At 63.2% G+C, this 53,934-nt stretch carries 64 protein-coding genes (1 of these 64 only partly in view); 30 read left to right on the plus strand and 34 right to left on the minus strand.

The window, feature by feature from the left end; all coding sequences use genetic code 11:
• The first annotated feature begins 140 nt into the window (after positions 1-140).
• Positions 141-305: a hypothetical protein gene (locus IHE39_RS18555; protein WP_184769990.1), complete on the plus strand. Its 165-nt coding sequence runs from the start codon at positions 141-143 to the stop codon at positions 303-305.
• Between the two features lie 12 nt (positions 306-317).
• On the opposite strand, the gene IHE39_RS18560 is transcribed toward IHE39_RS18555, so the two are convergent.
• The 10 genes from IHE39_RS18560 to IHE39_RS18605 form a co-directional block, all read right to left on the minus strand.
• Positions 318-887, minus strand: coding sequence for an isochorismatase family protein (locus IHE39_RS18560; protein WP_192567535.1), 570 nt, complete (start codon positions 885-887; stop codon positions 318-320).
• Between the two features lie 65 nt (positions 888-952).
• Positions 953-2,524: an FGGY-family carbohydrate kinase gene (locus IHE39_RS18565; RefSeq protein WP_210322335.1), complete on the minus strand. Its 1,572-nt coding sequence runs from the start codon at positions 2,522-2,524 to the stop codon at positions 953-955.
• Between the two features lie 160 nt (positions 2,525-2,684).
• On the minus strand, positions 2,685-4,163 hold the full coding sequence (locus IHE39_RS18570; RefSeq protein WP_192567536.1) for a mannitol dehydrogenase family protein: 1,479 nt from the start codon (positions 4,161-4,163) through the stop codon (positions 2,685-2,687).
• A 173-nt stretch (positions 4,164-4,336) separates the two neighbouring features.
• Complete coding sequence (locus IHE39_RS18575; protein WP_184769986.1) at positions 4,337-5,113, minus strand: L-iditol 2-dehydrogenase; 777 nt, start codon at positions 5,111-5,113, stop codon at positions 4,337-4,339.
• On the minus strand, positions 5,110-6,108 hold the full coding sequence (locus IHE39_RS18580) for an ABC transporter ATP-binding protein (protein ID WP_184769985.1): 999 nt from the start codon (positions 6,106-6,108) through the stop codon (positions 5,110-5,112). The genes IHE39_RS18575 and IHE39_RS18580 overlap by 4 nt, the downstream gene beginning before the upstream one ends.
• Before the next feature lie 21 nt (positions 6,109-6,129).
• Positions 6,130-6,954 (minus strand): carbohydrate ABC transporter permease, encoded by an 825-nt coding sequence (locus IHE39_RS18585; protein ID WP_184769984.1) that lies wholly within the window; start codon positions 6,952-6,954, stop codon positions 6,130-6,132.
• Between the two features lie 10 nt (positions 6,955-6,964).
• The gene (locus tag IHE39_RS18590; RefSeq protein WP_184769983.1) at positions 6,965-7,837 is read right to left on the minus strand and encodes a carbohydrate ABC transporter permease; all 873 of its coding nucleotides are present in this window, start codon (positions 7,835-7,837) and stop codon (positions 6,965-6,967) included.
• A gap of 92 nt (positions 7,838-7,929) precedes the next feature.
• Complete coding sequence (locus tag IHE39_RS18595; protein ID WP_184769982.1) at positions 7,930-9,240, minus strand: ABC transporter substrate-binding protein; 1,311 nt, start codon at positions 9,238-9,240, stop codon at positions 7,930-7,932.
• Between the two features lie 201 nt (positions 9,241-9,441).
• A complete protein-coding gene (locus IHE39_RS18600) occupies positions 9,442-10,392 on the minus strand; it encodes a sugar-binding transcriptional regulator (protein WP_184769981.1) in 951 nt (316 codons plus the stop codon).
• Positions 10,393-10,523: 131 nt separating this feature from the next.
• Entirely contained in the window at positions 10,524-10,952 is a 429-nt protein-coding gene (locus IHE39_RS18605) for an OsmC family protein (protein ID WP_184769980.1), read from the minus strand.
• Between the two features lie 404 nt (positions 10,953-11,356).
• On the opposite strand from IHE39_RS18605, the gene IHE39_RS18610 reads away from it, so the two are divergent.
• Genes IHE39_RS18610 through IHE39_RS18620 form a run of 3 tightly spaced genes read left to right on the plus strand, consistent with a single transcriptional unit; the run spans position 11,357 to position 16,210 of the window.
• The gene (locus IHE39_RS18610; protein ID WP_184769979.1) at positions 11,357-13,306 is read left to right on the plus strand and encodes a PrkA family serine protein kinase; all 1,950 of its coding nucleotides are present in this window, start codon (positions 11,357-11,359) and stop codon (positions 13,304-13,306) included.
• A gap of 21 nt (positions 13,307-13,327) precedes the next feature.
• On the plus strand, positions 13,328-14,644 hold the full coding sequence (locus tag IHE39_RS18615; RefSeq protein WP_184769978.1) for a YeaH/YhbH family protein: 1,317 nt from the start codon (positions 13,328-13,330) through the stop codon (positions 14,642-14,644).
• Between the two features lie 9 nt (positions 14,645-14,653).
• Positions 14,654-16,210 carry a SpoVR family protein gene (locus IHE39_RS18620; RefSeq protein ID WP_192567537.1) on the plus strand — a complete coding sequence of 519 codons (1,557 nt, stop codon included), beginning with the start codon at positions 14,654-14,656 and terminating at the stop codon, positions 16,208-16,210.
• Position 16,211: 1 nt separating this feature from the next.
• Here IHE39_RS18620 and IHE39_RS18625 read toward each other — a convergent pair whose 3' ends face one another.
• Together IHE39_RS18625 and IHE39_RS18630 are read right to left on the minus strand one after the other, a co-directional pair.
• On the minus strand, positions 16,212-16,937 hold the full coding sequence (locus IHE39_RS18625) for a copper homeostasis protein CutC (protein WP_192567538.1): 726 nt from the start codon (positions 16,935-16,937) through the stop codon (positions 16,212-16,214).
• The gene (locus IHE39_RS18630; RefSeq protein ID WP_192567539.1) at positions 16,930-17,844 is read right to left on the minus strand and encodes an ROK family protein; all 915 of its coding nucleotides are present in this window, start codon (positions 17,842-17,844) and stop codon (positions 16,930-16,932) included. Before IHE39_RS18630 ends, IHE39_RS18625 begins: the two co-directional genes overlap by 8 nt.
• An 84-nt stretch (positions 17,845-17,928) precedes the next feature.
• Here IHE39_RS18630 and IHE39_RS18635 point away from each other — a divergent pair, with 84 nt between their 5' ends.
• Complete coding sequence (locus IHE39_RS18635) at positions 17,929-18,927, plus strand: LacI family DNA-binding transcriptional regulator (protein ID WP_192567540.1); 999 nt, start codon at positions 17,929-17,931, stop codon at positions 18,925-18,927.
• A gap of 59 nt (positions 18,928-18,986) precedes the next feature.
• On the opposite strand, the gene IHE39_RS18640 is transcribed toward IHE39_RS18635, so the two are convergent.
• The 5 genes from IHE39_RS18640 to IHE39_RS18660 are packed head-to-tail and all read right to left on the minus strand — an operon-like array spanning position 18,987 to position 22,804.
• Positions 18,987-19,784: a transporter substrate-binding domain-containing protein gene (locus IHE39_RS18640; RefSeq protein WP_184769973.1), complete on the minus strand. Its 798-nt coding sequence runs from the start codon at positions 19,782-19,784 to the stop codon at positions 18,987-18,989.
• 20 nt (positions 19,785-19,804) lie between these two features.
• Positions 19,805-20,728 (minus strand): isoaspartyl peptidase/L-asparaginase, encoded by a 924-nt coding sequence (locus IHE39_RS18645; protein WP_184769972.1) that lies wholly within the window; start codon positions 20,726-20,728, stop codon positions 19,805-19,807.
• Position 20,729: 1 nt separating this feature from the next.
• The gene (locus tag IHE39_RS18650; RefSeq protein WP_192567541.1) at positions 20,730-21,461 is read right to left on the minus strand and encodes an amino acid ABC transporter ATP-binding protein; all 732 of its coding nucleotides are present in this window, start codon (positions 21,459-21,461) and stop codon (positions 20,730-20,732) included.
• Positions 21,462-22,133: an amino acid ABC transporter permease gene (locus IHE39_RS18655; protein WP_192567542.1), complete on the minus strand. Its 672-nt coding sequence runs from the start codon at positions 22,131-22,133 to the stop codon at positions 21,462-21,464.
• A complete protein-coding gene (locus tag IHE39_RS18660; protein ID WP_184769969.1) occupies positions 22,133-22,804 on the minus strand; it encodes an amino acid ABC transporter permease in 672 nt (223 codons plus the stop codon). Before IHE39_RS18660 ends, IHE39_RS18655 begins: the two co-directional genes overlap by 1 nt.
• 283 nt (positions 22,805-23,087) lie before the next feature.
• Here IHE39_RS18660 and IHE39_RS18665 point away from each other — a divergent pair, with 283 nt between their 5' ends.
• Positions 23,088-23,660, plus strand: a complete 573-nt coding sequence (locus IHE39_RS18665) for a transglutaminase-like cysteine peptidase (RefSeq protein WP_312880838.1) — start codon at positions 23,088-23,090, stop codon at positions 23,658-23,660.
• 16 nt (positions 23,661-23,676) lie between these two features.
• On the opposite strand, the gene IHE39_RS18670 is transcribed toward IHE39_RS18665, so the two are convergent.
• Both IHE39_RS18670 and IHE39_RS18675 read right to left on the minus strand, forming a co-directional pair.
• A complete protein-coding gene (locus IHE39_RS18670; RefSeq protein ID WP_184769968.1) occupies positions 23,677-24,210 on the minus strand; it encodes a GNAT family N-acetyltransferase in 534 nt (177 codons plus the stop codon).
• A gap of 130 nt (positions 24,211-24,340) precedes the next feature.
• Complete coding sequence (locus IHE39_RS18675) at positions 24,341-24,541, minus strand: YdeI/OmpD-associated family protein (RefSeq protein ID WP_246485560.1); 201 nt, start codon at positions 24,539-24,541, stop codon at positions 24,341-24,343.
• A 167-nt stretch (positions 24,542-24,708) separates the two neighbouring features.
• Here IHE39_RS18675 and IHE39_RS18680 point away from each other — a divergent pair, with 167 nt between their 5' ends.
• Positions 24,709-25,149, plus strand: a complete 441-nt coding sequence (locus tag IHE39_RS18680; protein ID WP_192567544.1) for a DUF2214 family protein — start codon at positions 24,709-24,711, stop codon at positions 25,147-25,149.
• On the opposite strand, the gene nth is transcribed toward IHE39_RS18680, so the two are convergent.
• Positions 25,143-25,949, minus strand: coding sequence for an endonuclease III (nth, locus tag IHE39_RS18685; RefSeq protein WP_192567545.1), 807 nt, complete (start codon positions 25,947-25,949; stop codon positions 25,143-25,145). The two genes, IHE39_RS18680 and nth, sit on opposite strands and share 7 nt — an antisense overlap.
• 22 nt (positions 25,950-25,971) lie before the next feature.
• On the opposite strand from nth, the gene IHE39_RS18690 reads away from it, so the two are divergent.
• On the plus strand, positions 25,972-26,466 hold the full coding sequence (locus tag IHE39_RS18690) for a DUF2244 domain-containing protein (protein WP_192567546.1): 495 nt from the start codon (positions 25,972-25,974) through the stop codon (positions 26,464-26,466).
• Between the two features lie 62 nt (positions 26,467-26,528).
• On the plus strand, positions 26,529-27,455 hold the full coding sequence (locus tag IHE39_RS18695) for a methylated-DNA--[protein]-cysteine S-methyltransferase (RefSeq protein ID WP_192567547.1): 927 nt from the start codon (positions 26,529-26,531) through the stop codon (positions 27,453-27,455).
• Here IHE39_RS18695 and IHE39_RS18700 read toward each other — a convergent pair.
• Positions 27,385-28,299, minus strand: coding sequence for an EamA family transporter (locus IHE39_RS18700; RefSeq protein ID WP_184769962.1), 915 nt, complete (start codon positions 28,297-28,299; stop codon positions 27,385-27,387). The genes IHE39_RS18695 and IHE39_RS18700 overlap by 71 nt on opposite strands.
• Positions 28,300-28,517: 218 nt before the next feature.
• Between IHE39_RS18700 and IHE39_RS18705 the strand changes: the two genes are divergently transcribed.
• The 6 genes from IHE39_RS18705 (at position 28,518) to IHE39_RS18730 (ending at position 32,193) form a co-directional block, all read left to right on the plus strand.
• A complete protein-coding gene (locus tag IHE39_RS18705) occupies positions 28,518-28,784 on the plus strand; it encodes a hypothetical protein (RefSeq protein WP_184769961.1) in 267 nt (88 codons plus the stop codon).
• Positions 28,785-29,396: 612 nt separating this feature from the next.
• Positions 29,397-29,870, plus strand: a complete 474-nt coding sequence (locus IHE39_RS18710; protein WP_184769960.1) for a hypothetical protein — start codon at positions 29,397-29,399, stop codon at positions 29,868-29,870.
• Between the two features lie 35 nt (positions 29,871-29,905).
• Positions 29,906-30,289 carry a hypothetical protein gene (locus IHE39_RS18715; RefSeq protein WP_184769959.1) on the plus strand — a complete coding sequence of 128 codons (384 nt, stop codon included), beginning with the start codon at positions 29,906-29,908 and terminating at the stop codon, positions 30,287-30,289.
• A complete protein-coding gene (locus tag IHE39_RS18720; protein ID WP_246485562.1) occupies positions 30,256-30,750 on the plus strand; it encodes a hypothetical protein in 495 nt (164 codons plus the stop codon). Before IHE39_RS18715 ends, IHE39_RS18720 begins: the two co-directional genes overlap by 34 nt.
• Positions 30,751-30,752: 2 nt before the next feature.
• The gene (locus IHE39_RS18725; RefSeq protein WP_210322334.1) at positions 30,753-31,214 is read left to right on the plus strand and encodes a hypothetical protein; all 462 of its coding nucleotides are present in this window, start codon (positions 30,753-30,755) and stop codon (positions 31,212-31,214) included.
• 82 nt (positions 31,215-31,296) lie between these two features.
• Positions 31,297-32,193, plus strand: coding sequence for a PfkB family carbohydrate kinase (locus IHE39_RS18730; protein ID WP_192567548.1), 897 nt, complete (start codon positions 31,297-31,299; stop codon positions 32,191-32,193).
• A gap of 27 nt (positions 32,194-32,220) precedes the next feature.
• Here IHE39_RS18730 and IHE39_RS31100 read toward each other — a convergent pair whose 3' ends face one another.
• Positions 32,221-32,499: a TonB family protein gene (locus IHE39_RS31100; RefSeq protein ID WP_192567549.1), complete on the minus strand. Its 279-nt coding sequence runs from the start codon at positions 32,497-32,499 to the stop codon at positions 32,221-32,223.
• Between the two features lie 81 nt (positions 32,500-32,580).
• Here IHE39_RS31100 and IHE39_RS18740 point away from each other — a divergent pair, with 81 nt between their 5' ends.
• The gene (locus tag IHE39_RS18740) at positions 32,581-33,195 is read left to right on the plus strand and encodes a LysE family translocator (protein ID WP_192567550.1); all 615 of its coding nucleotides are present in this window, start codon (positions 32,581-32,583) and stop codon (positions 33,193-33,195) included.
• Positions 33,196-33,649: 454 nt separating this feature from the next.
• Here the strand turns inward: IHE39_RS18740 and IHE39_RS18745 are convergent, their stop codons facing one another.
• A complete protein-coding gene (locus IHE39_RS18745; protein WP_192567551.1) occupies positions 33,650-34,591 on the minus strand; it encodes a nucleoside hydrolase in 942 nt (313 codons plus the stop codon).
• Positions 34,592-34,721: 130 nt separating this feature from the next.
• On the opposite strand from IHE39_RS18745, the gene IHE39_RS18750 reads away from it, so the two are divergent.
• Both IHE39_RS18750 and IHE39_RS18755 read left to right on the plus strand, forming a co-directional pair.
• Positions 34,722-35,147 (plus strand): Hsp20 family protein, encoded by a 426-nt coding sequence (locus tag IHE39_RS18750; RefSeq protein ID WP_109575873.1) that lies wholly within the window; start codon positions 34,722-34,724, stop codon positions 35,145-35,147.
• A 62-nt stretch (positions 35,148-35,209) separates the two neighbouring features.
• Positions 35,210-35,467: a BQ00720 family protein gene (locus IHE39_RS18755; RefSeq protein ID WP_192567552.1), complete on the plus strand. Its 258-nt coding sequence runs from the start codon at positions 35,210-35,212 to the stop codon at positions 35,465-35,467.
• 94 nt (positions 35,468-35,561) lie between these two features.
• Here IHE39_RS18755 and ptsN read toward each other — a convergent pair whose 3' ends face one another.
• From ptsN to lptC, 6 genes are all read right to left on the minus strand, one after another.
• Positions 35,562-36,026, minus strand: coding sequence for a PTS IIA-like nitrogen regulatory protein PtsN (gene ptsN / locus IHE39_RS18760; protein ID WP_184769952.1), 465 nt, complete (start codon positions 36,024-36,026; stop codon positions 35,562-35,564).
• Positions 36,027-36,090: 64 nt separating this feature from the next.
• The gene (hpf, locus tag IHE39_RS18765; protein ID WP_184769951.1) at positions 36,091-36,675 is read right to left on the minus strand and encodes a ribosome hibernation-promoting factor, HPF/YfiA family; all 585 of its coding nucleotides are present in this window, start codon (positions 36,673-36,675) and stop codon (positions 36,091-36,093) included.
• Positions 36,676-36,956: 281 nt separating this feature from the next.
• Positions 36,957-38,492 carry an RNA polymerase factor sigma-54 gene (gene rpoN, locus IHE39_RS18770; protein ID WP_192567553.1) on the minus strand — a complete coding sequence of 512 codons (1,536 nt, stop codon included), beginning with the start codon at positions 38,490-38,492 and terminating at the stop codon, positions 36,957-36,959.
• Between the two features lie 189 nt (positions 38,493-38,681).
• Entirely contained in the window at positions 38,682-39,503 is an 822-nt protein-coding gene (gene lptB / locus IHE39_RS18775) for an LPS export ABC transporter ATP-binding protein (RefSeq protein ID WP_192567554.1), read from the minus strand.
• On the minus strand, positions 39,504-40,013 hold the full coding sequence (locus tag IHE39_RS18780) for an LptA/OstA family protein (protein ID WP_246485563.1): 510 nt from the start codon (positions 40,011-40,013) through the stop codon (positions 39,504-39,506).
• A 40-nt stretch (positions 40,014-40,053) separates the two neighbouring features.
• Complete coding sequence (lptC, locus tag IHE39_RS18785) at positions 40,054-40,773, minus strand: LPS export ABC transporter periplasmic protein LptC (RefSeq protein WP_192567556.1); 720 nt, start codon at positions 40,771-40,773, stop codon at positions 40,054-40,056.
• Between the two features lie 266 nt (positions 40,774-41,039).
• On the opposite strand from lptC, the gene sppA reads away from it, so the two are divergent.
• The 4 genes from sppA to lhpI are packed head-to-tail and all read left to right on the plus strand — an operon-like array spanning position 41,040 to position 43,717.
• Positions 41,040-42,014 (plus strand): signal peptide peptidase SppA, encoded by a 975-nt coding sequence (gene sppA / locus IHE39_RS18790; RefSeq protein WP_192567557.1) that lies wholly within the window; start codon positions 41,040-41,042, stop codon positions 42,012-42,014.
• Between the two features lie 42 nt (positions 42,015-42,056).
• On the plus strand, positions 42,057-42,341 hold the full coding sequence (locus IHE39_RS18795) for an integration host factor subunit beta (RefSeq protein ID WP_055981346.1): 285 nt from the start codon (positions 42,057-42,059) through the stop codon (positions 42,339-42,341).
• Between the two features lie 44 nt (positions 42,342-42,385).
• Positions 42,386-42,715, plus strand: a complete 330-nt coding sequence (locus IHE39_RS18800; RefSeq protein WP_184769945.1) for a LapA family protein — start codon at positions 42,386-42,388, stop codon at positions 42,713-42,715.
• Positions 42,716-42,751: 36 nt separating this feature from the next.
• Positions 42,752-43,717, plus strand: a complete 966-nt coding sequence (gene lhpI / locus IHE39_RS18805; protein WP_192567558.1) for a bifunctional Delta(1)-pyrroline-2-carboxylate/Delta(1)-piperideine-2-carboxylate reductase — start codon at positions 42,752-42,754, stop codon at positions 43,715-43,717.
• 36 nt (positions 43,718-43,753) lie between these two features.
• On the opposite strand, the gene IHE39_RS30740 is transcribed toward lhpI, so the two are convergent.
• The 3 genes from IHE39_RS30740 to IHE39_RS18820 form a co-directional block, all read right to left on the minus strand.
• Positions 43,754-44,248 (minus strand): EVE domain-containing protein, encoded by a 495-nt coding sequence (locus IHE39_RS30740; protein ID WP_246485564.1) that lies wholly within the window; start codon positions 44,246-44,248, stop codon positions 43,754-43,756.
• Positions 44,245-44,631 (minus strand): VOC family protein, encoded by a 387-nt coding sequence (locus IHE39_RS18815; RefSeq protein ID WP_192567559.1) that lies wholly within the window; start codon positions 44,629-44,631, stop codon positions 44,245-44,247. Before IHE39_RS18815 ends, IHE39_RS30740 begins: the two co-directional genes overlap by 4 nt.
• A gap of 68 nt (positions 44,632-44,699) precedes the next feature.
• Positions 44,700-45,392, minus strand: a complete 693-nt coding sequence (locus tag IHE39_RS18820) for a helix-turn-helix transcriptional regulator (RefSeq protein ID WP_192567560.1) — start codon at positions 45,390-45,392, stop codon at positions 44,700-44,702.
• A gap of 163 nt (positions 45,393-45,555) precedes the next feature.
• Between IHE39_RS18820 and IHE39_RS18825 the strand changes: the two genes are divergently transcribed.
• The 8 genes from IHE39_RS18825 to IHE39_RS18860 all read left to right on the plus strand — a co-directional run bounded on the left by IHE39_RS18825 (position 45,556) and on the right by IHE39_RS18860 (position 53,302).
• Positions 45,556-46,647, plus strand: a complete 1,092-nt coding sequence (locus IHE39_RS18825; RefSeq protein ID WP_192567561.1) for an RsmD family RNA methyltransferase — start codon at positions 45,556-45,558, stop codon at positions 46,645-46,647.
• A complete protein-coding gene (locus IHE39_RS18830) occupies positions 46,644-47,480 on the plus strand; it encodes a TrmH family RNA methyltransferase (protein ID WP_192567562.1) in 837 nt (278 codons plus the stop codon). The genes IHE39_RS18825 and IHE39_RS18830 overlap by 4 nt, the downstream gene beginning before the upstream one ends.
• A 9-nt stretch (positions 47,481-47,489) precedes the next feature.
• Positions 47,490-47,981 carry a signal peptidase II gene (gene lspA, locus IHE39_RS18835; protein WP_192567563.1) on the plus strand — a complete coding sequence of 164 codons (492 nt, stop codon included), beginning with the start codon at positions 47,490-47,492 and terminating at the stop codon, positions 47,979-47,981.
• A gap of 286 nt (positions 47,982-48,267) precedes the next feature.
• The gene (locus IHE39_RS18840; RefSeq protein ID WP_246485572.1) at positions 48,268-49,017 is read left to right on the plus strand and encodes an SH3 domain-containing protein; all 750 of its coding nucleotides are present in this window, start codon (positions 48,268-48,270) and stop codon (positions 49,015-49,017) included.
• A 103-nt stretch (positions 49,018-49,120) separates the two neighbouring features.
• Positions 49,121-51,412 (plus strand): PAS domain-containing hybrid sensor histidine kinase/response regulator, encoded by a 2,292-nt coding sequence (locus IHE39_RS18845; protein WP_192567565.1) that lies wholly within the window; start codon positions 49,121-49,123, stop codon positions 51,410-51,412.
• Between the two features lie 150 nt (positions 51,413-51,562).
• Positions 51,563-52,444, plus strand: coding sequence for a l-ornithine N(alpha)-acyltransferase (gene olsB, locus IHE39_RS18850; RefSeq protein WP_192567566.1), 882 nt, complete (start codon positions 51,563-51,565; stop codon positions 52,442-52,444).
• A 4-nt stretch (positions 52,445-52,448) separates the two neighbouring features.
• On the plus strand, positions 52,449-52,802 hold the full coding sequence (locus IHE39_RS18855) for an MmcQ/YjbR family DNA-binding protein (RefSeq protein ID WP_184769934.1): 354 nt from the start codon (positions 52,449-52,451) through the stop codon (positions 52,800-52,802).
• Positions 52,803-52,825: 23 nt separating this feature from the next.
• Positions 52,826-53,302, plus strand: a complete 477-nt coding sequence (locus IHE39_RS18860; RefSeq protein ID WP_192567567.1) for an SRPBCC family protein — start codon at positions 52,826-52,828, stop codon at positions 53,300-53,302.
• 25 nt (positions 53,303-53,327) lie between these two features.
• Here IHE39_RS18860 and IHE39_RS18865 read toward each other — a convergent pair whose 3' ends face one another.
• Both IHE39_RS18865 and IHE39_RS18870 read right to left on the minus strand, forming a co-directional pair.
• Positions 53,328-53,576: a hypothetical protein gene (locus tag IHE39_RS18865; RefSeq protein WP_192567568.1), complete on the minus strand. Its 249-nt coding sequence runs from the start codon at positions 53,574-53,576 to the stop codon at positions 53,328-53,330.
• 28 nt (positions 53,577-53,604) lie between these two features.
• Positions 53,605-53,934: the end of an NAD(P)/FAD-dependent oxidoreductase gene (locus tag IHE39_RS18870; protein WP_210327624.1), read on the minus strand. 1,014 nt of this gene lie beyond the right edge of the window; the window shows 330 of its 1,344 coding nt (coding positions 1,015-1,344); its start codon lies off the right edge, out of view; it ends in the stop codon at positions 53,605-53,607.

Raw genomic sequence — 53,934 nt, forward strand, 5'->3', positions numbered from 1 at the left:
GCGCCGGAGACACCGGCGCGGACGCCTCGCACTCAGTAGTTCTCGAACTCAACCTGATTTTCTTCTCGAAAGACTAATGCTGCCGCCGCCAGGACATTTCCCGGCGGGCTCCTCGGCTTCAGCAGAATAGGATTTCGTCCATGATCAAGTTTTCAAGCAAGACCGATGCGCCGCCGAAGCCGGCCGATTCCGACGAAAACCGGTTCGATTTCATCCGCAAGACCGCAGCCACCCAGCACAAGAAATCGGACGATGATATCAGGCGGCGCGATCGGCAAACGGCTGACGACGACCAGACGGAATGAACTTTCGAACAGCTAGCCCGCCTGGTGGCGGGCAAATCTGACATCGCTAGCCGAAGCCACGATCGTCACCTCGTCGCCCAGCGACCATTCCGCTGCGCGCGCGGCGAGGTGCGCCGGAACACCCGGGGAGCCACCTGGGCCGGGCGGCACGTCATAGGTGGCGTGGCCGTCATGCGGCAGGATCACGCCATAGCCGATCGCCATCGCGGTTCGGGCCGTCGCCGCCAGGCACATCTCCGACAGCATGCCGCAGATGGCGACGGTCTCGACGCCGGACGCCGCCAGCAGGTCGTCCAGCCCAGTGCCGTCGAAGCCGTCGTCAAGCTCCTTGCGCACGATATGTTCGCCTGGCCGAGGCGTAAAATGCAGCTCCCAGCCTGATGTATGCGGCTCGTCGACGGCGCCCGACGGGCCATCGTTCTGGATGAAGATGACGGGCACGCCCGAGGCACGCGCATTCTCGAGCATGGCCGCGACCGCGGCCAGAAGCCTCGCGTAGCCCAGTACCGCCTCGGCGCCCGACACGAATGCGTTTTGGACATCGACAACGACCAACGCGTCGGCGGTCGGCACCTCGTCCATGTCAGTTTCCGGATTTGCCTGCACCGATACCCCCTCGCCTGAATGAACGGGATATGGTGAGCAGCTCAGGCAATGTCATCGAGCGCCTTGCGCTGACGGTGCATTTCAACGAACACGCGGTAGTCGCGGTCGAAGCGCTGCCTTGCGGCGGGGTTGGGCCGGCGCGCCCGCCCCTCCTGGCGCATGCCCGCACAGGCCTGGGCGAGGCTCGGGAAAAGCCCGGCGGCAGAGGCCGCCGCCATCGCCGTGCCCAGCAGCACGGGATCGCCGCCCAACGGCTCGACGACGGTGCAGCCGGTGGCGTCGGCATAGAGCTCCATCAGCAGCGGATTGCGGGTGTGGCCGCCGGTGACGTGCAGCGTGTCGATACCGTAGCCGTTGGCGTTGAGCGCATCTAGCACGTGGCGGATACCGAGAGCGATCGCCACGGCCGTGCGCCAGTAGAGCCGGCAAAGGCTGTCGAAGGAGGCGTCAAGCGTGAGCCCGCTGATGACACCGAGCGCATGCGGGTCGGCCAGCGGCGAGCGATTGCCATGGAAATCAGGCAGCACGTGCAGCCGACCGGCAAGGTCGAGGCCCTCGATAGCGCGCAGCTGCATGATGCGTTCGGTGATGCGCCGATGCGTTTCGGCAGTCGGCTCGCCGCCCTGGCCGTGCCAGCGGATGACATGGTCGAGCAGCGCCCCGGTCGCCGACTGTCCGCCTTCGCTCAGCCACAGGCCCGGCAGTGGCGCGCCATAGTACGGGCCCCAGATGCCTGACGCGGCGCGGGGTTCGCGCGACATTGCCATGACGCAGCTCGACGTTCCCGCGATCAAGGCCATGTGCCGGTCGATATCAGGCAAGCCGCCGACCACACCGAGCGCACCTGCAAAGGCGTCGATCACGCCGGCGCCGACGCGACACACAGGCGTCAACCCCAGTTGTTCCGCAGCCTGTCCAGTGAGTGGCCCCAGATCGGCACCGGCCGGACTGGCACGTTCGGGCAAGGCGGCGTGCTCGAACATGTCGGCAAGGCCGACGGCGGCGAAGAAATCCGGCCGCCAGGCTTCGTGCTCATGGGCGAGATAGGTCCATTTGGCCGTCAGCGTGCATTGCGAGCGCGCCAGCGATCCGCTGGCCTTGTGTGTCAGGAAATCGGCGAGATCGAACAGCTGGCCCGTCCGTGCCCAGCTTTGCGGCAGATGGCGCTTGACCCACATCAGCTTGGGCGTCGTCATCTCCGGCGACATGACGCCGCCGACAAATTTCAGGACCTCGTGCGCGGTTGCGGTACACTCGTCGGCTTCGGCAAGCGCGCGGTGGTCGAGCCAGACGATGGTGTCCCAGCACGCATCTCCTTCCACCGAGACGCTGACCTGCTCGCCCGACCTGCCGCGAAAAACCGTCGAGCAAGTCGCGTCAAAGCTGATGCCGACGATTTCGTCCGGCGCGACATTGGCGCCGGCGCGGGCATCGCGGACAGCGGCACAGACTGCCGACCAGATCTGCTCGGAATCGTGCTCGCAATGGCCTGAGGCCGAGCGGTTCATCGCAATGGGGTGTTCGGCGCGTCCGAGCAGCTTGCCGGAGGCATCGAGAATGCCGGCGCGCGCGCTGCCGGTGCCGACGTCGACCGCACACAGATAGGCCGCCATCACAACGACGACGCCCCGAACGGCCCGATTGCACGGCAGTGGCCAAGGCCTGCCGGCGGTGATTTCAAATGAGGCAAGGATGCGCGGATCAACACCATGAGGTGCAGTCTATATGCGCGCCATGGCCAATTCCAGCGGTCAGCGGCGACCTGGATTTGGCTCAGAGGCGATCGCCGAGATAGCGCGTCAACGTCTCTTGCGTGCCCAGCTGCCAGAGCATGCCGAGGCTGTCGCCGAAAGCTGCGGCGAAAGGCGCAGACTTGCCGACATCGCCATAGATGTCCTCCATTGCAAGCCAGGCCGTGGGCGCGTTCCTTGCGGCTTGCGCGGTCGCTTGCAAGCGGGCCCAACTCGGATCGTTGGGTTCGATGACGGCACCGGAATCGGTCACTCCGAAGCAGTAGCGGCACCAGAGCGCGGATTCGAGCGCCAGCCCCGCTATGCCTGCGCCCGCCTTGAGGCGATCCGAAATCGTTGGGATGATGAATTTCGGCTGCCGGTTGGAACCGTCGAGGCAGAGGCGGCGCACGGTGTCGCCGATTTTTGGATTGGAGAAGCGGCGCTCGATGAGCTGGCAATACTCCTCCAGCACGACGCCTGGCACGGGCGGCACCGTGGGCATGATCTCCTCGCGCTCCAACTTGGCGAGGAAGGCGCGCACCAGCGGATTTTCCATCGCCTCGTGGACGAAATGGATGTCCATCAGCCCGGCGGGATAGGCGATTATGGCGTGGCCGCCATTGAGGATGCGGATCTTCATCAACTCGAACGGGGCGACGTCATGGACGAACTGGACGCCTACCTTTTCCAGCGCCGGCCGCCCGTCGTTGAAACGGTCCTCCATCACCCATTGCTTGAACGGTTCGCAAAACACCGGCCAGCTGTCCTCGACGCCGAAGTCGCTGGCGAGGATGCCGCGCTCGCGGTCGGTGGTCGCGGGCGTGATGCGGTCGACCATGCTGTTGGGAAAGGCGACGTTGTCGTGGACCCAGTCGGCAAAACTCTCGTCGGCGAGCCGCGCCAGGCCGATCACCGCGTCGGCGGTGACGCGGCCATTGTGGGGGATGTTGTCGCAGGACATGACGGTGAAGGGCACGATGCCGTCCTGGCGCCGGCGCCGGAGGCCGGCCAGGATGATGCCGAACACCGTCCTGGGCGCCGCGATGTTGCTGGCGTCAGCGACGATGTCGGCATGTGTCGGGTTGAAGATGCCGGACGCCGGGTCGATGAAGTAGCCGCCTTCGGTGATGGTCAGCGAAACGATGCGGATCGCCGGATCGGCGAGGCGCTCGATGATGGCGGCAGCATCGCCGGGCGTCAGGAAATCAATCATGACCGAAGTGACCCGGGCGCTCATGTGGCCGCTGTCCTGCTCGACAACTGTCGTCAGCCAGTCCTGTCCGGCAAGCTTGGCCTGCCCGATCTTTTCGCCGTCGAACACGCCGGCCCCGACGATCGCCCAGTCATGGCCGACACCTGCATTGAACAGCTCGTCGAGATAGACCGCCTGGTGCGAGCGGTGGAAATTGCCGACGCCGAAATGAACGATGCCAGCCTTCAGCGACGCGCGGTCGTATGCGGGGCGCGCGACCTTGGCGGGCAAATTCGGTAGCGTGGCAAGTGAGAGCTTCACGGTCATGTTTCGACGCTTTCTCTTTTGGGCGCAGGCACCTCTGATCCCTTCGCCCCGTTTACGGGGAGAAGGTGCCCGAAGGGCCGGATGAGGGGCGGAAGCGAAATCTCGAAGGTTCTCGCTGCCCTCACCTGCCTGCCGGCGTCCTCTCCCCGCGAACGGTGAGCGGAGCGCTGAATTCAACTCATCCAGTTGCCGCCATCGACGTTGTAGGTCTGGGCGACGACGTATTGGCTTTCCGCTCCGGCGAGGAAGATCGCCATGCCGAGGAGGTCCTCGGCCGTGCCCATGCGGCCGAAGGGAACCGCCTCGCCGACGAGGCGCTTCTTCTCGCCCCGGGGCCGGTTCTCGTAGCGGGCGAACAGTTCGTCGACATGCTGCCAATGCTCGCCCTCGACCACGCCGGGTGCGATGGCATTGACGTTGATGCCGTGCTTGATCAGGTCGAGCCCGGCCGATTGGGTCAGGCTGATGACCGCGGCCTTGGTGGCACAGTAGACGGCGACGAGGCCTTCGCCGCGGCGTCCCGCCTGGCTCGCCATGTTGATGATCTTGCCGCCCTTGCCGCGTGCGATCATCGAGCGGGCGGTGGCCTGCAAGGTGAACAACGTGCCGGCGACATTGACTGCAAACAGCTTGTCGTAGCTCGCCCTGGAAATCTCGACGATCGGCGCAAGATCGAACAGGGCGGCGTTGTTGACCAGGATATCGGGCCCGCCGGTCTTCTGCTCCACGACCTTGATCGCCGCTTCGATCGAGCTCTGGTTGGTGACGTCGAGGCTGACGGCATAGGCCGACGGTCCGATTTCGGCAGCCGTCTTCATCGCGGCGTCGAGATTGATGTCGCCGATGGCAACCACGGCCCCTTCACGGACATAGGCCTCGGCGAATGCCCTGCCGATGCCGCGCGCGGCCCCCGTTATCAGCGCCGACTTGCCCTGGAGCCTGCCGCTCACATCGCCCTCCCGTCAGAACCGAAGCGATGGACCTTGGCCGGGCTCGGGGTCAGGTAGATCGTATCGCCGTGGCGCACGCCGAGTTCGCCGTCGGCGCGGACGGTTAGCGGTCCGACGCCTTCAGCCTGGACGTGCAGGAAGGTATCGGAGCCGAGATGTTCGGCCACGCCGACGGTTGCTTTCCATTCGCCGGCAGTTGTGGAAATGCCGAGATGTTCGGGCCTGACACCGATTGTCGTTGCACCGTGCTTGGCTGCCGGCGCGCCATCGATGAGGTTCATCTTGGGCGAGCCGATGAAACCGGCGACGAAAATGTTTTTCGGTGTCTTGTAGAGCTCCATCGGCGAACCGACCTGCTCGATGTTGCCGGCGTTCAGCACGACGATCTTGTCGGCCATGGTCATCGCCTCGACCTGGTCGTGGGTGACGTAGATCATCGTCGTCTTGAGCTGATGGTGCAGCTCGCTGATCTCTAGGCGCATCGTGCCGCGCAAGGCGGCGTCGAGATTGGACAGCGGCTCGTCGAACAGGAAGGCCGAAGGTTGGCGCACGATGGCGCGGCCGATGGCGACGCGCTGGCGCTGACCGCCGGAGAGCTGGCCGGGCCGCCGCTCGAGGTAGTTGGTCAGATTGAGCACACGCGCGGCGTCCTTGACCTTCTTGTCGATGACAGCCGCATCCTCACCCGCCATCTTCAGCGGAAAGGCGATGTTCTTGTAGACAGTCATGTGCGGGTAAAGCGCGTAGGACTGGAACACCATCGCCAGCCGGCGCTTGGCCGGCGCCTCACCAGTGACGTCGCGGCCATCGATGCTGATCGTGCCTGCGGAGGTGTCTTCCAGTCCGGCGATCAGCCTGAGCAGGGTCGACTTGCCGCAACCCGACGGCCCGACGAAGACGACGAACTCGCCATCCTCGATCTCGAGGTCGATCTCGGGGATGATTGTCGTTGCGCCGAATGACTTCGACACCTTCTTGAGATTGATGTTTCCCATGGTTTCCTCCCGCGGGGTCGACTACTTCACGGCGCCGAAAGTGAGGCCGCGGACGAGTTGGCGCTGGGAGAACCAGCCCATGATCAGGATCGGTGCGATGGCCAGCGTCGAGGCCGCCGAAAGCTTCGCCCAGAACAGGCCTTGCGGACTGGAGAACGAGGCGATGAAGGCGGTCAGCGGCGCTGCGTTGGTGGTGGTCAGGCGGATGGTCCAGAAAGCCTCGTTCCACGCCAGGATGATGTTGAGCAGCATGGTCGAGGCGATGCCCGGCACCGCCATCGGCGTCAGCACGTAGACGATCTCGCCCCACAAGGTGGCGCCGTCCATGCGAGCAGCTTCAAGGATCTCGCCCGGGATCTCGCGGAAATAGGTGTAGAGCATCCACACCACGATCGGCAGGTTGATCAGCATCAGCATGACGGTGAGGCCAATGCGGGTATCGAGCAGGTTGGCGTCGCGGAAGATCAGGTAGATCGGCACCAGCACGGCGACCGCGGGCATCATCTTGGTGGAGAGCATCCACATCAGGATGTCCTTGGTGCGCTTGGTCGGCGAAAACGCCATCGACCAGGCGGCAGGCACGGCGACGACCAGCGCCAGGATCGTCGAGCCGACGGCGATGATCACCGAGTTCAGGAAGAACTTGAAATAGTTGCTCTGGGCCTGGACCTCGGCGTAGCTCTCCAGCGTGCCCGACGGCACAAGGCTGAAGCCGGCGATCGCCTCGGTCTCGGACTTGAAGCTGGTGATGATGGTGTAGAGGATCGGGAAAAAGATCAGCAGGGCAACCACCCAGGCCGCCACGGTGAAGCCGATCTTGCGTCTTGTCGAAACTGCGCGTGCCATCGGTTCCTCCTCACTTGTCCAGGTTCTTGCCAACGGCGCGCATCAGGAAGAAGGCGACGATATTGGCCAGGATGACCGCGATGATGCCGCCGGCCGAAGCGCCGCCGACGTCGTAGCCGAGCAGTGCCGTGCGGTAGATCAGGAACGGCAGGTTGGTCGAGGCGTAGCCCGGGCCGCCATTGGTGGTAACAAGGATTTCGGCATAGACGCCGAGCAGGAAGATGGTCTGGATCAGGATGACCACCGTGACGGCGCGCGAGATGTGCGGGATCGTCAGGTAGATGAAGCGGCTGACAAAGCCAGCACCATCCATTTCGGCGGCTTCTTTCTGCTCGCCGTCGAGCGACTGCAGCGCGGTGAGCAGGATCAGCGTCGCAAAAGGCAGCCACTGCCAGGCGACGATGATGATGATCGAAAACAGCGGATACTGCGCGAACCAGTCCACCGGCTGGGCGCCAAAGAACTTGGCGATGTCGGCGAAGACGCCGTAGCCGGGATGCATGATCATGTTCTTCCACACCAGCGCGGCCACCGGCGGCATGACGAAGAATGGCGAGATCACCAGGATGCGGACAATGCCCTGGCCGAACATCGGCTGGTCGAGCAGCAGCGCCAGTGCGACGCCGCCGACCACCGTGATCAACAGCACGCCGACGACCAGCACCAGCGTGTTCCAGATCGACTGGAAGAAGGCCGGGTCGGTGTAGAAGAACTTGTAGTTGAACAGCCCGGCGAAGCTGACATTGCCGGGATTGAGCAGGTTGTAGTTCTGGAACGAGAACCACAGGGTCATCGCCAGCGGCACGATCATCCAGATGAAGAGCAGGATCACCGAGGGCGCCATCATGAAGCGCGCCAGCGTGCTGGTCTGTCGAGTAGCCATGGCGGTCACCCCGCGTTCGAGCAGATGAGGTTCAGGTCTGAAAAGGGGCCGCCCGGACTGGGATACCGGACGGCCAGGCAGGGAGGATCTGCCTATTTGATGTAGCCGGCGCGGGTCATCTCGCGGACCGCCGCGGTCTGTGCACTGGCAAGCGCATCATCGACGCTCGACTGGCCGGCAAGTGCTGCCGAAAACAGCTGGCCGACGGTCGTGCCCAGTCCCTGGAACTCGGGGATGGCGACGAACTGGACACCGACATAAGGCACCGGCTTGACGGTGGGCTTGGTCGGGTCGGCCGAGTTGATCGAGTCCAGCGTCATCTTGGCGAAGGGCGCGGCCTTCTGATACTCGGGGTTGTTGTAGAGCGAGGTGCGCGTGCCGGGCGGAACGTTGGCCCAGCCCTCCTTCGAGGCGACGAGGTCGAGGTAACCCTTGCCGGTCGCCCAGGCGACGAACTTCTGCGCGGCTTCGGCCTTCTGGGTGCCGGCGGGGATACCGAGCGACCATGCCCACAGCCAGTTGCCACGCTTGCCGAGACCGGTGTCAGGCGCCAGCGCATAACCGACCTTGTCGGCGACGGTGGAGTCCTTCGGGTTCGACACGAAGGAGGCCGCCACCGTGGCGTCGATCCACATGCCGCACTTGCCCTGCTGGAACAGCGCCAGGTTCTCGTTGAAGCCGTTGGAAGACGCACCGGACGGACCGGCATCCTTCATCAGGTCAACGTAAAACTGCAACGTGCTCTTCCATTCGGGCTGGTCGAACTGCGGCTGCCATTTCTCGTCGAACCAGCGCGCACCGAAGGAGTTGGACATGGCGGTCAGGAAGGCCATGTTCTCGCCCCAGCCGGCCTTGCCGCGCAGGCAGATGCCGTTGATCTCGGCGGCACGGTCGGTCATCTTGCGGGCCGCGTCGGCGATGAATTCCCAGGTCGGCGCGTCGGGCATGGTGAGCCCCGCCTTTTCCATCAGGTCCTTGCGGTACATGACGAACGAGCTCTCGCCGTAGAACGGCGCGGCATAGAGCTTGCCGTCAGCCGAAAGGCCGCCGGCAATGGCCGGGATGATGTCGGCGGCGTCGTAGTCGGCGCCGAGATTGTCGAGCGGCAGCAGCCACTGCTGCTTGGCCCAGATCGGAACCTCGTAGGTACCGATGGTCATCACGTCGTACTGGCCACCCTTGGTGGCGATGTCGGTGGTGACGCGCTCACGCAGCACGTTCTCTTCGAGCGTGACCCATTCGAGCTGGATGTCGGGGTTCTTGGTGGTGAAATCGTCCGTCAGCTTCTGCATGCGGACCATGTCGCCATTGTTGACCGTGGCGATGGTGATGGTTTCGGCGTGAGCGGCAAACGCAAGCGCGCTCGCTCCGCACAGGCCCAGAAAGAGCGTGTTCAGTTTCATCAATTCCTCCCAAAAGCCAAAGTGAGCATTTGCCTCGGCTGTGGGCAATTATTCATCTGGCGTGATTTATGTCAAGCAGGAATCTTGGCGCGCGCCAACGAGCCTGCCGCGCAGGCGGCAGGCATCGACCACGAATGTCGGGATTTTGGACGAGCTTTGGTAAGGCTGACGTGGCAGGCGGCGGCTTGCTGAAGCCTCGGCTTAGCCGGCGAGCAGACCCGCGGCGGTACGCTCGTCGGTGATCAGGCCGTTGACGAGGCGGCGGGTGATCGCGGCCTGGATGCCGGGCAGCTTGCGCTCGCCCATGGCAAGTGCCACCACCAGCGAGCGTTCGCGCGATGGCAACGGGGCGGAGGCGACGCGGTCGTTGGTGATGCCGTCGATCAGCTTGCCGTCGCGGTCGAAGGCCCAGCCGACGATTTCGCCGACGGCACCTGCCTTCTGCAGCGCCTTGAGTTCGGCTTCGGTGATGAAGCCGTCCTCGTACAGCGGCGCCTGCGGACCCATGTCACCAACACCGACGAAGGTGACGTCGGCCTGGGCGGCGAGCGCCAGCGTCGGCTGGATCAGCGGCTGGCTGTGCAGCATGCGCCGCTCTTCCGACGAGGAGGCAATCGCCGGCAAAGGCATGGGAAAGCTGCGTGCCTTGATGGTGTCGGCCATGGTGAAGATGACGTTGTAGAAGGCCGCCGAACCATCCGGCGAAATGTTGCCGGTCAGCGAAACCACCTTGTGGTGCGGACACTCCATCGGCGGCAGCTGTTCGATCGCTGCCTTCAGCGTGCGGCCCGTGCCGATCGCCATGACGATGGGCTCGGGCGTGCGCAGCCATTTCTCGATCTCGGCGGCGGCGGCTTGCGCAATGCCGATCGTTGTCGACGAGGAATCCGGATCGCTGGGCGTGACCTCGACGAGGTCGAGCGCGAAGCGCGAGCGCAGCCGGGCGGCAAGGTCCAGACAGCTGGCAATCGGGTGGTCGACGCGTACCTTGATCAGGCCTTCGGACATGGCGAGCGACACCAGCCGCTGCGCGGTCTGGCGCGAGACGCCGAGCTTGGTCGCGATCTGGTCCTGGGTGTTTCCGGCGACATAATAAAGCCAGCCCGCTCGGGCGGCCTCGTCGAGCCTTGGTGTTTCCTGCCGGGAACTCATGCGTCACGCCTCATGCTTGATCCCGGCAGTTTCGCAGGGTTTTCGAAAATGCGCAATTGCTCGCCAAAGCGTCAATTGCTCGAACCCCTGCAAGAGCTTCCGACGCCACACCAAGGCGCTGGTCTCAGATGTCAGCTTGCCACCGTGGTGTCGACGACTTCGAAGTCGTGCGTCAGCACGGCCGACTTGGCGAGCATTGCCGAGGCCGAGCAGTACTTCTCGATCGACAAGGCGACTGCACGCTCGACCTTGGCCGGCGCGAGGCCGCGTCCCTTGACGACGAAATGCATGTGGATGCGGGTGAACACCTTGGGATCGGTCTCGGCGCGGTCGGCGTCGAGTTCGACGGTGCAATCCTCGATCGCCTCGCGGCCCTTCTCCAGGATGTGGACGACGTCGTAGGCCGAGCAGCCGCCGGCACCGATCAGCATCAGTTCCATCGGGCTTGGGCCCGGCGTCTGGCCGCCCGGCTCCTTGGAGGTGCCGAGCACGATCTTGTGCCCGCTGCCGGACTCGCCAACGAAGGTGCGATCCTCAACCCATTTGATGCGTGCCTTCATGACGGCAATCCTTCCCTGCAAAACCTTCCGCCCGTGCGGTCGTCGTTCATAGCCGGGCACGGGCCAAAGCGTCGAGTGGGCGCTTCCCCGCACGAGGGTTTTCGGCCGGGAAAAATTGACGCGGCCGCTGGTGCGAAACTAGTCGCCCGCGGCAGCCGTATGTTCCAAGAGGTGTATCCCCATGCAGCCGAAAGTTGAAGCGAAAGCCGAGCCGAGTGACCGTGAAATCGGGAGCCGGCCAAGGCAGATCGAAACCTGCGCCGCGCCACAATCGGACGCATGCAAACTAAATCTTCGATCACGACATTCTGTGCGGAACTTTGCCTGTTCAGGGAAGTTGAGAGGAAGGCAAAAGGTCGAAGTGGTGTTACACTCCCCACCGACTTCGGCATTGTGAGGGTGCCATGCAAACACGTGAATCCGACGTCTTCAATCTTTTCTCGGAGATCTACGGAAGTCAGACCACCGAGGAGATGAGCCTACAGCAATATCTGCTCGCCTGCCGCGACCAGCCTGCGATGTACGCGACTGCGGCCGAGCGAATGGTGGACGCCATCGGCGCCCCCACACTGATCGACACCAGCGCGGACCCCCGGATGGGACGCATCTTCGCCAATCGAACAATCAAGATTTATCCGGCGTTTGCCGAGTTCTACGGCATGGAAGACACGATCGAGCGGATCGTCGGCTACTTCCGCTATGCCGCGCAAGGGCTCGAGGAACGCAAGCAGATCCTCTATCTGCTCGGCCCCGTCGGCGGCGGCAAGTCGTCGCTCGCCGAGCGGCTGAAGAAGCTGATGGAAGAGCGGCCGATCTATACGCTCAAGGTCGGCGGCCAGCTCAGCCCGATTTTCGAATCACCCCTCGGCCTGTTCCATCCCGAACGCATGGCCGACCTGCTCGAAGACAAATATGGCATCGCCCGGCGCCGGCTAACCGGTCTGATTTCGCCCTGGGCGGCCAAGCGGCTCGAAGAAATCGGCGGCGACGTTGCTAAATTCTCCGTCGTCAAGCTGACGCCGTCGCGGCTGCGCCAGATCGGCATCGCCAAGACCGAGCCCGGCGACGAGAACAACCAGGACGTGTCGGCGCTTGTCGGCAAGGTCGACATCCGCAAGCTCGAAAATTTCAGCCAGGCCGATCCTGACGCCTACTCCTACAGCGGCGGCCTGAATCGGACGACGCAAGGGCTGCTCGAATTCGTCGAGATGTTCAAGGCGCCGATCAAGGTGCTGCACCCGCTTTTAACCGCGACCCAGGAAGGCAACTACAACGGCACCGAGAGCTTCGGCGCCTTCCCCTACCAGGGCATCGTGCTCGCGCACTCCAACGAGTCCGAATGGCTGCAGTTCAAGAGCAACAGGAACAACGAGGCGTTCCTCGACCGCATCCTGGTGGTCAAGGTGCCCTACTGCCTGCGCGTCACCGAAGAGCGCCAGATCTACGAAAAGCTTTTGCGCGAGAGCGAGCTGGTGAGCAATCCATGCGCACCCGAGGTGCTCGACATATTGAGCCGCTTCACCGTGTCGACGCGACTGTCCGAACACGAGAATTCGCCGCTCTACACCAAGATGCGTGTCTATGACGGCGAGAACCTGAAGGACGTCGACCCCAAGGCCAAGTCGATGCAGGAGTATCGCGATGCCGCCGGCGTCGACGAAGGCATGAACGGCGTCAGCACGCGCTTTGCCTTCAAGGTGCTGTCGGAGACGTTCAACTACGACACCAAGGAAATCGCCGCCGATCCGGTGCATCTGATGTATGTGCTCGAACAGGCAATCAAGCGCGAGCAGTTCCCGGGCGAGATCGAATCCTCCTATCTCGATTTCATCAAGTCCGAGATCGCGTCCCGCTATGCCGAGTTCATCGGCCACGAGATCCAGAAGGCCTATCTCGAATCCTACAGCGAATATGGCCAGAACCTGTTTGACCGTTACATCGCCTACGCCGACGCCTGGATCGAGGATCAGGACTACAAGGACCCCGACACCGGCCAGATTCTCAACCGCGGCATTCTCGACTCGGAACTGTCGCAGATCGAGAAGCCGGCCGGCATCGCCAACCCCAAGGACTTCCGCAACGAGGTGGTGAAGTTCACGCTTAGGGCGCGCGCCAAGAACAATGGCCGCAACCCGTCGTGGACGAGCTACGAGAAGCTGCGCGAGGTGATCGAGAAGCGGATGTTCGGCCAGGTCGAGGACCTGCTGCCGGTGATCAGCTTCGGCGCCAAGCGCGACAGCACCACCGAGAAACAGCATGCCGAATTCGTCGAGCGCATGACAGAGCGCGGCTACACGCAGCGTCAGGTCAGGCGACTTGTCGATTGGTACATGCGGGTCAACAAGGCAGGCTGACCGGGAGCGAGCGGGGACCACATGCCGAACTTCATAGATCGGCGCCTCAACCCCAAGGACAAGAGCCTTGGCAACAGGCAACGTTTTTTGAGGCGCGCCCGGGATGAGCTGAAACGGGCGATCAACGAACGGGTCAGGTCTGGCAAGATCGATGCGGTAGGGGAAGACCAGGTCATCCCGATCCCGCGCAAAGGGATCGGCGAGCCGACGTTTCAACGCGCACCACATTCGGGCCGCAGGGAGGAGGTCCTTCCCGGCAACAAGACCTTCGGCACCGGCGACCGAATTCCACGCCCGGCGGCCGGCAGCGGCAAGGGTTCGGACCCTTCGTCATCTGGAGAGGGCGAGGACGATTTCCAGTTCGTCCTGTCGCGCGAGGAAGCGCTCGACCTGTTCTTCGAAGACCTCGAGCTGCCCGACCTGGTCAAGCTCAACCTCAAGGAAGTGGTGACGTTCAGGCCGCGCAGAGCCGGGTTCACGATGAGCGGAAACCCGACAAGCATCAGTGTCGGGCGCACCATGTTCAACAGCTTTGGCCGGCGCATCGCGCTGAGACGGCCGAAGCAAGCAGAGATCGACGCGGTTGCGGCCGAGCTCGCCAAGCTGGAGGGTGAGCGGCGGCCAAGCGCCGCCACTCAGCAACGCATGGTCGCCTTGCGCGAGGAACTTGCAACGCTCGTGCGGCGCAGAAAGCTGATCCCCTACATCGACCCCATCGACATCCGCTTCAACCGGTTCGAACCGCAGCCGGTGCCCAACGCCAATGCGGTGATGTTCTGCCTGATGGACGTCTCGGGTTCGATGGGCGAGCGCGAGAAGGATTTGGCCAAGCGCTTCTTCGTGCTGCTGCACCTGTTTCTCAAGCGGCGCTACGCCAAGACCGACATCGTCTTCATCCGCCACACCCACGAGGCATCGGAGGTCGACGAGGACACCTTCTTCTACAGCACCCAGAGCGGCGGCACTGTCGTTTCCACCGCACTCGAAGAGATGCTGCGCGTCATCCGCGAACGCTACCCCGCCAAGGAGTGGAACATCTACGCCGCACAGGCTTCCGACGGCGACAACATCCCCAACGATTCCGAGCGTTGCGTGTCGATCCTCGACAAGACGCTGATGCAGCTGTGCCAGTATTACGCCTATGTCGAGATTATCGACGAGCGCGAAAGCGAGATGTTCCGCCATGCCGACAACGGCACTTCGCTGTGGAACGCCTACCGCGAGGTCAGCGCCGAATGGCCGAATTTCGAGATGACACGCATCGCCAAGCCGTCCGACATCTATCCCGTCTTTCATGAGCTGTTCGCCAAGGCGCCGGCGCCGGCAAAACGCAGATGAGGATGCACATTGGAAAAGCGGTCGAAAAGTTTGCCACTGCTGTTCACGAGTTCCGACTGGAACTTTGACGACCTGTCGCGCGTCTATGACGCGATCCGCGAGATCGCCGTCACTGAGCTTCGCCTCGACTTCTATCCCAACCAGATCGAGGTCATCTCGTCAGAGCAGATGCTCGACGCCTATTCCTCGATCGGCATGCCGCTGATGTACCAGCACTGGTCCTTCGGCAAACATTTCGTCCACGAGTCCAACCTCTATCGCAAGGGGCGCATGGGGCTCGCCTACGAACTGGTGATCAATTCCAATCCCTGCATCACCTACCTCATGGAAGAAAACACCATGGCGCTGCAGACGCTTGTCATCGCGCACGCGTCGTTCGGCCATAACCACTTCTTCAAGAACAACTACCTGTTCCAGCAATGGACCGATGCCGGCGCCATCCTGTCCTACATGGAGTTCGCCAAGAGCTTCATCGCCCGCTGCGAGGAACGCTACGGCCCGGCTGCCGTCGAGGCCGTGCTCGATGCGTCGCATGCGCTGATGCCGCAGGCGGTATTCCGCTATCGCCGCCGTCCGCGCCTGTCGGTCGAGCGCGAGCGGGCGCGCATCCGTGAGCGGCTCGAGCACGAGGAGCGTACCTTCAGCGACCTTTGGCGCACCCTGCCGCTAGCTGCCGAAGCCGAGGCGCCGCGCGAGGTCGAAACCGACATGGCGGAGCGTCAATCGGCGATCGAGTATCCCGAGGAAAACCTGCTCTACTTCCTGGAAAAATACAGCCCGGTGCTCAAGGCCTGGCAACGCGAGATCCTGCGCATTGTCCGCGTCATCGCGCAGTATTTCTACCCGCAGCGGCAGACCAAGGTGATGAACGAGGGCTGCGCCACCTTCGTCCACTACACCATCATGAACAGACTCTACGACAAGGGCCAGATCAGCGAAGGCACCATGCTGGAAGTGCTGCAGAACCACTCCAACGTGGTGTTCCAGCCCCACTTCGACGACCCGCGCTATGGCGGCCTCAATCCCTACACGCTGGGCTTCAACATGATGCGTGACATCCAGCGCATCTGCACCGAGCCCACTGCGGAGGACCGCGACTGGTTTCCCGATTTCGCCGGCAATGGCGACTGGTGCGGCACGCTGCTCGACGCCTGGGCGACGCACCGCGACGAATCCTTCATCCGGCAGTTCCTGAGCCCGGCGCTGATCCGCGACATGCGGCTGTTTTCGCTGCAGGAAGAATCCTCGGATCCCTATTACGAGGTGACCGCGATCCATGACGAGCGCGGCTACGAACGCGTGCGTTCGAGCCTCGCCAACAGCTACGATGTCGGCATGACCCAGCCCGACATCCAGGCAGTGGGCGCCGACCTCAAGGGCGACCGCAAGCTGCGCCTCAAGCACACTGTGCACAATGGGGCTACGCTGGTCGAGGAAACCCGCAACGAGACGATGCGCTACATCCAGCGGCTCTGGGGCCACGAGGTCAGCCTCGTCGGCGTCGATGCCCAGACCGACAAGGTGCTCTACGAAGTCTCGTCCAAGGAGCTGGGCGAGAAGGCCTGAGTTAGGCCAGCGCCGCCTTCATCTTGCGCACGATCCCGGCGTCGGTGTGTTTTGGTCGCGGCGCGACAAAGCCGAGTTCGAGCGCCTTGCCGGCGGGCGCGTCTGATACCACCGAGCAGGACGAGTGAATCTCGCGCAGTGGCAGCCGCGCCTTGATCGCGCCGACTGTGTCGAGATTGACGCCCGACCCGGGCATGATGACGATGCAGCCGCGCGCGTGGTCGCAGCACGCAGCCAGCGCTTCGAGCCCCTTCAGCGCCGTGGTCTCTCCGCCCGAAGTCAGGATGCGCTCGAAGCCGAGTTCGACGGCAAGCTCGATCGCGTCTGTGAAATCCGGGCCGGCAAGGTCGAAGGCGCGGTGCAGCGTCGTGCCGAGTCCTTGCGCATGCGCGCTCAGTCGCGAAAGCACCTCGTGGTCGAGCGCGCCGTCCGGCTTGCTGGCGCCGAGCACGACACCCGCCAGTCCGGCGGCACGCACGGCGTCGATGTCGGCCAGCAAGGTTGTGACATCCGCGTCGTCGAAAACGAAATCGCCGGGCCGCGTGCGGATCATCGCATAGACTGGGATCGGCGCCCTGGCAGCAAGGGCCATCAGGCCGGGCGACGGGGTCAGGCCACCTGTTTCGAGCGCAGCGCAAAGCTCGATGCGATCAGCACCGCCTTCAATCGCCGCAGCCAGGCTTTGCGGGCTGTCGACGCAGACTTCGAGGCGGATTTTCTCAGACATGGGCAAGCTCCTGGAAACCGACGGCCGCAGCACCGATGAGGCCCGGCTCAGTGGTCAAGGCTGCCTTGACCAGCAGCGGGCTTTGCGCGCGCCGCAACGTGCGGCTACGCACCTTATTGTCGAGCGCAGCGATCAGTTCGGGCACATTAGACAGTCCACCGCCAACGGGAACGACGGATGCGCCGATGATGTTCATCGTCAGCGCCAGCGGCACGCCGACAAGTTCGAGATAGACATCCATGGTGCGGCGCGCCTTCGCCTCGCCTTCGCGCCAGCGGTCGATGACATCAGTGCTCGACAGCACCTCGCCGCACAGGAAATGGTGCAACTTCTCGACCCCGCGGGCGCCGCCGATGGTGTCGACGCAGCCAGCCTGGCCGCAGCCGCAGGCGAAATGCGGGACTTCGACCGGCGGCGTGCCGACGCGCGTCGCCAGCGCTTGGCCGTGGCCCCACTCGCCGGCATAGCCGCCAGCACCCCGAACGAGACGACCGTCGATGACCAGTCCGCCGCCGACGCCGGTGCCCAGGATGATACCGAAGACATTGGCATGACCACGCCCCGCTCCTTCAGTCGCCTCGGCCATGGCGAAACAATCGGCATCGTTGGCGATCGACACCGGCAGCCCGATCTCGGCTTGGAGATCGGCTGCGATGGTACGGCCGTCGATGCAAGGGATGTTGGCGCATTTCAGGCTGCCGGAAGCTGGATCGACTACACCGGCGATCGAGATCGAAACGCCTTTGGTACGGCCACGATCCGGCGCCACGCGCTCGGCGATGACCGCGGCGAAGGCGTCAAAATCGTCAAGCGGGGTTTTGACCCGGTCGATGATCTCGATTTCGCTGGCCGAGCCCGCGCGGGCGCTTTTTATCGTTGAACCGCCAATGTCGAAGCAGGTAAGCATGAAATCAGTTCCCGGATGGATGAATGCTGCGGGACGTCTGGCCACGGCGCCCAAATTTCAAGACGACAACTCGCAAAGGCACTTATGGACAGTTCGCGCAAACGACGCACCTCGCCGACCATCTCCGATGTCGCCGAGCTGGCCGGCGTGTCGCGCGCGATCGCCTCGCGGGCACTGTCGAGCGAAAGCCGACCCGTCTCCGCCGACAAGCGCGCGCGTGTGCTTGAAGCAGCAGACAAGCTCGGCTTCAAGCCCAATCTTCTGGCCCGCAGCCTGACCACCAAGACGGTCAACCTGATCGCGGTCATCGTCAACCACATCCACGACTTCTCCGATCTCGACCTGTTTGACCTGCTGATCAGCGACATCCAGTCGATCGGCAAGCAGGTGATCTTCCTGCGCGTCGGCTCGGTCGAGCGGATCGAGGAGTTCCTGCGCAACGGCGTCGCCTATCACGTCGATGCGGCACTGGTGTTTTCCGACTTCGCCGATGCCGAAAGCGTGCGCAAGATGTTCCGCAGCGACGACGTTTTGATGCTCAACGGCATGCATGACGGCTCGTCTCCTTCAGTCGTGCCCAACGAGGCGATCGGCATCGCCGAAGCGGTTGCCGATGCCGCCAACAAGGGCGTTGCGACCGCGGCCCTGGTGACCGGACGCGTATCCTCGCCGGTCGAACAACAGCGCATCACCAACTACAAGGCCGAGATGGCAAAACGCGGCATCAGCCTGGTTGCGGAACTGCGCGGCGACTACTCCTACCAGAGCGGCCGCAGCGTCGCGCAATCACCTGAATGGCCGACGACCGACGCGGTGTTCTGCACCTCCGATGCGATGGCCATGGGTATTATGGACGTTCACCGCGATGCCTTTCCCGGCAACAGGCCGGAGCGCTTCCGCCTCTACGGCTTCGACAATTTGTCGCTGACGGATTTCGAGGCCTATCCGATCTCGTCGATCGGCTACGACAAGAAGACCTATGTCGGCGAGATCCTGCGGTTCCTGGCGACGCCCGAGCAATTCTGCAATGGTCAGGCCGAGGTGACTGTGCCGACCTTCTTCGTGCCGCGCGCGACGTCCTGAAGAACAAGCCGAAAGCAAAACGGGCAGGCTATTCGCCTGCCCGTTGCCTCGGCCCTGTCTTACCAGAGTGGAGTCAGTGCCGGTGGGTTGGCGGCTTCGCCCCACCACTTCTTGTAGTTGGTCTCGTAGGCGCCGCTCTGGATGTAGTCGGACACGAACATGTCGATCCAACGCACGAAGCCCTCATCGCCCTTGGCGACAGCGATGCCGATCGGGTCGTTGGAGTGCAGGCCCGGCAGCGTCACCAGGTTCTCGTTCTTGGTGGCGAGATAGTCGAGCAGCGAGGAGTCCTCGATGGCGGCATCGACACGCTTCTGCTGCAGCAGAAGCACGCCTTCCGGCGAGAAGTTGTCGGTGTAGACGAGCTCGGCCTGGGGCGCCGCATTCTTGATGAAGGTCTCGCCGGTCGAGCCGCGGCCGACGACGATCTTCTTGCCGGCGAGGCCTTCGAGCGAGGTGATGCCGGCGTCCTTCTGGACGATGATGCGTAAGCCAGCGCGGTTGTAGGGGATCGAGAAATCGACCGACTTGGCACGCTCAAGCGTTGCCGAGGTGTTGGCAACGGCGATGTCGATCTGGCCCGAGACCAGCATCGAGATGCGGGCGTCGCCCGAGACGTCGACGAACTCGACCGGCACGCCGAGCTTTTCGGCAAGCATGGTGGCGACGTCGACGTCATAGCCGACCGGATTGTTCTGGGCGTCGCGGAAGCCGATCGGCTCGCCGCCAAGCGACACGCCGATGCGCACGGTGCCGCGCTCGCGGATTTCGTCGATCTTGCCGGCGTGGGCAGCGCCCGTGGCCGCGAGGCCAAAGGCCAGCGCCATGCCGGCCAGTTTCGTCATCAGGTTCTTCATTTTCCCTCTCCCTTAGGTTTCTAGGATGTGAACGGTTCGGCGAAGCGATGTTCCGGCTCGGGCAGGTCGGTGTCCCAGAACCAGTATTTGATCTGCTCTTCGCAATTCAGGCTGACGACCTTGTGGTTGCCCTTGGCGTCGAGCGCGTGGATGACGACGCCGGCCAAAAAGCCGCTTTTCAGCTCGCGCAGCTCCTCGATGGCAAGTGCTATGGCCTGCTCCAGCGAATGGCCGAGGCGCATGGCGAGCACGATGGTGCGGGCGGTGCCGCAGCGCATGGTCATCTCGCCGGTATGGGTGCAGGCGGCAGCGCCAAAGCGGCTATCGGCATAAAAGCCGGCACCTGGGATCGGCGAGTCACCAAGACGGCCGGGATATTTCCAGGCCCAGCCGGAGGTCGAGGTCACAACGTTGAGGCCGCCGAGGCTGTCCTTGGACAGGAACACGGTGGTGTCGCGCACGCGTTCCGGATCGGTGATTGTGCGGCTGAGCGGGGCAAGTGCTATGTCGGGGAATTTCGCCAGCTCTTCCGGCGAAAGCTCCTTTTCGAGCCGTTGCCACCAGACACGCTTGCTCTCCTCATAGAGCGTCTCGTCATGGGGAAAGCCGATCTCGGTGGCAAAGCGGCGGGCACCGTCGCCAGTCAGCATGACATGCGGCAGGCGCTTCATCACCTCATAAGCAAGGGCGGCGACCGGGATGGTGTCGGGAACAGCGCCAACAGAGCCGACTTCACGCGTAGTGCCGTCCATGACACCGGCGTCGAACTCCATGCGGCCAAGCATGTTCGGCCAGCCGCCAAAGCCGACCGAGCGGACCTTGACCTCGCGCTCGACCTCGCTGATGCCGGCAACCATGGCGTCGATGCCGTGACTGCCACCTTTCAGAAGGTCGACGCTCTTGGAGAAGCCGGGCCAGGCCTCGGAATTGGCAAGCAGGATCATTTCAGTCTTTACGCATCTTGGAGAGGAACTGGGCCACGCGCGGCAGGGCCATGCCCGTGGCGGAGAAGAATTCTTCGGTCGGCAGGTCGGCGATGAGCTGGCCCTTGTCGAGGAAGGCGATGCGCGAGGAGATGGAGCGCGCGAATTCGATCTCGTGAGTGACGAAGACCATGGTGGTGCCGGTCTTGGCGAGCGCGGCAAGGATCGACAGCACTTCCGACGTCATTTCAGGGTCGAGCGCACTCGTCACCTCGTCGAGCAACAGGTAGCTCGGCTTCATGGCGAGCGCCCGGCAGATGCCGACGCGCTGGCGCTGGCCGCCGGACAGCTGCGAGGGATAGGCGTCGGCGCGCTCGGTTAGCCCGACGGAGTGCAGCAGCTCGCGCGCCTCTGCCTCAGCCTGCATGCGCGGCAGCTTCAGCACCTCGATCGGGGCCAGCGCCACGTTCTGCACCGCGGTCATGTGCGGGTAGAGGTTGAACAACTGGAACACCGTGCCCGAGCGCTTGCGTGCCTCGCTCAGCTCGCGCGGCTTCGATACGTCGAAACCGTCGACCGTGATCTTGCCGGCGTCGATCTTCTCCAACCCGTTGATGCAGCGGATGAGCGTCGACTTGCCCGAGCCGGACGAGCCGAGCACGGACACGACCTCGCCCTGACGGATCTCGAGGTCGATGCCGTTGAGCACTGTGGCAGCACCAAAGGATTTGCGCAGACCGGTGATGCTGATCATTTACAGACCTTTCCAGGCGGTATGGGCGCGAAGCCGCTTCTCGAAGCGTGCGCCGGCATAGGTCACCAGCTTGGCGGTGAGGTAGTAGAGCAAGCCTACGGCAGTCCAGACGAGGAACGGCTTGAGCGTGCGCAGGTTGAGGATGTTGCCGACCTTGGTCAGGTCCATGACGCCGATCACCGAGATCAGCGAGGTGACCTGCAACTGGTTGACCAGCAGGCCGGTGAGCGGCCCGATGGCGAAGGCTGTCGCCTGCGGCGCGATCACCCGGCGCAGGATCTGCCAGCGCGTCAGGCCGAAGACGCGCGCGGCCTCGATCTGGTCGCGGCCGACCGACTCGATGGCTGAGACGGCGATGACGTAGATGAAGGCAGCGCTATTGCCGGAAAGCGTGATGACGGCGGCTTCGGTCGGCGTGACGTTGATCTTGAGGAACGCCGGCAGGCCGAAGAACACCAGAAACAGCTGCACCAGCACCGGCGAGTTCTTGAGCAACTCGGCAACGAAGGTGACGAGCTGCATCAGCACCGGCACGCGGTAGAAGCGGATCACCGCCCAGACCGTGCCGATGAAAAGGCCGATCAGCGTGGTCGAGACGAACAATGCCAGCGAGACGCCAAGGCCTTGAAGCAGGAGAACGATGTCGAACGGCGTGAAATCTCCGTAGCGCATCAGACCGCTCCCTCTTCCTGGTGACGGTTGAGGTATCGGTGCAGCATGCCGATCAGGATCGACACGGAATAGGTCAGCGCGGCGTAGGCGACGAGCAGGACGAAATAGACCTCGAACGGGCGGAAGGTGTTGGAAGCAACGATCTTGGCCGAGCCGGTCAGTTCGTTGAGCGTGATCGTCGACAGGATCGACGACGTCAGGATCAGATTGATGAAGACCGAGCCCAATGGTCTCACCGAGGCGCGCAGGGCAATCGGCAGAATGATCTTGCGGAAGATGGTGATCTTCCTGAGTCCGCTGACCTGCGCTGCCTCGATGACGCCCGGGTCGATTGCCAGGATGCCCGAGCGGATGACGTCGGAAGTGAAGGCGCCGCCGGCGATCGACAGCGCGACGACGCCGGTGGTGAAGGCATCGATATAGATGCCGATCTCGGGCAGGCCGAAATAAAAGAAAAACAGCTGCACGATGAAGGGGATGTTGCGGAAAATGTCGATGTAGACGGCGGCCAGCCGGTTGAGCAGCGGCGACGCCGAGGTGCGCATCGCGCCGATGGCGAGGCCCAGCACCAGCGAGCCCAAAACGGCAAGCGTGCAGGCCTGCAACGTCAACCACGCCCCTTCCAGCAGGAAGGGGATATGCTTGGCGAGGATCGACAGGTCGAACTTCAAGCGGCACGTTCCCGAAAAGTGAAACCGGTTTCACTCTGCAAAACAGGCAAGGCGATGTCAACGCCTCGACAGGCTGAGTTTCAGTTTTTTCATCGGAGAACGTCCCGCCGCGGGCCTCGGTTCGCCGCCCCTGCGACCGGCCGGTGGGACAATGTCTCAACTCTTATGTGTTCGGTTTACAATTTGTTAGGGGCGCTGCCTCGTTTGCGACCAATCGTCATTTTAGCAACCGCTCATTAACCGACACACGTCATCCTTTTTCTACGCATCGGGGACTACCACTGTGAAAAGTATCGTCGCGCTGATCGCGCTATCGGCGTCGTTTGCCTGTACGCCTGCTGCCCAGGCCGGAACGACCATGGAGACCAAGGGTAAGGCTTTTGCGCCGCCCGCATTCACCTCGTTCTGCGGCCGTGAGCCGGGCCTGTGCAGCACATCCGGCGGCAGCAAGGTTGTTGCCTTGCACGCCGACCTCAAGTCCGAGCTCAAGCAGATCAACCGCGCCGTCAATTCGCGCATCAAGGAACGCAACGATATCGGCGATGACTGGCGCGTGCCGGTTTCATCAGGCGATTGCGAGGATTTCGCGATCCTGAAGAAGCGCGAATTGCTGAAGCGCGGCTGGCCGGCCTCGGCGTTACTGCTGACCGTGGCGCGCTATCGTGGCCAGGGTCACACGGTCCTGACCGTGCGCACCAGCGAAGGCGATCTGATCCTCGACAACCTGACCAGCTCGGTTCGCGACTGGTCGAGCACGCCCTACAGCTATTTCGCCCGCCAGGCGCAAGGCAACGGCAGAAGCTGGGAACGGATTGGCGCCGCCAAGCCGATCCTGTCGACCGCGTTCGGCGGCTGACGCCCTCTCCCGAACTTCAGCCTCGACGTTCGAGCAGGATGGTCGGTTCACCGTGATAAGTGGTTCGACCAACCTCGCGGTAGCCGTTCTTCTCGGCGACACGCAGCGACGCGCCGTTGGCCGGATCGATGATGCAGACGGTGTGGCCGGCAAATCGGCTGTCGGCCCAGCGCACGAAAGCGCCAACTGTCTCGCTCGCAATGCCCTTGCCATGCATGTCGGCGGCAAAGCCCCAGCCAGCCTCGGGAATGCCTTCGATCGAAGGGACGATTTCCCGCTTCAGGTCATGGAAGCCGCACTCGCCGATGAAGCGGCCGCTGGCCTTTTCCTCGACGGCCCAGAATCCATAACCGATCAGCGACCAGGAGCCGGCGTGGCGCAGGAAGCGCTGCCAGCTTTCCTCTCGCGTCCGCGGCTTGGCGATGAAGCGGGTAACGACCGGATCGGCCCACATCGCGGCATAGGCATCGAAGTCGTCGATGCGATGCGGCCGCAGGATGGTGCGCTCGGTCTCGATGACGGGAATGTCGGCAAGGGAAAAGGCGGCCATCGAGATGCTCCGTGAACGATGGACGCCGGTCTAGCACAGATGATCGCTCAGTCAGCAGGCCAGAACATGGCAACGCTGTCCGCCAGCGCGCTGACTTCTACGTGCTCATGCCCGCTTTCGGGCCCATGCTCTAGCCGCTCCACACCATCCGCATGTAGACGCCGCCGCGCGCGAGTTCGTCGAGCATCTGGTCTAGCCGTTTGCGGCGCGTCGTTTCGAGTTTGGCCTGGCCGATCCAGCCGAGATAGTCGTTACGCTGGTAGTCGGGCCGCGCCTCATAGGCCTCGGTCAGACCACGCGAAACAAGTTCGCCGCGGATCCAGTCAGGCATCTGATTGATCTGTCGTGTCAGCGCCATGGTCGAAACATGTATTCCTCAGTCTCTTCGTCAACTCGGCAAGTGACAGACAGCTGACATCTGCTGACATCTGCCTCGTCATATGCTTGCCCAAGGTCCATTGCTAAGGTGCCGCGGGCGAGTCGCATCACGAGGCACCGATGACTGACCTTATCCTGACCGTCATTCACCACCTGCTGGCATTCGCGCTCGCAGGCGTCATCGCCGCCGAGGTAATACTGGTGCGTCCCGGGCTCGAACGGCGCAACCTCGCCTTGCTTGGCCGCATCGACGCGACTTATGGCGGGCTCGCAGCACTTCTGCTGATCATCGGTGCGTCACGCGTCTATTTCGGACTGAAGGGCTGGGAGTTCTACGTCTACAACCCGACCTTCTGGGCCAAGATGGTGGCTTTCGCGGCCGTCGGGCTTTTGTCGATCGCACCGACGATCCGCATCGCGCGCTGGCGCTCGGCCGGCGGCGGCGATGCTTATGTCGTCCCCGATGCCGAAATAGCCAGGGTGCGCGGCTTCCTCAAGGCCGAGATCGCCGTCTTCGCGCTGATCCCGCTCTTTGCCGCGGCGCTAGCGCGCGGCTACTGAGCCGCCACTTCCGCTTCAACGACCTCGATCGGATCGATGTCGTCGAGAGGCACCAGCGGCGCCGGCTCGCTGGTGGATTTCTCCGGCGACTTGCAGATATCGGCGATGACGCAGCGCCAGCAATCTGGCTTGCGCGCCTTGCAGACATAACGCCCATGCAGGATCAGCCAGTGATGGGCGTGGCGCATGAATTCGTCGGGGATGATCTTCACCAGGATGTTTTCGACCTGCTCCGGCGTCTTGCCAGGTGCCAGCCCGATGCGGTTACCGATGCGCAGGATGTGGGTGTCGACGGCCATGGTGTGCTGGCCGAAAGCCATGTTGAGCACGACATTGGCGGTCTTGCGGCCGACGCCCGGCAATTCGACGAGCTGGTCGCGATCGTCCGGCACCTCGCCGCCATGGTCCCGAACCAGCGCTTCCGACAGCGCGATCACGTTCTTGGCCTTGTTGCGCCACAGGCCGATGGTGCGGATGTGCTGGCCGACGGTCTCCTCGCCCAGCGTCAGCATCTTTTCGGGCGTATCGGCGATGGCAAACAGCGCCCGCGTCGCCTTGTTCACGCCGATATCGGTCGCCTGCGCGGAAAGCACCACCGCCACCAGAAGCGTGAAGGCATTGACGTGCTCGAGCTCGCCCTTGGGCTCCGGCCGCTGGACCGAGAAACGACGGAAAATCTCGCGCACTTCGGCCGCCGAGTAGAGCGAACGGCGGCGCGTCGTGCGCGGCTTGGCACCGGCGGCCGACATGCGACCTTTGGGCGAGGCCCTCGGCTTATCTTTAGGCTTGGGGTTTTTCATCGCCTCTCTATAATTAGTCGCCATGAGCGAGACAAACGCCAGTTTTGTTGCCGACGAGCCGTTCTTCAAGGCTCTTCTTTTGCCACACCGCTCGCTCGGGCGTACCGGCTTCATGATCCTGATGGGCGCGCTGACATTCGGCTGGATCGTCACCGGCATCATCTTCCTGAGCCAGGGGGCCTGGCCGATCTTCGGTTTCCTCGGCCTCGACGTAATTGCCCTTTATGTCGCCTTCCGCCTCAACTATCGCGCCGCACGCGCCCGCGAGGAAGTCAGCGTCTCCCGCACCAGCCTGGACATCCTGAAGACGGCTCCGTCAGGCAGATCGCAGCGGTATCATTTCAATCCGTTCTGGGCCCGCTTCGCGGTCTCCCGCCACGAAGAGATCGGCATCACCGGCATGGCCGTCGAGACGCGCGAGACAAGCGTTGCGATCGGCAGCTTCCTCAATCCCGACGACCGCGAGAGCTTTGCCACGGCTTTTTCGCGGGCTCTTGCAACCGCAAGGAGCAGATGAGCAGGAATCGGGTGGGAAATACCCACAGCCCCCGCGATATTGGCGTCCAAGGAGATCAAGCCATGAACGCCCAGACGCAGACGAAACCCATCGCCACGCTGCAGCACGACATCACCCCGACCGGCTCCGAATATGAGACCGTGCGCCGGGTGATCGAGAAAATCAGCCTCGACTATCGCGACCAGCCCTCGCTCGAGACATTGGCCGCAGAAGTCGGCGAAACCCCGACCAGCCTGCAGAAGCTGTTCAGCCGCTGGGCCGGCCTGTCGCCGAAGGCCTTTTTGCAGGCAGTGACGCTCGACCACGCCCGCAAACTGCTCGATGACGGCTTGCCACTGCTCGAGACCTCGTTCGAGGTCGGCATGTCCGGGCCCGGACGCCTGCATGACCTGTTCGTCACCCATGAGGCAATGTCGCCGGGCGATTACAAGACCCGTGGCGCCGGCCTGACCATCCGCTACGGCTTCCACATCTCGCCCTTCGGCGTGGCGCTCGTCATGGTCACCGACCGCGGCCTCGCCGGCCTGTCGTTCAACGACGCCGGCGAAGAGCGCGCCGCCTTTGCCGACATGTCAGGCCGCTGGCCGAATGCCACCTATGTCGAAGACATGAGTGCGACCGCACCTTATGCCGCGCACATCTTCGACCCGGCCCGCTGGCGCCAGGACCAGCCCTTGCGCGTGGTCATGATCGGCTCCGACTTCCAGGTGCGCGTGTGGGAAGCGCTGCTCAAGATCCCGATGGGCCGGGCCTGCAGCTATTCGGCAATCGCCTCGGAAGTCGGCTCGCCCAAGGCAAGCCGGGCGGTCGGTGCAGCCGTCGGCGCCAACCCGCTATCGTTTGTCGTCCCCTGCCACCGGGCACTTGGCAAATCAGGCGCGCTGACCGGCTACCATTGGGGCCTGACGCGCAAGCGGGCTATTCTGGGCTGGGAGGCGGGACAACTGACCGCTGCGGACGCGAAAACAGCCGCGGCCCGAACAGGTTGATGCACAAGCCGGCGATGACAAGACTGGAGGCGACGAGTTTCCAGTCTTGCAGCGGTTCGCCAAGCAGCACCGCCGAGCCAAGGAAGCCGAACACCGGCACCAGCAAGGTGAAGGGCGCTACCGTCGAGACCGGATAGCGCGCCAGCAGTCCGCTCCAGGCGGCGAAGCCGAACAGCGTCGAGAGATAGACGATGTAGGCGATGGAACCGACCGAGGCCCAGTCCAGTCCGGTGAAGCTGCTCACGAAGTGTTCCGGGTCGAGGATCAGCGCCACCGCCAGCAATGGCGGCAAGGCAAACAGGCTGCCCCAGACGACGAGACCGAGCACGTTGGGCGCGGCGGCGGCACGCTGCGAGATCTGTTTGGAAACGACATTGCCACCGCCCCAGGCGGCGGCCGCCGCGATCAGCAGCAGCAACCCGGCCATGGTCACATCGCCGCCGATATGCAGGGCAACCATTCCGACACCGCTGAACGCCAACGCAGCACCGGCCAGTTGCCAAGGTGTCGGTCGCTCACCCAGCAAAATCATCGACAAGCCGATGGTGAAGAACACCTGCAACTGCAGGATCAATGACGACAACCCGGCACTCATGCCGATCTTCATGCCGGTGAACAGAAAGCCGAACTGCAGCGCAAAGATCAGCAGACCGTAAGTGGCGATCATCGAGAGCGGCACATCAGGGCGCTTGATAAAGAACACCCACGGAAAGGCGGCGAGGAAGAAGCGCGCGACCCCGAGCGCCAGCGGCGACACCTGGATCAGGCCGATCTTGATGATAGCGAAGTTGACACCCCAGATCAGGACGATGCTCAGGGCGAGCAGCAGATGGCGCGGGCGCATGGTTCAATTTTCCTGACGCTATCAATCAAATATTTGAATTGATTGACTTTTTAGCCTACACGATGCTGGTCGGAAGGAAAAGGCCTGCCCTTTGCGCCGACTTCGGGTTACATCGTTGACCACGGTCCATCGCGCTCGTTGGCAAGAAGTGCGTTGAGGCGGCTGATGGACTATTGGCTAGTGCAGCGGCATGATCCGCAGATTCGGAAGGAACGCCCATGCCTGCAAAATTTGAAAACACGACCAACACACCGAACCTGATCAACGTGCACATCAACGCGCTGGAGCCGGGGAACCTTATTGTTCGTCTTGAGTATGTGACCTCCCAGGAGCACATCGAGCGGGTTCGTCGTGGAGAGAGCACGGCTGAGAGTGTGGAGCTTCTGATAAAGCCGCACCAAGCACGAAAGATCGCAGAAGGCCTCGTCCGCCAAGCAGACCTGATCGAAGCGTCAAAGCAACCCGCTGGCGGCCCAAAGCAGTAGCAATGATCTGCAAATGATGGCGACCCGCCTCCGGCCGTGAGGAAGTCGCATTTCGTCTTGGCTCCTTGAGCGAGCCGATTTCCAGACGGCCCTTTTTTGAAGCTCCCTCCCTGAGCTGGATCGCCAATCTTCATTGGTTGCTTGAGCATGGTTGACCGGCGCGCGCTGCTGTCGGTTCAACCACGGGTCTGATGCTGCCTAAGCTCCTATGCTTGTGGGGCGCGCCATGGGCGAGATTATATCAGCTATCGATCATATTGTTTGAAAGAGACCTGCGGTGAAATCCGGCCATGCTTAGTCGACGAGCATATTCTTGTTGCTGTGGATCACACTTGTCACGTATCTGGATCAACCGTCAGGTGCAGATACTTGAGCGCTTGGCCACCTATTTCAAGACAATCGAACGCATGCATCCAATAATAATTCATATATACTTCAATCACGCGCAGCAAACGAGATTGACGCCCTGTCGAATATCTCGATATCGTGTAGAATAAATAGTATGCACACAAACGAACTTTTCGACAGAGTTTGGCGTTAATACCAAATTAACCATACTGGATCACCGTCAACTCCAGGACAGGCGGATACTCGCAGTTCCCGGAGAGCAGAATGAAATACTGCATGCTCACTACAGCGCTTGCCATCGCGGCCGGCGCGATGGTTCAGCCGGCGCTCGGGGCCACCGGCAACGTCACCTTCAACGGTACGGTCGCGGCTATTTGCACACTCGTCGTGACCAACGGCAGCGGCACCATGACCGCGAGCCCCGGCCTGCAGTCGTTGAGCTCGCACAATGCCGGTGGTTCGCCCGGCACCGTCACAATCACCACCACGGGCAATGTCGCGCTCAGCGTTGGCGCACCCACCGCGATCACCGTTCCGCCGGCTGACATCACGCCGATCACGTGGTCGCCGACCTATTCCGTAGCCGGCGCCCACACCATCGCGGAAACCGGCGCCTCTTCGAACCTGTCGACTCCAGGCGTGGATACCGTGACCGTCCACCTCGCCGGCACCAAGACCGGCTCCGACATCTTTGCCGCCGGCAGCTACTCCGCCACCGTCACGGTGACCTGCCAATAGAGGCTGTAACAGACAAGAACGACAGGGAGAGCTTGATGTTACGCAGCCTGGCATTTCTCGGATTGGCGCTGGCGGCCAGCCCCGCATTCGCACAGTCGATGTCGCCGATGCGCGGCGAGGTAACGAGTTTCACCGACGCATTTGCCATCCGCGTCTTTCCATCCAATCCCTACAACCAGAAGATCCGGATCGATATCCGCGTCTACGACCAGAACTTCCAGCCGGTGAACGCCAAGATAGCGCCCAACAGTTTCATGCTGGGCGCCGAGGCGTCGCGGCCAGTCCTGGTTGTCGTGCCATTCGACGGCAACAATGAGCGTAAAGTGCGTATTTGTACGGAAAGCGTGCCATTTCCAAATGAACAGACGCAGATCAAGGCTCAAATATGCGGAAAATTTCTCGGACAGCGGCGTTTCTGACGCTCACGAGCCTCGCCGCATTGACGCCTTGCGCGTCCTGGGCCGAGGACGTCTACAATCTCAACCAGAACCAGAGCGGTTTCTCCCTGCCGGGCGTGACACTGCCGCAAGGCCAGGATGAAGTGCGCGCCGCGGATGGCACGACCTGCCGTTCGGCGGTGTCGGGCAGCGGCGCCTATCTCGATGTCGGCGTGATCCAGGGCAACAACCGCGAGAACAACGACCTCGCCACCTATGGCCGCGTCGTCATCCCGATCGGCCGCACGCCCAAGCGGCTCGATTGCTCCAAGCTTTATGAGCTCGAAGTGGCGCGGCTGCAGATGGAGCTGAAGCTGCTCAAGATGGGGCTGGGCGGACAGGGCGGCGACATCACCGGCTCGGTGCAGCATTCCAAGGCCGGCTGGGCAGAAAGCGGCTGGACCGACGGCAAGGCACCGCCCCAACCCACGACCGGGCAGTGACCATGCGCGCCGGCACTTCGGCCCTCGCGATCATGAGCCTTTGGCTGGCGGCTGCGCCCGCGCAAGCGGCCATCATCGGCACCTGCACCATCAACGTCCAGAGCAACGGCACGCTTTCGCCCAATCCGACGATCAACGTCTTCGGCTCGACCCAGGCCGGCGGCTCGGCCGCCTCGGTCAGCGTCACCACCAGTTCGCTTTTGTGCTCGATCCTGAACCTGCTCGACTGCTACGGACTGTCGGCGCCCGCACCCGTCAACTTCCTGTCGGCTCCAAGCGGCGGCGATGCCAACGTAACCTTCGCCTCGACCTACACCGTCGACAGCGTGACCTACGGCGGCAGCACGATCACGCGGGTGTCGAACGGCACCAGGATTGTCCCGGTCAACCTGACAGCGACCAAATCGACAGGCATCTTCCCGGCCGGCACCTACCAGGCACAGGTCGTCTTCCGCTGCGAATAAGCAAACTGCGAATGACCGGGCCGCCATCTGGCAAGCGATCGCGACACAATGTAGTTTCCGGCTGACTTTTCAGGAGACTGCCGTGATCACCGTTGTCGGATCCATCAACCTCGACCTCATCGCAACCGTCGGCCGCCTCCCGAGCCCGGGCGAGACCGTTCCCGGCGGCGACTTCAGGTCGGCGCCCGGCGGCAAGGGCGCCAACCAGGCGCTCGCGGCTGCGCGCGCTGGTGCCCAGGTGCGGATGGTCGGCGCAGTCGGCAAGGATGCCTTCGCCGGCGAGGCTGTCGCCTACCTCAAGAGCAGCGGCGTCGACCTGTCCGGCGTAGCCGAGATCCAGGCAGCCACCGGCATCGCGCTGATCCTTGTCGGCGGCGACGGCGAAAACATGATTGCGGTGGTGCCGGGCGCCAATGGCTCGGTGGTGCCGGGCGATCTCGCCAAGGCCCAGTTCACCAAGGGCGACATCGTGCTGCTGCAACACGAAATCCCGCTTGCGACAGTGGATGCGGCGCTCGACGCGGCACGCAAGGCAGGTGCTGTGACCATGCTGAACACTGCACCGTTCCGCGCCGAAGCCGCAAGCTTCGTCGGTAAGGCCGACTATGTCGTTGCCAACGAAACCGAGTTCGACCTCTACGCCGAAGCCCTGTCGCTGCCCGCCGGCGAAAGGCCGGCGCGGATGGGCGAATTCGCCCGCAGCACCGGCGCCACCGTCATCGTCACCCTCGGCGGCGACGGCGTGCTGGCCGCAAGGGGCGACGAACTCGTCCATATCGACGCGCTCAAGATCACCCCGGTCGATACCGTCGGTGCCGGCGACACCTTCTGTGGCTATCTAGCCGCCAGCCTCGCCGCTGGCCTCGATCTCGCCGAAGCGCTTCGCCGCGCCGCAGCGGCCGGCTCGCTCGCCTGCCTGAAGCCCGGCGCCCAGCCGGCTATCCCGATGGCCGCCGAGGTGGATGCGGCCATCCTGTAGCAGCAGGCTGTTGAGCGCCGGCAACCGTTAGTTCATCAGGTCTACCGGCTGCAGGTATTTGTCGTTTTTGCGAGGATTGGGAAGCTTCTGGAACTTGCTCTTGGCAAGCGAGAGTGCCTTTTTGTCAAATGCCGGGTCACCCGAAGTCTTGCTGATAGTGGCCGAGCTCATCTTGCCATTGTTGTCGGTGGTGATGCTGACGTTGGCGGTCCTTACTGCACAACCGCTGGGGCGCAACGTATTCGTCGCTACATTTTGAGTAGGACCCAGAGTTGGGCTGACAACGCTGGCGAGGTGACGATCCACATCACTTGTTTGCTTCCGCTTCTTCTGGACAGCCGGAAACTCTGCGTGCTTATTGTCGGGCGACCGCCGGAGGAACGGAACATGTCGCTTGAGCTCTATGCCGCCTATGTCGTCGCCTGCATCGTCATCGTGCTGATACCGGGGCCGACGGTCACCCTGATCATCGCCTCCAGCATAAGGCATGGCACGCGCGCCGGGCTCGCCAATGCCGCCGGCACGCAGATCGGCGTCGCCGTGATGATTGCCATCGTCGGCATCGGCCTCAACCAGATGATCGAGGCGATGGGCCACTGGTTCGAATGGGTCAGGCTGCTGGGCGCCGCCTATCTGATCTGGCTCGGCATCCAGATGTTCCGCTCGGGTGGCGAGCTTGCCGCCGACGGCATGCCCAGGCGGCCGCGTGGCGGCTTCTTCCTGCAGGGCTTTCTGGTTGCCATCTCCAATCCCAAGACGCTGATCTTCTTCGGCGCCTTCATCCCGCAGTTCATCGATCCGAGTGCCAACTACGCCCAGCAGATCGTCATCATGGGCGTCACGGCGATGGTCTTCGCCGCAATGTCGGACTCGGCCTATGCGATCGCCGCCGGCCGCGCGGGCAAGTTCCTGTCGGCCAGGCGCCTCAAACTGATGACCCGCATATCGGGCACCTTCCTCGTCGGCGGCGGCGTCTGGCTGGCGTTTTCACGGGCGAAATGAGGTACTGCACCATCCGATCTGATTATTGAAGTATAGCGCGCTTCCCCCCACATCATCACAGGAGGGGGGCTCGCACGATGCTGAAGAAATATTTAACACCAGCCGTGAAGTATCTTGCGGCGGCTGTTTTGGTAGCGATGTGCGTAGCTTTTGCCTTCCAGCCCATCTTGCAGCTGGTTTGGAACTCGAGCCCCGTGGTGGCGATCGATTCAGTAGTCGGGACCGTCGAAGTCGTCGCCACGAGCACAGGCCGAAGCGTACATGGACCCAGCTACCGCTACGGTGTGAGGGTCGGAGACCGGTTGGTTTTTCTACAGGATTGGCAAATCCGCAGGCGCGGCTCGACCGTCGTGCTTCGACGCATAAACTATGAGAACGGGACGGCTGACTATCAGCTGAATTGAAACGCCCCCCTCAAGGGAGGGCGTCTCCCGCGCACGGGGAGACGGAAACCTCAGAGCCGGCCGAGACGCTCGACCAGCAGGGCGAAGAAGCCGTCATGGTCGATGTCGCGCATGACGATGGCGTTCTTCGGGCGCTTGGTGACACCCCACCAGTCGATGACGGTCATGCCCATGGTCAGCTCGGAAGCCGTCTCGACGGTCACGTTGCAATGACGGCCCTGGAACAGTTCCGGCTTGAGAAGGTAAGCGATGACGCACGGATCATGCAGCGGACCACCATCGGTGCCGTACTTGCCTTCGTCGTAGCGCTCGAAGAACTCCAGCATCTGGGCGGTGGCGAGGCCGACCTTGGTGCCGAGCTTGCGGAAGGCGTCGATGCGCTTGGTGGTGGTCAGCGCCTTGTGGGTGACGTCGAGCGGCATCATGACGATCGGTACGCCCGAGCGGAACACCACATCGGCGGCATGCGGGTCGACGTAGATATTGAACTCGGCCGAAGGCGTGACGTTGCCGCCTTCGAAGAAGCCGCCGCCCATCAGCACGATCTCCTTGATGCGCGGGGCGATCCTGGGCTCGCGGATGAAGGCGAGCGCAACGTTGGTCAGCGGCCCGAGCGGGCACAGCGTGATGGTGCCGGCTTCCTCGCGCATCAGCGTCTCGACGAGGTAGTCGACGGCGTGCTGCTCCTGCAGCTTCATCGTGGGTTCGGGCAGATCGGGGCCATTGAGCCCGGTCTTGCCGTGGACTTCCTCGGCTGTGACCAGCTCGCGCATCAGCGGCCGGATGGCGCCGGAATACACCTTGATGTCGGGGCGGCCGGCCAGTTCGCAGATCTTGCGGGCATTGTTTTCGGTCAGCTTCAGCGGCACGTTGCCGGCGACAGCGGTAATTCCCAGAATGTCGAGCTCGGAGCTCCCCAGCGCCAACAGTATGGCGACGGCATCGTCCTGACCGGGGTCAGTGTCGATGATTATCTTGCGCGGTACGGGCATTTTCTTTCCTTGTTGGGCAGTTTTTTTGCAGTCTTGAAGTTGCCGACGGCGCGGACCATATCAACAACAGACGGGAAAATGCCATCCGGGTTTTTCCGCATTATGTCGCTCTCGGAGGACAAGCTGTAACATGAGCCGTATGACGCCCTTCTCAAGCCCGCTTCTCCTGGGCTTCGACACGATGGAAAAGACGCTGGAGCGCCTTGCCAAGTCGGGCGACAGCTACCCTCCCTACAACATCGAACGCATCAGGGATGCCGACGAACGGGGCGAAAGGCTGCGGATCACGCTTGCGGTGGCCGGTTTCGCCGAAAACGATCTCGAAGTCACCGTCGAGGAGAACCAGCTCATCGTGCGTGGCCGACAGAGCGACGACAAGGAGCGCGAGTTCCTGCATCGCGGCATCGCCTCACGGCAGTTTCAACGCTGCTTCGTTCTGGCCGACGGGATGCGGGTGATTGCTGCCGATCTGAAGAACGGTCTGCTCTCGGTCGATCTCGACCGGCCGGAAGCCGAACGACTGGTACGGAAAATAAACATATCGGTAGCAGACTAAGCACTGCCGATGGCTCTCATGCGGGATGGCCGAGACGGCATCCTGGCTAGAAGGAGGCTATAATGCCCAATACTGCCCAGAGACACACGATGACCACGGGCGAACTCGCCCATCTCGGCGAAGGCACCGTTGCCTATCTCAGGAAGGTATCCAGTGACGATCTGCGCGGCCGTTTCCCCGGCCTGACCGAGATCGACCCCGGCCTCGAATTGTGGGCGCTGTTTGCCGCCACCGGCGAACCGATCCTGTTGTCCGATGCCCGTGACCGTGCCCTTGCGGGTGCGATGGAAAACGATCTGACGACCGTCGCCATCCACTGACCTTCAGCACCGGCCTAGCACCGACGACAAGGTGGCGAAACGGACAAGGGCCGCAGATGCGGCCCTTCCCAAGCTTTTCCAGAAATTGACGAAATCAGGCGGCGTGCGAAGCCGGCGTTTCCGACAACAACGCATGGATCGCCGACGCATCGCGCGTGCCGCGAATCTTGGCCACCGTGTCGGCATCGCGCAGCACGCGGGCGATACGAGACAGCGCCTTGAGATGGTCGGCCCCAGCCCCTTCAGGGGCCAGAAGCAGGAAGACGAGATCGACCGGCTGGTCGTCCAGTGCTTCGAAGTCGACGGGCGTTTCCAGGCGCGCAAAGACGCCGGTGATCCGCTTAACGCCTGCGAGCTTTCCATGCGGGATGGCGATGCCATTGCCGACACCCGTCGAGCCAAGACGCTCGCGCTGGAGGATGGTGTCGAACACCTCCCGCTCGGGGATACCGGAAATCGCTGCGGCCCTTTCGGCGAGAAGTTGCAGAAGCTGCTTCTTCGAGTTCGCCTTCAAGGCCGGCATGATTGCCGGAGCCTCGATCAGATCACTCAGATCCATGCTGAAATTCCCTTGCTGTGCTCACCGCCGCATTGCCCCAAAACCCCACATGCGGTGGCGGCTACTATCCCTGGGCGACCTTTGCGGTCGAGGGATCTATCCAGCCGATGTTTCCATCAGACCGGCGGTAGACGATGTTGAGGTGCTCGTTGCCAGCATTGCGGAAGACCACAACAGGGCTATCCTTGGTGTCGAGTTCGATGACGGCGGATGCCACCGACATCGTCTTCAGAACCATCGTCGACTCGGCAACGATGGCGGGCGCGAAGTCTTCCGGCACATCCTCGTCGTCATCGACGAGAGCCGCGACGACCGAATAGGCGACATCAGTCAATTCACCGTTGCCAGCACCCAGATTGTGCGACTTCAGCCGGCGCTTGTAGCGCCTCAGGCGAGTCTCGAGCTTGTCGGCTGCCGCTTCGAACGCGGCAGTCGGTTCTTGGGCGTCACCGGTCGCTTGCAACGACATGCCCGAATCGAGCCGTACCACGCAATCGGCGGTGTAGCGCGAGCCGGACTTCACGACGTTGACGTGCCCGGAGAAACCGCGATCGAAGTATTTGCCGATCGCTTCGCCGATACGTCCTTCAATGCGCGTACGAAACGCATCGCCGACGTCCATGTGTTTTCCTGATATGCGCAGGCTCATCTGAAAACTGACCTTTTCTGTTCAGACTTCAAACCGGTCCGAGTTTATACCCGTGGCAGATGCAAACAAGCGTTGGCTCGCTTGTCACACCAATTTTAAGTCCGAACTTGTCGGCTGATCTTGGGCCACCCACCGGCAGCCGCTGGCTCGTATCGCAAGCCATCCTGTGCCGCATCTTTCCTTGGTGGGCTTTAGCCCTCTTCATGCGGGCGGGCTTCTAGACACTTCATTAAGGATTGTCAATCAAGCGCCAGAATGGCCGCAATTCCGCGGCTTTCAGCCTAGCTGGCGGCACCTGCCATGGCGCGTTTTTCGCGCCGGCGCTGCACCGACGAGGCGATGTTCATGCCTTCGCGATATTTGGCGACCGTACGCCGGGCGATGTCGACGCCACTTTTCTTCAGGATATCCACAATGGCATCGTCGGACAGCACGTCGGCGGCCTGCTCTTCCTCGATCATCTGGCGGATGCGGTCACGCACCGCCTCAGACGAATGCGCGTCGCCGCCCTCGGCCGATGCGATCGAGGCGGTGAAGAAGTAGCGAAGTTCGAACACGCCGCGCGTCGTCAGCATGTATTTGTTGGCGGTGACGCGGCTGACTGTCGATTCGTGCATGCCGATGGCATCGGCCACAGTACGCAGGTTGAGCGGCCTCAGATGGCGCACGCCGTGGACCAGGAAGGCATCCTGCTGGCGCACGATTTCCGAGGCGACCTTGAGGATGGTCTTGGCGCGCTGGTCGAGGCTGCGGGTCAGCCAGTTGGCGTTCTGCAGGCATTCGCTGAGGAAATTGCGCTCGGCAGCATCCTTGGTGCGACCCGTCACCTGGGCGAAATAGACCTGGTCGACGAGCACACGCGGCAGCGTATCGGGGTTGAGCTCGATCGCCCAGCTGCCATCGGCGGCCTGGCGCACCTCGACGTCGGGCACGATGGTGTCGGCAGAGCCGCCGGAAAAGGCCCCACCGGGCCTGGGATCGAGCGCGCGGATCTCCGCCAGCATGGCAAGCAGATCCTCCTCATCGACGCCACAGATGCGCTTCAGGCTGTGGAAATCGCGTTTGGCCAGAAGGTCTAGATTGTCGATCAGTGCCGCCATCGCCGGATCGAGCCGGTCGCGGCGCATGAGTTGGACCCGCAGGCATTCGGCGAGATCGCGGGCAAAAAGGCCGGCCGGGTCGAAACCCTGGCAACCGGTGAGCACCCGCAGCACGAAAGCCTCGTCGACGCCGAAGCGCGCTGCGATCTCGTCGGCTTCGCCGCGGAAATAGCCAGCTTCGTCGAGCCAGTCGGTCAATTCGGAGGCAACGAGGCGCTCGGCCGGGTCGGTGAAGGCGAAGGATATCTGCTCGCCGACATGGTCGCGCATGGTGATGGCAGCCGCCGCCATGTCCTCCATGTCGAAACCTTCGGAGCTGCCGCCCGAACCAGAGCCGGTGGATGCCGACTTCCACTGCATGGCGAGGTCGGGACCCATGCGCTCGACAGCACCGGGGTCGTCCGGGAACAGGTTTTCGAGCGAAGTATCGAGCTTCTCGGAGATCGCCTCCGAGCTCCAGCCCGCCTCGCCTTCGAACCAGTCCTCGCTGGTTGCGGGATTTGCCTCGCTTTGGGTCTCGATCTTGGGGAACTGGTCGCTGGGCCCGTCTTCGGCTGTTTCGACACGCTCAAGCAGCGGATTGCGCTCGATCTCGTCGTCGATGAAACGTTCAAGCTCGGTGTGGGTGAACTGCAGCAGCCTTATCGACTGCATCAGCTGTGGCGTCATCACCAGCGATTGCGACTGCCGTAGCTGTAGTTTCGCCGACAGCGCCATTGCTTGAAGTGGTCCAATCCCTGTCAGGTGCTGCCGAAAATCGGCGCGCTCGCCAGTCGCGATAAAACTGGCCCGGCTTTTGCATGTCAAGCAGATTGGGGATTTGGCATCGCGATTGCCGGCGCATTGCCCGGCAATCGCGAATGAAGGCTGCGCATTGCGCTGGCACGTTGCGCCCCGGCAAGCAGCCTAGAGCGTGAAGCCCTCGCCGAGATAGAGGCGACGGACGTCGGGATTGGCGACGACCTCGTCGGCGCGGCCGTGGGTCAAGACCTCGCCGGCATGGATGATGTAGGCGCGGTCGATCAGGCCCAGCGTCTCGCGCACATTGTGGTCGGTGATCAGGACGCCGATGCCACGCTTGGTCAGGTGGCGGACGAGCTGCTGGATGTCGGCGACAGCGATCGGGTCGATGCCGGCGAAAGGCTCGTCGAGCAGCATGTAGTTGGGGCGGCTAGCGAGCGCGCGCGCAATCTCGAGGCGACGGCGCTCACCGCCCGAAAGGGCGATCGCCGGCGACTTCCTGAGATGGCTGATGTGGAACTCTTCAAGCAGCGCATCGAGCGCCTTCTCGCGCTCCTTGCGACTCTTTTCGACCACTTCGAGGATGGCGCGGATGTTGTTTTCAACCGAAAGGCCACGGAAGATCGAGGCTTCCTGCGGCAGGTAGCCGATGCCGAGGCGGGCGCGGCGATACATCGGCATCGCCGTAACGTCGAAGCCGTCGATCTCGATGGTGCCCTGGTCGACGGGAACAAGCCCTGTGACCATGTAGAAACAGGTCGTCTTGCCGGCACCATTGGGGCCGAGCAGGCCGACGGCCTCGCCGGCGCGGACGCCGAGCGTCACGCCCGACACCACTTGCCTGCCCTTGTAGCTCTTGGTCAGGCCCTTTGCGATAAGCGTGCCCTTGAACTTACCGTTCTTGGCACTGCCTGTCGTCGCGGGCGCGGCAAGTTTTTGCGCCGAGCCGGGCTTCAGACGCGACAACAGCGAGGATGCCTCAGTCATTTATTTCTTCTGCGAACCCGGTGTGATCGACATCATGACACGACCATTGCCCTTGGCGCCCTTGTTGCAGCCGTCGACCTGGGCGAGCCCGGTCTTCATCTGCACGGTGAGCTTGCAGCCAACCAGGACGTTGTCGCCTTCCGACAGAACGACTTCCTTGCCGGACATCACCAGCACCTCGGTCTTCATGTCGAAAGTGCCACGGTCGCCGGTGGCAACCTGCTTGTCGGACTTCACATAGACCTTTTCGTCGACTTCGAGCCTGTCGATGTTGGCCGAGCCGGTGGCTGCCGAGCCGCCATCCTTGGCGTAATAGACCGTCATCTTGCCCGACTTCATGACAGTCGGCCCCTGGGTGACGCTGACATTGCCGGTGAAGATAGCGAGATTCTCCGATTCGCGGACCTCGAGCTTGTCGCTCTCGATCTGGATCGGCTGGTCGCCGGAGAGCTTGAGGCCCGAGAGCCTGCTCTGGCTGTCCTGCGCAAAAGCGCCGGCGGTGCACAGCATCACGCCCGCGCATGTTAACGCGGCCATTGACCGCCAAGACCTATTTTGCCGCACTCCCGCCTCCGCTGCCATTCTGCGCCGCCTTCATCCGCGCGGGATCGATGTCCACGCGTACCTTTTTCTCGAACACGACAACCTTGCCGTTTTCGAGCATGGACATCGAATCGGACGTGATCTTCGAACCGTCAAGGCTTATTTCGACCGGTTCGTCAGACTTCATCGCGCCACTGCCCATGTCGAGATACGCCGATTTGAGCTTGGCGACCATACCGTCGCTGGTCTTTACGATTACTTGTTCGGTCAGATTGAGCGTATTGCCTTCTCGGTCATAGATGCCGCGCACCGCGTCGACCTTGGCAATATTGTCGGCGGAGATCGGCAGGTTGGCGTCGATGCCGAGCAATTCGACGACACCCTGGTTGGCCGGATCCTGCACGGCACGGTCGGCGGTCATCGAATAAGGCAGGTTGTCGCGGGTGAAGCCGCTGAGCTGCGGCTTGGCCATCACCAGCTTGCCCTCGGAGAAGGCGGCACCTTCCGCCTTGACCTGGATGGAAGGAGGCGCGGCAAGATAGGTATAGCCGCCGAACAGCGCGGCAAGCACGATGGCGGCCAGCGGCAAGGCGCGCTTGAGGAAGCGGACGCGGCGCGAATGGCGCGCGGCGCGGTCGAACGCATCGGCGCGCGAAGTCGCAAGCGCAATCGCAGTGTCAACCGCAACGCCGCTCCCGCCGCCACTCGTCTCGATTGGTCGCGCCAACTGAAATGTCCTTCTTCGAACTGTCCAAGCCGCCCTTCAGGCCGGCACGGTGAAGCGGATGAAAGCCACGAAAATATGACCATAAGGTCAAAGAGTTGCGACCGAACGTATTGTTGCCCGCGTCCGGCTGCCAAACAGCAAACCCCAATATGGCTATTTAGCTTACAAATCCCAACTCCCGCAACGTCAGCTGAGGCAGGAAAGCTGTGGCTCTCGCCAAAGCGTTGCTTTAAAAGCGCTAACCTGCACAGCATGCGAGGCACGCCATGTCCATGAAAGCCGACGATCTGATCGACCGACGCCGCTTGCGGCGCAAGCTGACCTTCTGGCGGGTCGTAGCTTTTCTCATCGCCGCCCTGGCAGTCGTCGGCATGTCGACCTGGCTGGCAGGCGAGCGCATTCCCGGTGTGAGCGCCAGCCACATCGCCAAGGTCAAGATCGAAGGCACGATCACCGAGGACGAGGATTTGCTGCGCCGTCTCGACGAGATCCGCAAGTCGGCCTCCGTCAAGGGCGTGATCCTGTCGATCGATTCGCCCGGCGGCACCACCGCAGGCGGCGAGGCGATCTACGATGCCGTGCGCAAGCTCGCGGCCGAAAAGCCTGTCGTCGCCCAGGTCGGCACGCTGGCCGCATCGGCAGGTTACATGATCGCTTCGGCAACGGACCACATCGTGGCGCGCAAGTCGTCCATCGTCGGCTCGATCGGCGTGCTGGTGCAGTTTCCCGACCTGACCGGGCTGATGGATAAGCTCGGCGTCAAGCTCGAGGAGATCAAGTCATCGCCGCTGAAGGCCGAGCCCAATCCGTTCAATCCGACGACCGACGAAGAGCGCGCCATGATGCGCAACATGATCCTCGACAGCTACGACTGGTTCGTCGGCATCGTCGCCGAACGCCGCTCGATGTCGAAGGCCGAAGCCACCGACCTTGCCGACGGCTCGGTGTGGACCGGACGCCAGGCGCTCGCCAACAAGCTGATCGACGAGGTTGGCGGCGAAGACCAGGCCATCGCCTGGCTCGGCACCAAGGGCGTCGATGCCAAGCTCGAAGTGATCGAGTGGAAGCCCTCTCGCACCGGCAGTTTTTTCCTGCCTAGTTCCGTTGCCCAGGCGCTCGGCCGCGCACTCGGGGTTGGCGACCTGTCGTCGGAACTGATCAAGGAAATGGGCGCCGACCGCTTGTTCCTTGACGGTATGCTGTCGCTCTGGCAGGCTGAAAAAGCTGTGTCAGGCGGCTGAAAAACAAATAAAATCATCACTATCTCGACGGGGACCGAGCACATGATCAAGTCTGAACTGGTGCAAATCATTGCCACACGCAATCCGCATCTGTTCCTGCGGGATGTCGAGAACATCGTCAGCGCCATCTTCGACGAAATCACCGATGCCCTTGCCGATGGCAATCGCGTCGAGCTGCGCGGCTTCGGCGCGTTTTCGGTCAAGAATCGCCCGGCCCGCACCGGCCGCAACCCGCGCACCGGCGAATCCGTCGAAGTCGAGGAAAAGTGGGTGCCGTTCTTCAAGACCGGCAAGGAGCTGCGCGAGCGGCTGAACTCGGCGAAATAGGCCGCCAGGCAGCTGTGGCGGCGGGGCTTTAAACGGGAATATCCATGTTCAACCGCTTCATGCTCATCGTTGTCTTCGTCCCGGTGGCGATCGTGCTGATCGCACTCGCCGTCGCCAACCGCGCGCCCACCGCATTCACGCTCGACCCGTTCAATCCCGGCAATCCGGCGTTGACCATCCAGGCGCCGCTGTTCGTGCTGCTGTTTATGGCGCTGGCGCTCGGGGTGATTCTCGGCGGCGCTGTGACCTGGCTCAAGCAGGGCCGCTACCGCAAGGTCGCCCGCCAGCGCGGCCTCGAAGCCGAGAGCCTGCGCCAGGCAGCAGCCCAGCGGCCTCCGGTTGCCCAGGGCCCGGCCCTGCCGCGCCCCAACTGATCCACTTCGGCGCGACGACCTTTCAGGGAGAATTTTATGCTGCACTTTTCGGCCGATGACATCGACCGCGCACTGACCTTTCCTGGGCTGGTCGAGACGCTGCGCACGGCCTTCCGCGACGGCGCGGTGCAGCCGGTGCGCCATCATCACACCGTCGAGCGTGCCAAGGGCACCGATTCGACCCTGCTTTTGATGCCGGCCTGGACCGACTTCAAGGCCGCGGGTGCCGGCGCCGACGGGCATATCGGCGTCAAGATCGTCACCGTCTCGCCTGACAATAACGACATCGCCAAGCCGGCGGTCGTCGGGCTCTATTTGCTGCTCGACGGCATCACCGGCGAGCCGCAGGCGCTGATGGACGGCCCTCGCCTGACCCAGTGGCGCACGGCCTGCGCCTCGGCACTCGCCGCCTCCTACCTGGCGCGCGAGGATGCCTCGAAACTGCTGGTGATCGGTGCCGGGGCGCAGTGCAAGTTCCTCGCCCGGGCGCACGCTGCCGTTCGACCGATCAAGCAAATCCGCGTCTGGAACCGGACGCTCGCCAACGCCGAAACGCTCGCCGCTTCGTTGCGCGGCGAAGGTTTTGAGGCAACCGCCGTCTCCGATCTCGATGCCGAGCTGGGTTGGGCCGACATCATCACCGCCGGCACGATCTCAACGACGCCGCTGGTCAAGGGCGCCAGGCTCAAGCCGGGCTGCCACGTCGATCTCGTCGGCGGCTTCACGCCCGGCATGCGCGAGGCCGACGACGATGCGATCAGCAAGGCGCGTGTCTATGTCGACACGCGCGCGGGTGCGACCAAGGAAGCCGGCGACATCGTGCAGCCGATCGCGGCAGGCGTTCTCAAGGCCGACGACATCGTCGCCGACCTGCACGAGCTCGCCCGCAACCAGAAGCCCGCCCGCCAGTCGGCGGACGAGATCACCCTGTTCAAGTCGGTGGGCGCCGCCCTCGAGGACCTCGCCGCCGGCATTGCCGTCTACAAGGCACTCAAGCGGTAGCCTTGAGACGGACCTGCGCATTCATGGCTTCCGCGATCAGGCGGAAGTCGCGCTCGCTGAGTGGGCAAAGCCCGAGACGAAGCTGATAACCCCAGTTGCGGCCAGCGGTGAAATCGAGCCGCCCAAGCAGCATCGGACCGGCGCCTCGTTGGAAGCCGCCCAATCGACATCGCGCCTAGAGAATTTCCGCTTTTCTTCGAATCGCGGAATCTCTCTATCTTCTTGTTTTTGCGCAATTCCGGACGGAAAACCGCTACGCACTTTTCCTGGAATTGCTCTGGACGGCAAGAAGCCGCCGCCCATGTCGAACTGGTAAGCATCGCCTGACCGTACGTGGCCGATGGCGGTGAATGACTTCAGCTCGTCCTCGCCGCCCATGACCGTCGCCGGCGAATAATAGACGACGCCGTCGCCCGCCATGATCCGACGCAGCGGGCCGGCCTTGCCATGGCAAACCTGCATGAAGCCGCCCGAACGGCCGCGCCTGACATGTTCGGCGGAAGCGACCGCAAGCCAGTTGGCCGTGCTCATGGCCGTGCTGTTGCCGCTTGGTCGAGGCAGTAGACGCGCAGGCGATGGTTGTCGGGGTCGAGTGCGACGAAGGTGCGGCCGAAATCCATCTCGGCAGGCGCCTGCAGGATCTTGAGCCCACGGCTCGACCACTCGGCATGGGTCGCGTCTACCGCGCCAGGCGTGTCGAGGGCAAAGACGACCTCCGAACCGCCTCCTGCAGTCGCGGCCGCGGGCTGGGCGGTGTGGCGCGACCACAGGCCGAGCTTGAAGCCGCCGTCGAGCACGAACATGACGAAGGTCGGCGATGCTTCGACCGGCTGACGGCCGAACACGCCAGCATAGAAGGCGCTGCTGGTTTCGGGGCTGTCGACATAGAGGATGATGAAGTTGGGGCTGCGCATCGCGGTTCTCCTTGTTTCGGACAAGGACGACCCTAGGCGATGCCACTGTCAGATTCTGGCAGTGGCGTTCAAAGCTTCCTCGTGGTGTCGAGCGTCGCCCGCCATTCTTTCAGCATCACGGCGCGGCGGCGCGGGTAACGCGTGTCGGTGGCGGCGAGATCCGAGATACGGTCGGCACGGAAATGCCTGAAATCCTGGCGCATTTCGCACCACGCCACCATCACCCTGACCTTGTCGAAGAAGCCGAGCGCAAACGGCCAGACGGTGCGGCGCGAACCTGCTCCGGATGCATCCTCGTAGTTCATCTCGATCTTTCGCTCGGCCCGGATCGCCTGGCGAATGACGCCGAGATCGATATTCTCGCGCGTCGGACCGACGCTCGGCCCAACAAGCAGGGCGGTTGCATCGAGCTCGTCACGCAGGTCTTCGGGCAGCACCGCTGCGATCTTGGCCAGCGCATCCGTTGCGGCCGCCGACAGCCTCGTGTCGGGCTGCTTGGCAACCCAGCGCGAGCCGAGCACGATCGCCTCGATTTCCTCGTCGGTGAACATCAGTGGCGGCAACATGAAACCGGGCTTCAGCACATAACCCAGCCCCGGCTCGCCTTCGATCGGGGCGCCTTGTCCCTGCAAGGTGGCGATGTCGCGGTAGAGCGTGCGGATCGAGACGTCGAGCTCGCCGGCAAGCGTCAAGCCGCTCACTGGCCGGCGATGGCGGCGCAAGATCTGGATGAGGTCGAGCAGGCGTTCGGAGCGCGACATGATTCTCGGGCGGTTGTTGTCGGCAAGATAGGCCCGAGACAGCGGCACCGGAAGGCGTCTGCAATGCGCCAGTTCCGCTCGCCCCACCCCCGCGACCGCCCGTCCGGTTGCGGTGTACGGTGGCCTGTGCCAAAAGCGGCCAACTATCCGGAGACGCCGTTCCTTGAAGCACCCGCGCGACAAACGCCGCGACAGCCGCCCGCAGCAGCCCCGCAAGGGCGGAGCTGCCCCTGCACCGACGCGCGACCGTGTCGAGCGGCAACAGGAGCGCAAGCCCGAGCAGCGCCCTGCCCCGCGCCAGGACCATGCGCCGGAACCGAAGGCCGAACCGCGCAAGCTGGTCCGCCGGGAAGGCGCCTTTCCCGCCGAGCAGCTGCCGCTGATCCTTGAGGTCGCGCCCAACGACGACTACGCCCTGCTCGACTCCGGCAACGGCGAGAAGCTCGAACAATACGGCCCCTACCGCATCGTCCGGCCCGAGGGACAGGCGATCTGGCAGCGCGCGCTGCCGGCCAAGGAATGGGAACGCGCCGACGCCGTGTTCACCGGCGACACCGACGAGGAAGGCCTCGGCCGCTGGCGCTTCCCCAAGATGCCGCTCGGCGAGACCTGGCCGATGCGCCATGACGGGCTGCACTATCAGGGCCGCTTCACCTCGTTCCGCCATGTCGGCGTTTTCCCCGAGCAGGCGACGCACTGGGATCACATGGCCCGGCTGATCGTCGACGCCAAGCGCCCGGTCAAGGTGCTCAACCTGTTCGGCTACACCGGACTTGCCTCGCTGGTCGCCGCGCGCGCCGGGGCCGAAGTCACCCATGTCGACGCCTCCAAGAAGGCGATCGGATGGGCGCGCGAGAACCAGGAGATGGCCGGCCTTGGCAGCAAGCCGATCCGCTGGATCTGCGAGGACGCGATGAAGTTCGTCGAGCGCGAGGAACGTCGCGGCAGCCGCTACGACATCATCCTGTTCGATCCGCCGGCCTATGGCCGCGGCCCCAAGGGTGAGGTCTGGCAGCTGTTCGAGAGCCTGCCCGCCATGACCGACATCTGCCGCTCGATCCTGACGCCGAAGCCGCTGGCTGTGGTTCTGACCGCCTATTCGATCCGTGCCTCGTTCTTCGCCATCCACGCATTGATGCGCGACACCTTCGCCGGTATGGGCGGCACCATCGAATCGGGCGAGCTGATCATCCGCGAGAAATCGGCGGGACGCGCGCTTTCGACATCGCTGTTTTCACGCTGGGTGGCCAAATGAGCGAACACCGCACCGGAGCACCGGGCCGCGTCAAGGAAGTGACGAGCCTCGCCAACCCGCTGGTCAAGGACATCAAGGCACTAGCGCTGAAGAAATTCCGCGACCAGCAGAACGCCTTCATGGCCGAAGGGCTGAAGCTGGTCATCGACGCGCTCGACCTCGGCTGGACGATCAAGACGCTGATTTTCGCCAAGTCGGCGCTCGGCAACCCGGCGGTCGAGAAGGTCGCGGCGCGTACAGTCGCCTCCGGCGGCGACGTGCTCGAAGTCTCCGAAAAAGTGCTGACGGCGATCACCCGGCGCGACAACCCGCAAGCAGTCGTCGGCGTGTTCAGCCAGCGCTTCGTGCCGCTCAAAGACATTCGCCCGAAAGGCAATGATGTCTGGGTGGCGCTCGACCGGGTGCGCGATCCCGGTAATCTCGGCACCGTCATTCGTACGGTCGATGCCGTCGGCGCCAAGGGCGTCATCCTGGTCGGCGAGACGACCGATCCGTTCTCGCTCGAAACCGTGCGGGCAACGATGGGCTCGATCTTCGCCGTGCCGGTCGCCAAGACCAACCCGGAAACGTTTCTTGCCTGGCGCAAGGATTTTGCCGGCACCGTCGCCGGCACGCATCTCAAGGGCGCTGTCGACTACCGCTCAGTCGATTTCGGCAGCCGCCCGGTTTTGCTGGTGATGGGCAACGAACAGCAGGGTTTGCCAGACAATCTGGCTGATGCTTGCGACAAGCTTTTGCGCATCCCGCAGGCCGGCCGCGCCGATTCGCTCAATCTCGCGGTCGCCACCGGCGTCATGCTGTTTGAAATCCGGCGCGGCGCGCTGAAGCTTTAGGAGCCGCTGTTGAATCCAGTCGCATTCTACGGGGTCGTCGCAGCTCTCGCCGTGGCGCTCGACCAATGGATCAAGGTGCTCGTCGAGGCCAATCTCGTCATGCACGAGAAGGTCGACCTGCTGCCGTTCCTGGCTCTCTACCGCACCTACAACACCGGCATCGCCTTTTCGATGTTCTCGGATGTCGGCGACACCGGCCTGATCGTACTGACCACGGTCGTCGTCGCCTTCGTCACCTACCTGGCCATCAAGACCACGCCGGCGCAGGTCATCTCGCGCTTCGGTTTCGCGCTAATCGTCGGCGGTGCGCTGGGCAACCTCATCGACCGCACCGTCTACGGCCACGTCATCGATTACATATTGTTCCACACGCCGGTGTGGTCGTTTGCCATCTTCAACCTTGCCGACGCCTTCATTTCGGTTGGAGCAGCGCTGGTCGTGCTGGACGAGTTCCTGGCCTGGCGGCGCGGCCGCAGCAAACCCAAGGCCGCCGACGAATAGGCGAAACGGAAACGATCAAGTCACAATACAATATGTGACGAGGCCGTGAGGTCATCCGCAGCTTACCCACAGACTTCACTAAGCGGTTAAGATTTTTTTCACGATGGTCGCAATCGGGTCCAAGGTCTGCCACAATCGCTCATCATGGTGCGTTCGGTGGACGGGCCGAAAGGTACCGACTGAACTGTCTTGCGGCTACGCGGCGTAGATTTGCGGGTCGAAACGACAGGTGGGGAAGCTCGCTATTCCGAGCGCTTGGGGCCTGAGTGGAGAGTTGCTAGTGAAAATGCCCTTCGGGTTGGGCGCAGCCAATCAGCCGCGCTCCGCGATGATGTTCATGAAAGCCGAGCCGGCTTCCTGGCGCGAGAACGCGCCGAACCGCGGCCTGGTCTGCGGCGTATTGGCGATGACCGCCCTGATGAGCATCACCGCCGTTTCCGCCCTCTTTATCCTGCCGCATATGGGCCAGAGCGCGGCCGACCAAGCTCAGGAAATTCAGCAGGCCGAGGCCGAGCCGTCCAAGGAAAAGATCACCACCATCATTGCCGAACCGACCGGCCGCAAGAGCCGCGTCGCTTCGACCGCCAGCTCGATCATCGTTTCGGACGCCGTTGCCGAGGAAGCGTCCGACATGCCGTTGGCCGCCGACCCGCGCTGGGCGCAGGTGGTGAAGGCCGGTGCAACGCAGCCGCTCGAAGCGATGCCGGCCATTCCCGGCGCCGAGAAGGTCATCGCCAAGGACCCGACCGAGACCGCTGCTCTCGCTCTTACCGATACCGGCGCCAAGACCGACCCCGCCGCGACCGCCGCGGTCAAGGCCATCGAGGCCGAAGCCAAGCCAGCCGAAGCCAGCGAGGGCGGCAAGGCAGCCGTCATCAAGCGGTCGGTGAACATGCGCGCCAAACCGCAAAAAGGCGGCGCGGTGCTTGGCGTCATTCCGGCCAAGACCTCGGTCGAGCTGGTTTCTTGCACCCAATGGTGCGAAATCGTTTTCAACGGCAAGCGCGGCTACGTCTACAAGAGCTACATCCAGTAATCGTAGTATTTCCCGACCGTCAGATCTGCGGAAACGGAACGACAGCTAAAATTCGATCTATCTGCCAAAATCTTCCCTAAGCACTCGGTGCTAGGCTTCCGCCATGATGACGGAGTCCGGCACAACTGGTGAGAAGACGACGCAAGGTGCGGCCACAGCCGACCCCGACATGCAGTCGCATCGCCGAATTATCACGCCGCCTTCGCTCGCACCGGCCTTGCCGAAGGAGCCGCCGCGCGGCCTCTACTTCACCATCCTCGTCGCCGTCCTGGTGCTTTCCGGCCTTGCGCATCTGACTGGCGCGCCTGTTTTCATCAGCGCAAGCCTGTTCGCCATCGGCCTTGCCGGCATGGTGCTGCTGTCGCGCAGCCTGGGCGAGCGCGCGCGGGCCGCGGAAGCAATCACCGAGAACGCCTCGCGCAACCGCGCCGAGATCGAGACCCTTGCCGACCGGATGTGGGAGCTGCAGGAAAGCGAAGAGCGCTTCCGCGGCCTCATCGACGCGCTGGGTGACCTGGTCGTCCACCGCGACCGCGACGGCCGCATCGTCTATGCCAACAAGGTGTTCGCCGAACTCATCGGCCAGGACCCGCGCGACCTCGCTGGCCGCACACTTGCCGAACTCGGCGTCGATGTCGGCGTGGTGCCTGATGCCGCCTTCGCCGATGGCGAATGCCTGAGCTCAACCGATGTCGGCATCCGCTCCATCGGTGTGGTGCGCTGGTTCTCATGGATCGAGCTTTCGGTGCGCGACAAGGCCAGCAATGCCGTGTCGCACCGCGCGATTGCCCGCGACATCACCGCCCGCAAGCGTGCCGAAGCCGCACTGATCGGCGCGCGCGAGCGGGCCGAGTATGCCAGCCAGGCGAAGTCGCGTTTCCTGGCGACCGTAAGCCACGAGATACGGACGCCGATGAACGGGATCATGGGCATGGCCAAGCTGCTGCACGACACCGAACTGTCGCCCGAGCAGCGCACTTATGTCGGCGCCGTCTCGACCTCGGCCAGCGCGCTGTTGGCACTCATCGAGGACCTGCTCGACTATTCCAAGATCGAGGCGGGCCGCTTCGATCCCGAGCCGCAGCCGATGTCGCCGCGCGAAATCGCCGACAATGTCGTCGAGTTGTTGGCGTCGCGCGCGTTCGGCAAGGGCATCGGCCTTGGCTGCCATGTCGCGCCCAACGTGCCGCAGATGATATCGGCCGACCCCGGCCGCGTCCGCCAGGTCCTGCTCAACCTGATCGGCAACGCCATCAAGTTCACCGATGCCGGTGGCGTCCGCCTCAATGTCGAGCGGACCGGCGACGATCATCCCGGCACGATCCGCTTCACCGTGACCGATACCGGACCAGGCCTGCGCGCCGAGGACGTCGAACGCATCTTCGAGGAGTTCGAGCAGGCCGACGGCACCTCGACACGCTCGCATGGCGGTGCCGGGCTAGGGCTCGCCATTTCCAAACGTCTCGTCACCGCGATGGGCGGCACGATCACTGTCACCAGCCAACCCGGCGAAGGCTCTAAATTTGCCTTCGAGCTACCGGCATTTGGCGCGACCGACACGCCCCAGGCCGACGCCGATGCGCTGGCTGGCCGGCGCGCCGTCATCTTGTCGAAGAACACCACCGAAGCGGAAGCGCTCGCCGAAACCATTCGCGGCCATGGCGGCCACGCCGACATTGCGGTCACGCCTGAACAGGCCGCCGCCTTCGCCGAAGGCTGCAATGCGCTGCTCGTCGACGCCGCGCTCGAAGAAAACGACGGCCGCATGCTCAAGCAACTGCGCGAACGCGGCTTCGCCGCCAGCGAAGCCGTCACACTGATTGCACCGACAGACCGCGGACTGCTTGGCGAACTGCGCGCCAGCGGCTACGCGACCTTCCTCGCCCGGCCAGTGCGCAGCGAGACCCTGTTGCGGGTGCTGCTGGCGAATCAGGGCGTCGTGCAGGGCAAGCCGCAACTGGCGAGCCGCCGCACCGCGGCCAAGCCCGCGAATCGTCCGCAGCTTCGTGGCCTGTCGGTGCTGATCGCCGAGGACAACGACATCAACGCCATGCTCGCCCGCGCCGTGCTGGTGAAAGCAGGGCATCGCGTCGACGTCGTCAACAATGGCAAGGCCGCTGTCGAGGCGGTGACTGGCGCCAGCCGCAAGCGGCGCTATGACGTCGTGCTGATGGACATGCACATGCCCGTAATGGACGGATTGGACGCCATTTCGGCCATCCGCAGGCACGAAGAGCAGCATGGCCTGGCTGCCGTGCCGATCATGGTGCTGTCCGCCGACAGCCAGGAAAAGACCCGCCACGCGGTGCTCGCCCATGGTGCCAGCGGCTTTGTCACCAAGCCGCTCGACCCCGATGTCCTGATCAATCTTGTCGAGCAGCGCGCCGCTGCCTGAACTAAATCGGGGCGATTTTCCTAGCCGGCTACGCGCCGTTGCTTGCCCGGCCAGACTTGCCGCGACAGGTTGATCACGATACTGTCACAATCCTGTAGCACCGACACCGTATCCCCGCGCCAGGAGGGATGGCTCGAAGGAGAATCACCCGTGCATACAGCCTTGCCGGACAGTGACACTCAGAAAGCCAACGGCGCCAAGGTGACAGTGCCTTCCAAACCTTTACTGCCAGGGACACCGCTCGGACGGATCGGGACGCTTGAGGTTCGCCTCGCCCGGGACGAGTCGGAAATCGCCGCGGCCCAGGAAGTGCGCTACCGCGTGTTCTTCGACGAACTCGGCGCCAGGAAGCAGGCACTGCACTCGATCGAGCGGCGCGACGCCGATCGCTTCGATGACATCTGCGATCACTTGCTGGTCTTCGATACCTCGATATCAGGCCCCGAGCATCGCCGCATCGTCGGCACCTACCGCCTGCTGCGCCAGGAGCGCGCAACGGCGGCTGGCGGCTTCTACTCCGACGACGAATTCGAGCTCAACAAGCTCATCGCCCGCCATCCGGGCCAGCGCTTCCTGGAGCTCGGCCGCTCCTGCGTGCTGCCCGAATACCGCTCCAAGCGCACCATCGAGGCGCTGTGGCAAGGCATCTGGGCCTATCTGAACCGCTACGACATCGACGTCATGACCGGTTGCGCTTCGTTCCATGGCACGGTGCCCGCGGCGCATGCAGAGGCGCTGACCTATCTCGCCCACCATTGCCGCACCAGCGCGGACTGGGACGTGCGGGCCGTGGCCGGGCGCTATTGCGCGATGGATCTGATGCCGATCGAAGCGGTCAACGCCAAGTCGGCGATCGCTGCGATGCCGCCGCTGATCAAAGGTTATCTGCGCGTCGGGGCGAAGATCGGCGACGGCTGCGTCATCGACCATGACTTCGGCACGACGGACGTCTTCATCGTCATGCCTGTGAAGGAAATCGGCGCCCGCTACATCAACTATTACGGCGGCGAAACCCAGCGCTTCGCCGCATAGTGCCGTGAGCGACGGCCTCCAGCCTGCCTTCGACAAGCTGCGCGCAGCGGCCGAAGGACTGGCGGAGGTGGTCGAAGGTACCTCCTACGGCACGCCGTCGCTTCATGTCCGCAAGAAATTCCTCTGCCGCGTCAAGGATGCCGACACGGCGGCGGTGACGTGCGCGCTGGAGGAAAAGGAGATGCTGATGGAGGCCGATCCGCAGCTCTATTTCGAGACCGCCCACTATAAGGGCTGGCCGGTCGTGCTGGTACGCATCCACGACATCCCGCCTGACCAGCTGAGAACCCGGCTCAAGCGCGCCTGGCTGATGCAGGCGCCGAAAAGCCTGCTCAAGGCACAGCAGGTGGCCGGTTGATCGCAGACAGGGGCGAGAAGCAGATGGCAGGTACCCAAGAACCTCGTCGGACCGACACCGGATCGCGGATCATCAAGGCTGCGTCTGACGTCGTCTATCGGGCCCTCGTCGATCCCGCTGCGGTGGCAAGCTGGCGCCCGCCAATGGGCATGCGAGGCGAAGTCCTGGCCTTTGATGCACGCGAAGGCGGCACCTTCCGCATGGCCTTCATCTATGAGGACGACGGTGGCCACGGCAAGACCACTGACAATGCCGATGTCTTCGGGGGCCGGTTTGCCGAGTTGGTGCCGGGCCGACGCGTCGTCGAGCTTGTCGAATTCGAATCGGACGATCCCGCCTTTGCCGGGACGATGCGGATCGTGACGGCGCTGGAGCCTGTCGGAGGCACGACACGGGTCACCGTCAGCTGCGAAAACGTGCCGCCTGGCATCAGCGAGGACGACCATCAAAAGGGAATCGCCTCGTCGCTCGCAAATCTCGCCGCCTTCATCGAGGCCTAAGCTCCTACGGGGAGAAGCGTCCGGGTCAGCCGCAGGTTACAGTGGCGAGCGCGTTCAGCCGTTGTTCCCTCAGAGCACCGGCAACGTTGGGGATCAATGCCAGACAGACCAGCACACAGATGCCGGCGACCAGCAGCCGAAAGGGTTTCCCGAAATGCCTGCCGTTGAGCACGGCACCGGCAACAGCCCGAGCACGACAATGGGCAGGCCGACGACAAGGGCGGGTATAGCCAAGGATGGCAGCGAGGTGGCGCGGCCGTTTCCGCTCGATCATGCCAGCCCGTCCCGGCGCGTTTGACCTGTCATTGACGCCCTGATGGCACTGGCATGGCCCGAGTGGCAGGGGTCGGCTGCGCGTCTGGCGCCTCTTCGCCAGCCGTTACCCCGATCGCGTCGATCCGGGCCTCGCCCTGGGTGATCAGCCGGGCGCCGCGCTGGTTGCGGGCGTGGATCCAGAGCCAGTTGATGGCCACGCTGAGCCGTGCCCTAGAGCCTATGAGGAAGTAGATGTGGGCGATGCCCCACAACCACCACGCCAGGGCGCCGCGCAGCTTGATCCAGCCAAAGTCGATGACCGCGCGGCGCTTGCCGATCTGAGCAAGACTTCCCTGATGGCGGTAGTGGAACGGCCG

Source organism: Aminobacter carboxidus (genome assembly GCF_014863355.1).
Lineage (GTDB): Bacteria > Pseudomonadota > Alphaproteobacteria > Rhizobiales > Rhizobiaceae > Aminobacter > Aminobacter carboxidus.

Bases quoted from the DNA above. Each gene is read 5' to 3' on its own strand.
- IHE39_RS18555 (WP_184769990.1), top strand. From the start codon at position 141: ATGATCAAGTTTTCAAGCAAGACCGATGCGCCGCCGAAGCCGGCCGAT.
- IHE39_RS18560 (WP_192567535.1), bottom strand. From the start codon at position 887: ATGGACGAGGTGCCGACCGCCGACGCGTTGGTCGTTGTCGATGTCCAA.
- IHE39_RS18565 (WP_210322335.1), bottom strand. From the start codon at position 2,524: ATGGCGGCCTATCTGTGTGCGGTCGACGTCGGCACCGGCAGCGCGCGC.
- IHE39_RS18570 (WP_192567536.1), bottom strand. From the start codon at position 4,163: ATGACCGTGAAGCTCTCACTTGCCACGCTACCGAATTTGCCCGCCAAG.
- IHE39_RS18580 (WP_184769985.1), bottom strand. From the start codon at position 6,108: ATGGGAAACATCAATCTCAAGAAGGTGTCGAAGTCATTCGGCGCAACG.
- IHE39_RS18585 (WP_184769984.1), bottom strand. From the start codon at position 6,954: ATGGCACGCGCAGTTTCGACAAGACGCAAGATCGGCTTCACCGTGGCG.
- IHE39_RS18590 (WP_184769983.1), bottom strand. From the start codon at position 7,837: ATGGCTACTCGACAGACCAGCACGCTGGCGCGCTTCATGATGGCGCCC.
- IHE39_RS18595 (WP_184769982.1), bottom strand. From the start codon at position 9,240: ATGAAACTGAACACGCTCTTTCTGGGCCTGTGCGGAGCGAGCGCGCTT.
- IHE39_RS18600 (WP_184769981.1), bottom strand. From the start codon at position 10,392: ATGAGTTCCCGGCAGGAAACACCAAGGCTCGACGAGGCCGCCCGAGCG.
- IHE39_RS18605 (WP_184769980.1), bottom strand. From the start codon at position 10,952: ATGAAGGCACGCATCAAATGGGTTGAGGATCGCACCTTCGTTGGCGAG.
- IHE39_RS18610 (WP_184769979.1), top strand. From the start codon at position 11,357: ATGCAAACACGTGAATCCGACGTCTTCAATCTTTTCTCGGAGATCTAC.
- IHE39_RS18615 (WP_184769978.1), top strand. From the start codon at position 13,328: ATGCCGAACTTCATAGATCGGCGCCTCAACCCCAAGGACAAGAGCCTT.
- IHE39_RS18625 (WP_192567538.1), bottom strand. From the start codon at position 16,937: ATGTCTGAGAAAATCCGCCTCGAAGTCTGCGTCGACAGCCCGCAAAGC.
- IHE39_RS18630 (WP_192567539.1), bottom strand. From the start codon at position 17,844: ATGCTTACCTGCTTCGACATTGGCGGTTCAACGATAAAAAGCGCCCGC.
- IHE39_RS18635 (WP_192567540.1), top strand. From the start codon at position 17,929: ATGGACAGTTCGCGCAAACGACGCACCTCGCCGACCATCTCCGATGTC.
- IHE39_RS18640 (WP_184769973.1), bottom strand. From the start codon at position 19,784: ATGAAGAACCTGATGACGAAACTGGCCGGCATGGCGCTGGCCTTTGGC.
- IHE39_RS18645 (WP_184769972.1), bottom strand. From the start codon at position 20,728: ATGATCCTGCTTGCCAATTCCGAGGCCTGGCCCGGCTTCTCCAAGAGC.
- IHE39_RS18650 (WP_192567541.1), bottom strand. From the start codon at position 21,461: ATGATCAGCATCACCGGTCTGCGCAAATCCTTTGGTGCTGCCACAGTG.
- IHE39_RS18655 (WP_192567542.1), bottom strand. From the start codon at position 22,133: ATGCGCTACGGAGATTTCACGCCGTTCGACATCGTTCTCCTGCTTCAA.
- IHE39_RS18670 (WP_184769968.1), bottom strand. From the start codon at position 24,210: ATGGCCGCCTTTTCCCTTGCCGACATTCCCGTCATCGAGACCGAGCGC.
- IHE39_RS18675 (WP_246485560.1), bottom strand. From the start codon at position 24,541: ATGCCTGACTGGATCCGCGGCGAACTTGTTTCGCGTGGTCTGACCGAG.
- IHE39_RS18680 (WP_192567544.1), top strand. From the start codon at position 24,709: ATGACTGACCTTATCCTGACCGTCATTCACCACCTGCTGGCATTCGCG.
- nth (WP_192567545.1), bottom strand. From the start codon at position 25,949: ATGAAAAACCCCAAGCCTAAAGATAAGCCGAGGGCCTCGCCCAAAGGT.
- IHE39_RS18690 (WP_192567546.1), top strand. From the start codon at position 25,972: ATGAGCGAGACAAACGCCAGTTTTGTTGCCGACGAGCCGTTCTTCAAG.
- IHE39_RS18695 (WP_192567547.1), top strand. From the start codon at position 26,529: ATGAACGCCCAGACGCAGACGAAACCCATCGCCACGCTGCAGCACGAC.
- IHE39_RS18700 (WP_184769962.1), bottom strand. From the start codon at position 28,299: ATGCGCCCGCGCCATCTGCTGCTCGCCCTGAGCATCGTCCTGATCTGG.
- IHE39_RS18705 (WP_184769961.1), top strand. From the start codon at position 28,518: ATGCCTGCAAAATTTGAAAACACGACCAACACACCGAACCTGATCAAC.
- IHE39_RS18710 (WP_184769960.1), top strand. From the start codon at position 29,397: ATGAAATACTGCATGCTCACTACAGCGCTTGCCATCGCGGCCGGCGCG.
- IHE39_RS18715 (WP_184769959.1), top strand. From the start codon at position 29,906: ATGTTACGCAGCCTGGCATTTCTCGGATTGGCGCTGGCGGCCAGCCCC.
- IHE39_RS18720 (WP_246485562.1), top strand. From the start codon at position 30,256: ATGCGGAAAATTTCTCGGACAGCGGCGTTTCTGACGCTCACGAGCCTC.
- IHE39_RS18725 (WP_210322334.1), top strand. From the start codon at position 30,753: ATGCGCGCCGGCACTTCGGCCCTCGCGATCATGAGCCTTTGGCTGGCG.
- IHE39_RS18740 (WP_192567550.1), top strand. From the start codon at position 32,581: ATGTCGCTTGAGCTCTATGCCGCCTATGTCGTCGCCTGCATCGTCATC.
- IHE39_RS18745 (WP_192567551.1), bottom strand. From the start codon at position 34,591: ATGCCCGTACCGCGCAAGATAATCATCGACACTGACCCCGGTCAGGAC.
- IHE39_RS18750 (WP_109575873.1), top strand. From the start codon at position 34,722: ATGAGCCGTATGACGCCCTTCTCAAGCCCGCTTCTCCTGGGCTTCGAC.
- IHE39_RS18755 (WP_192567552.1), top strand. From the start codon at position 35,210: ATGCCCAATACTGCCCAGAGACACACGATGACCACGGGCGAACTCGCC.
- ptsN (WP_184769952.1), bottom strand. From the start codon at position 36,026: ATGGATCTGAGTGATCTGATCGAGGCTCCGGCAATCATGCCGGCCTTG.
- hpf (WP_184769951.1), bottom strand. From the start codon at position 36,675: ATGAGCCTGCGCATATCAGGAAAACACATGGACGTCGGCGATGCGTTT.
- rpoN (WP_192567553.1), bottom strand. From the start codon at position 38,492: ATGGCGCTGTCGGCGAAACTACAGCTACGGCAGTCGCAATCGCTGGTG.
- lptB (WP_192567554.1), bottom strand. From the start codon at position 39,503: ATGACTGAGGCATCCTCGCTGTTGTCGCGTCTGAAGCCCGGCTCGGCG.
- IHE39_RS18780 (WP_246485563.1), bottom strand. From the start codon at position 40,013: ATGCTGTGCACCGCCGGCGCTTTTGCGCAGGACAGCCAGAGCAGGCTC.
- sppA (WP_192567557.1), top strand. From the start codon at position 41,040: ATGTCCATGAAAGCCGACGATCTGATCGACCGACGCCGCTTGCGGCGC.
- IHE39_RS18795 (WP_055981346.1), top strand. From the start codon at position 42,057: ATGATCAAGTCTGAACTGGTGCAAATCATTGCCACACGCAATCCGCAT.
- IHE39_RS18800 (WP_184769945.1), top strand. From the start codon at position 42,386: ATGTTCAACCGCTTCATGCTCATCGTTGTCTTCGTCCCGGTGGCGATC.
- lhpI (WP_192567558.1), top strand. From the start codon at position 42,752: ATGCTGCACTTTTCGGCCGATGACATCGACCGCGCACTGACCTTTCCT.
- IHE39_RS30740 (WP_246485564.1), bottom strand. From the start codon at position 44,248: ATGAGCACGGCCAACTGGCTTGCGGTCGCTTCCGCCGAACATGTCAGG.
- IHE39_RS18815 (WP_192567559.1), bottom strand. From the start codon at position 44,631: ATGCGCAGCCCCAACTTCATCATCCTCTATGTCGACAGCCCCGAAACC.
- IHE39_RS18820 (WP_192567560.1), bottom strand. From the start codon at position 45,392: ATGTCGCGCTCCGAACGCCTGCTCGACCTCATCCAGATCTTGCGCCGC.
- IHE39_RS18830 (WP_192567562.1), top strand. From the start codon at position 46,644: ATGAGCGAACACCGCACCGGAGCACCGGGCCGCGTCAAGGAAGTGACG.
- IHE39_RS18840 (WP_246485572.1), top strand. From the start codon at position 48,268: ATGCCCTTCGGGTTGGGCGCAGCCAATCAGCCGCGCTCCGCGATGATG.
- IHE39_RS18845 (WP_192567565.1), top strand. From the start codon at position 49,121: ATGATGACGGAGTCCGGCACAACTGGTGAGAAGACGACGCAAGGTGCG.
- IHE39_RS18860 (WP_192567567.1), top strand. From the start codon at position 52,826: ATGGCAGGTACCCAAGAACCTCGTCGGACCGACACCGGATCGCGGATC.
- IHE39_RS18865 (WP_192567568.1), bottom strand. From the start codon at position 53,576: ATGATCGAGCGGAAACGGCCGCGCCACCTCGCTGCCATCCTTGGCTAT.